Origin of the sequence: Azonexus hydrophilus (assembly GCF_001956855.1) — a bacterium.
GTDB lineage: Bacteria > Pseudomonadota > Gammaproteobacteria > Burkholderiales > Rhodocyclaceae > Azonexus > Azonexus hydrophilus_A.
On the sequence record NZ_MTHD01000001.1, the window covers coordinates 505,615 to 561,275 of the forward strand.

General features: G+C 63.9%; 55 protein-coding genes (2 of these 55 only partly in view). 27 read left to right on the plus strand and 28 right to left on the minus strand.

Annotation, left to right across the window (positions count from 1 at the left end):
* Both BJN45_RS02480 and BJN45_RS02485 read right to left on the minus strand, forming a co-directional pair.
* On the minus strand, positions 1 to 153 hold the start of the coding sequence (locus BJN45_RS02480) for a DsbA family protein (protein WP_076091708.1). Its footprint begins 558 nt before the window's first position; the window shows 153 of its 711 coding nt (coding positions 1-153); its start codon is at positions 151 to 153; its stop codon lies off the left edge, out of view.
* 22 nt (positions 154 to 175) lie between these two features.
* Positions 176 to 1,066 (minus strand): MBL fold metallo-hydrolase, encoded by an 891-nt coding sequence (locus tag BJN45_RS02485; RefSeq protein WP_076091710.1) that lies wholly within the window; start codon positions 1,064 to 1,066, stop codon positions 176 to 178.
* 117 nt (positions 1,067 to 1,183) lie between these two features.
* Here BJN45_RS02485 and BJN45_RS02490 point away from each other — a divergent pair, with 117 nt between their 5' ends.
* Positions 1,184 to 2,095 (plus strand): LysR family transcriptional regulator, encoded by a 912-nt coding sequence (locus BJN45_RS02490; protein WP_076091712.1) that lies wholly within the window; start codon positions 1,184 to 1,186, stop codon positions 2,093 to 2,095.
* A gap of 33 nt (positions 2,096 to 2,128) precedes the next feature.
* Here the strand turns inward: BJN45_RS02490 and BJN45_RS02495 are convergent, their stop codons facing one another.
* The 4 genes from BJN45_RS02495 to BJN45_RS02510 are packed head-to-tail and all read right to left on the minus strand — an operon-like array spanning position 2,129 to position 5,422.
* Entirely contained in the window at positions 2,129 to 3,127 is a 999-nt protein-coding gene (locus BJN45_RS02495) for a COX15/CtaA family protein (RefSeq protein WP_076091714.1), read from the minus strand.
* A gap of 3 nt (positions 3,128 to 3,130) precedes the next feature.
* The gene (cyoE, locus tag BJN45_RS02500; protein ID WP_076091716.1) at positions 3,131 to 4,027 is read right to left on the minus strand and encodes a heme o synthase; all 897 of its coding nucleotides are present in this window, start codon (positions 4,025 to 4,027) and stop codon (positions 3,131 to 3,133) included.
* 10 nt (positions 4,028 to 4,037) lie between these two features.
* Positions 4,038 to 4,607, minus strand: a complete 570-nt coding sequence (locus tag BJN45_RS02505) for a hypothetical protein (protein ID WP_139326274.1) — start codon at positions 4,605 to 4,607, stop codon at positions 4,038 to 4,040.
* A gap of 11 nt (positions 4,608 to 4,618) precedes the next feature.
* Positions 4,619 to 5,422, minus strand: coding sequence for an SURF1 family protein (locus BJN45_RS02510; RefSeq protein WP_240494475.1), 804 nt, complete (start codon positions 5,420 to 5,422; stop codon positions 4,619 to 4,621).
* Here BJN45_RS02510 and BJN45_RS02515 point away from each other — a divergent pair.
* Positions 5,385 to 5,585 (plus strand): twin transmembrane helix small protein, encoded by a 201-nt coding sequence (locus BJN45_RS02515; RefSeq protein WP_076091722.1) that lies wholly within the window; start codon positions 5,385 to 5,387, stop codon positions 5,583 to 5,585. The genes BJN45_RS02510 and BJN45_RS02515 overlap by 38 nt on opposite strands.
* Here BJN45_RS02515 and BJN45_RS02520 read toward each other — a convergent pair.
* From BJN45_RS02520 to coxB, 5 genes are read right to left on the minus strand one after another with little or no spacing between them, the layout of a single operon-like run.
* A complete protein-coding gene (locus BJN45_RS02520) occupies positions 5,573 to 6,445 on the minus strand; it encodes a cytochrome c oxidase subunit 3 (RefSeq protein WP_076091724.1) in 873 nt (290 codons plus the stop codon). The two genes, BJN45_RS02515 and BJN45_RS02520, sit on opposite strands and share 13 nt — an antisense overlap.
* On the minus strand, positions 6,442 to 7,041 hold the full coding sequence (locus BJN45_RS02525; RefSeq protein ID WP_076091726.1) for a cytochrome c oxidase assembly protein: 600 nt from the start codon (positions 7,039 to 7,041) through the stop codon (positions 6,442 to 6,444). The genes BJN45_RS02520 and BJN45_RS02525 overlap by 4 nt, the downstream gene beginning before the upstream one ends.
* 4 nt (positions 7,042 to 7,045) lie before the next feature.
* On the minus strand, positions 7,046 to 7,177 hold the full coding sequence (locus BJN45_RS18115; RefSeq protein ID WP_276205196.1) for a hypothetical protein: 132 nt from the start codon (positions 7,175 to 7,177) through the stop codon (positions 7,046 to 7,048).
* Positions 7,174 to 8,775: a cytochrome c oxidase subunit I gene (gene ctaD, locus BJN45_RS02530; protein WP_076091728.1), complete on the minus strand. Its 1,602-nt coding sequence runs from the start codon at positions 8,773 to 8,775 to the stop codon at positions 7,174 to 7,176. Before ctaD ends, BJN45_RS18115 begins: the two co-directional genes overlap by 4 nt.
* A complete protein-coding gene (gene coxB, locus BJN45_RS02535) occupies positions 8,772 to 9,905 on the minus strand; it encodes a cytochrome c oxidase subunit II (protein WP_076091730.1) in 1,134 nt (377 codons plus the stop codon). The genes ctaD and coxB overlap by 4 nt, the downstream gene beginning before the upstream one ends.
* 173 nt (positions 9,906 to 10,078) lie before the next feature.
* Here coxB and BJN45_RS02540 point away from each other — a divergent pair, with 173 nt between their 5' ends.
* Positions 10,079 to 10,660: an SCO family protein gene (locus BJN45_RS02540; protein WP_076091732.1), complete on the plus strand. Its 582-nt coding sequence runs from the start codon at positions 10,079 to 10,081 to the stop codon at positions 10,658 to 10,660.
* A 45-nt stretch (positions 10,661 to 10,705) separates the two neighbouring features.
* On the opposite strand, the gene BJN45_RS02545 is transcribed toward BJN45_RS02540, so the two are convergent.
* Positions 10,706 to 13,042, minus strand: coding sequence for a penicillin-binding protein 1A (locus tag BJN45_RS02545; protein ID WP_076091734.1), 2,337 nt, complete (start codon positions 13,040 to 13,042; stop codon positions 10,706 to 10,708).
* A gap of 170 nt (positions 13,043 to 13,212) precedes the next feature.
* Between BJN45_RS02545 and BJN45_RS02550 the strand changes: the two genes are divergently transcribed.
* From BJN45_RS02550 to BJN45_RS02590, 9 genes are read left to right on the plus strand one after another with little or no spacing between them, the layout of a single operon-like run.
* Positions 13,213 to 13,479, plus strand: a complete 267-nt coding sequence (locus tag BJN45_RS02550; RefSeq protein WP_240494476.1) for an ArsR/SmtB family transcription factor — start codon at positions 13,213 to 13,215, stop codon at positions 13,477 to 13,479.
* Positions 13,479 to 15,620 (plus strand): bifunctional acyl-ACP--phospholipid O-acyltransferase/long-chain-fatty-acid--ACP ligase, encoded by a 2,142-nt coding sequence (gene aas / locus BJN45_RS02555; RefSeq protein ID WP_170873010.1) that lies wholly within the window; start codon positions 13,479 to 13,481, stop codon positions 15,618 to 15,620. Before BJN45_RS02550 ends, aas begins: the two co-directional genes overlap by 1 nt.
* Positions 15,617 to 16,852, plus strand: a complete 1,236-nt coding sequence (locus BJN45_RS02560; protein WP_205750529.1) for an amidohydrolase family protein — start codon at positions 15,617 to 15,619, stop codon at positions 16,850 to 16,852. Before aas ends, BJN45_RS02560 begins: the two co-directional genes overlap by 4 nt.
* Entirely contained in the window at positions 16,849 to 18,729 is a 1,881-nt protein-coding gene (locus BJN45_RS02565; protein WP_076091738.1) for an MFS transporter, read from the plus strand. Before BJN45_RS02560 ends, BJN45_RS02565 begins: the two co-directional genes overlap by 4 nt.
* A 43-nt stretch (positions 18,730 to 18,772) precedes the next feature.
* On the plus strand, positions 18,773 to 19,543 hold the full coding sequence (locus BJN45_RS02570; RefSeq protein WP_076091740.1) for a hypothetical protein: 771 nt from the start codon (positions 18,773 to 18,775) through the stop codon (positions 19,541 to 19,543).
* Positions 19,540 to 20,415 carry a 4-hydroxybenzoate octaprenyltransferase gene (gene ubiA, locus BJN45_RS02575; protein WP_076091742.1) on the plus strand — a complete coding sequence of 292 codons (876 nt, stop codon included), beginning with the start codon at positions 19,540 to 19,542 and terminating at the stop codon, positions 20,413 to 20,415. Before BJN45_RS02570 ends, ubiA begins: the two co-directional genes overlap by 4 nt.
* On the plus strand, positions 20,412 to 21,887 hold the full coding sequence (ubiD, locus tag BJN45_RS02580; protein WP_076091744.1) for a 4-hydroxy-3-polyprenylbenzoate decarboxylase: 1,476 nt from the start codon (positions 20,412 to 20,414) through the stop codon (positions 21,885 to 21,887). Before ubiA ends, ubiD begins: the two co-directional genes overlap by 4 nt.
* Entirely contained in the window at positions 21,884 to 22,381 is a 498-nt protein-coding gene (locus BJN45_RS02585) for a GNAT family N-acetyltransferase (RefSeq protein WP_076091746.1), read from the plus strand. The genes ubiD and BJN45_RS02585 overlap by 4 nt, the downstream gene beginning before the upstream one ends.
* Positions 22,378 to 22,782 carry a DUF4870 family protein gene (locus tag BJN45_RS02590; RefSeq protein ID WP_076091748.1) on the plus strand — a complete coding sequence of 135 codons (405 nt, stop codon included), beginning with the start codon at positions 22,378 to 22,380 and terminating at the stop codon, positions 22,780 to 22,782. The genes BJN45_RS02585 and BJN45_RS02590 overlap by 4 nt, the downstream gene beginning before the upstream one ends.
* Here BJN45_RS02590 and BJN45_RS02595 read toward each other — a convergent pair.
* The 6 genes from BJN45_RS02595 to BJN45_RS02620 all read right to left on the minus strand — a co-directional run bounded on the left by BJN45_RS02595 (position 22,762) and on the right by BJN45_RS02620 (position 31,963).
* Positions 22,762 to 25,917, minus strand: a complete 3,156-nt coding sequence (locus tag BJN45_RS02595; RefSeq protein ID WP_076091750.1) for a response regulator — start codon at positions 25,915 to 25,917, stop codon at positions 22,762 to 22,764. The two genes, BJN45_RS02590 and BJN45_RS02595, sit on opposite strands and share 21 nt — an antisense overlap.
* A gap of 2 nt (positions 25,918 to 25,919) precedes the next feature.
* The gene (locus tag BJN45_RS02600; RefSeq protein WP_076091752.1) at positions 25,920 to 26,852 is read right to left on the minus strand and encodes a substrate-binding domain-containing protein; all 933 of its coding nucleotides are present in this window, start codon (positions 26,850 to 26,852) and stop codon (positions 25,920 to 25,922) included.
* Between the two features lie 67 nt (positions 26,853 to 26,919).
* Positions 26,920 to 27,624, minus strand: a complete 705-nt coding sequence (locus BJN45_RS02605) for a hypothetical protein (RefSeq protein WP_076091754.1) — start codon at positions 27,622 to 27,624, stop codon at positions 26,920 to 26,922.
* Positions 27,621 to 29,033: a D-alanyl-D-alanine carboxypeptidase/D-alanyl-D-alanine endopeptidase gene (dacB, locus tag BJN45_RS02610; RefSeq protein ID WP_076091756.1), complete on the minus strand. Its 1,413-nt coding sequence runs from the start codon at positions 29,031 to 29,033 to the stop codon at positions 27,621 to 27,623. Before dacB ends, BJN45_RS02605 begins: the two co-directional genes overlap by 4 nt.
* Before the next feature lie 71 nt (positions 29,034 to 29,104).
* Positions 29,105 to 31,189, minus strand: a complete 2,085-nt coding sequence (locus tag BJN45_RS17930; RefSeq protein WP_076091758.1) for a methyl-accepting chemotaxis protein — start codon at positions 31,187 to 31,189, stop codon at positions 29,105 to 29,107.
* A 216-nt stretch (positions 31,190 to 31,405) separates the two neighbouring features.
* Positions 31,406 to 31,963: an OmpA family protein gene (locus tag BJN45_RS02620; protein WP_076091760.1), complete on the minus strand. Its 558-nt coding sequence runs from the start codon at positions 31,961 to 31,963 to the stop codon at positions 31,406 to 31,408.
* A gap of 152 nt (positions 31,964 to 32,115) precedes the next feature.
* On the opposite strand from BJN45_RS02620, the gene hemA reads away from it, so the two are divergent.
* Complete coding sequence (gene hemA, locus BJN45_RS02625; protein ID WP_076091762.1) at positions 32,116 to 33,366, plus strand: glutamyl-tRNA reductase; 1,251 nt, start codon at positions 32,116 to 32,118, stop codon at positions 33,364 to 33,366.
* Here the strand turns inward: hemA and BJN45_RS02630 are convergent.
* A complete protein-coding gene (locus BJN45_RS02630) occupies positions 33,363 to 34,970 on the minus strand; it encodes a diguanylate cyclase domain-containing protein (RefSeq protein ID WP_076092510.1) in 1,608 nt (535 codons plus the stop codon). The two genes, hemA and BJN45_RS02630, sit on opposite strands and share 4 nt — an antisense overlap.
* Before the next feature lie 128 nt (positions 34,971 to 35,098).
* Here BJN45_RS02630 and prfA point away from each other — a divergent pair, with 128 nt between their 5' ends.
* From prfA to grxD, 3 genes are read left to right on the plus strand one after another with little or no spacing between them, the layout of a single operon-like run.
* Entirely contained in the window at positions 35,099 to 36,181 is a 1,083-nt protein-coding gene (gene prfA / locus BJN45_RS02635) for a peptide chain release factor 1 (protein ID WP_076091764.1), read from the plus strand.
* Complete coding sequence (gene prmC / locus BJN45_RS02640; protein WP_076091766.1) at positions 36,178 to 37,002, plus strand: peptide chain release factor N(5)-glutamine methyltransferase; 825 nt, start codon at positions 36,178 to 36,180, stop codon at positions 37,000 to 37,002. Before prfA ends, prmC begins: the two co-directional genes overlap by 4 nt.
* A 14-nt stretch (positions 37,003 to 37,016) precedes the next feature.
* Complete coding sequence (grxD, locus tag BJN45_RS02645; RefSeq protein WP_076091768.1) at positions 37,017 to 37,340, plus strand: Grx4 family monothiol glutaredoxin; 324 nt, start codon at positions 37,017 to 37,019, stop codon at positions 37,338 to 37,340.
* A gap of 66 nt (positions 37,341 to 37,406) precedes the next feature.
* Here the strand turns inward: grxD and BJN45_RS02650 are convergent, their stop codons facing one another.
* Entirely contained in the window at positions 37,407 to 37,784 is a 378-nt protein-coding gene (locus BJN45_RS02650; protein WP_076091770.1) for an OsmC family protein, read from the minus strand.
* A gap of 102 nt (positions 37,785 to 37,886) precedes the next feature.
* Complete coding sequence (gene argH, locus BJN45_RS02655) at positions 37,887 to 39,275, minus strand: argininosuccinate lyase (protein WP_076091772.1); 1,389 nt, start codon at positions 39,273 to 39,275, stop codon at positions 37,887 to 37,889.
* Between the two features lie 57 nt (positions 39,276 to 39,332).
* Here argH and BJN45_RS02660 point away from each other — a divergent pair, with 57 nt between their 5' ends.
* Positions 39,333 to 40,346, plus strand: coding sequence for a sensor histidine kinase (locus BJN45_RS02660; RefSeq protein ID WP_076091774.1), 1,014 nt, complete (start codon positions 39,333 to 39,335; stop codon positions 40,344 to 40,346).
* On the plus strand, positions 40,325 to 41,098 hold the full coding sequence (locus BJN45_RS02665; RefSeq protein ID WP_076091776.1) for a LytR/AlgR family response regulator transcription factor: 774 nt from the start codon (positions 40,325 to 40,327) through the stop codon (positions 41,096 to 41,098). The genes BJN45_RS02660 and BJN45_RS02665 overlap by 22 nt, the downstream gene beginning before the upstream one ends.
* Here BJN45_RS02665 and BJN45_RS02670 read toward each other — a convergent pair.
* The 4 genes from BJN45_RS02670 to BJN45_RS02685 form a co-directional block, all read right to left on the minus strand.
* Positions 41,095 to 41,661, minus strand: a complete 567-nt coding sequence (locus BJN45_RS02670) for a response regulator (RefSeq protein WP_076092512.1) — start codon at positions 41,659 to 41,661, stop codon at positions 41,095 to 41,097. The genes BJN45_RS02665 and BJN45_RS02670 overlap by 4 nt on opposite strands.
* 136 nt (positions 41,662 to 41,797) lie before the next feature.
* The gene (gene pepN / locus BJN45_RS02675; RefSeq protein WP_076091778.1) at positions 41,798 to 44,416 is read right to left on the minus strand and encodes an aminopeptidase N; all 2,619 of its coding nucleotides are present in this window, start codon (positions 44,414 to 44,416) and stop codon (positions 41,798 to 41,800) included.
* A 127-nt stretch (positions 44,417 to 44,543) separates the two neighbouring features.
* Positions 44,544 to 44,927: a PRC-barrel domain-containing protein gene (locus BJN45_RS02680; protein WP_076091780.1), complete on the minus strand. Its 384-nt coding sequence runs from the start codon at positions 44,925 to 44,927 to the stop codon at positions 44,544 to 44,546.
* 79 nt (positions 44,928 to 45,006) lie between these two features.
* Positions 45,007 to 45,192 (minus strand): CsbD family protein, encoded by a 186-nt coding sequence (locus BJN45_RS02685; RefSeq protein ID WP_076092514.1) that lies wholly within the window; start codon positions 45,190 to 45,192, stop codon positions 45,007 to 45,009.
* Between the two features lie 251 nt (positions 45,193 to 45,443).
* Here BJN45_RS02685 and BJN45_RS02690 point away from each other — a divergent pair, with 251 nt between their 5' ends.
* Entirely contained in the window at positions 45,444 to 46,436 is a 993-nt protein-coding gene (locus BJN45_RS02690) for an extracellular catalytic domain type 1 short-chain-length polyhydroxyalkanoate depolymerase (RefSeq protein ID WP_240494477.1), read from the plus strand.
* On the opposite strand, the gene BJN45_RS02695 is transcribed toward BJN45_RS02690, so the two are convergent.
* The 3 genes from BJN45_RS02695 to BJN45_RS02705 all read right to left on the minus strand — a co-directional run bounded on the left by BJN45_RS02695 (position 46,437) and on the right by BJN45_RS02705 (position 48,063).
* Positions 46,437 to 46,829 carry a cupin domain-containing protein gene (locus BJN45_RS02695; RefSeq protein WP_076091784.1) on the minus strand — a complete coding sequence of 131 codons (393 nt, stop codon included), beginning with the start codon at positions 46,827 to 46,829 and terminating at the stop codon, positions 46,437 to 46,439.
* 248 nt (positions 46,830 to 47,077) lie between these two features.
* The gene (locus BJN45_RS02700) at positions 47,078 to 47,311 is read right to left on the minus strand and encodes a DUF2789 domain-containing protein (RefSeq protein ID WP_076091786.1); all 234 of its coding nucleotides are present in this window, start codon (positions 47,309 to 47,311) and stop codon (positions 47,078 to 47,080) included.
* A gap of 47 nt (positions 47,312 to 47,358) precedes the next feature.
* Positions 47,359 to 48,063 carry an alpha/beta fold hydrolase gene (locus tag BJN45_RS02705; protein ID WP_076091788.1) on the minus strand — a complete coding sequence of 235 codons (705 nt, stop codon included), beginning with the start codon at positions 48,061 to 48,063 and terminating at the stop codon, positions 47,359 to 47,361.
* 193 nt (positions 48,064 to 48,256) lie between these two features.
* Between BJN45_RS02705 and BJN45_RS02710 the strand changes: the two genes are divergently transcribed.
* The 8 genes from BJN45_RS02710 to BJN45_RS02745 form a co-directional block, all read left to right on the plus strand.
* Complete coding sequence (locus BJN45_RS02710) at positions 48,257 to 48,871, plus strand: alternative oxidase (protein WP_076091790.1); 615 nt, start codon at positions 48,257 to 48,259, stop codon at positions 48,869 to 48,871.
* A 112-nt stretch (positions 48,872 to 48,983) separates the two neighbouring features.
* On the plus strand, positions 48,984 to 49,517 hold the full coding sequence (locus tag BJN45_RS02715) for a hypothetical protein (RefSeq protein WP_076091792.1): 534 nt from the start codon (positions 48,984 to 48,986) through the stop codon (positions 49,515 to 49,517).
* Between the two features lie 168 nt (positions 49,518 to 49,685).
* A complete protein-coding gene (locus tag BJN45_RS02720; RefSeq protein WP_076091794.1) occupies positions 49,686 to 51,857 on the plus strand; it encodes a TonB-dependent receptor in 2,172 nt (723 codons plus the stop codon).
* A gap of 7 nt (positions 51,858 to 51,864) precedes the next feature.
* Positions 51,865 to 53,322, plus strand: coding sequence for a PepSY domain-containing protein (locus tag BJN45_RS02725; protein ID WP_076091796.1), 1,458 nt, complete (start codon positions 51,865 to 51,867; stop codon positions 53,320 to 53,322).
* A 110-nt stretch (positions 53,323 to 53,432) separates the two neighbouring features.
* On the plus strand, positions 53,433 to 54,092 hold the full coding sequence (locus BJN45_RS02730; protein ID WP_205750531.1) for an energy transducer TonB: 660 nt from the start codon (positions 53,433 to 53,435) through the stop codon (positions 54,090 to 54,092).
* 3 nt (positions 54,093 to 54,095) lie between these two features.
* Positions 54,096 to 54,824 carry a MotA/TolQ/ExbB proton channel family protein gene (locus BJN45_RS02735; protein ID WP_076091798.1) on the plus strand — a complete coding sequence of 243 codons (729 nt, stop codon included), beginning with the start codon at positions 54,096 to 54,098 and terminating at the stop codon, positions 54,822 to 54,824.
* On the plus strand, positions 54,824 to 55,255 hold the full coding sequence (locus tag BJN45_RS02740) for an ExbD/TolR family protein (RefSeq protein WP_076091800.1): 432 nt from the start codon (positions 54,824 to 54,826) through the stop codon (positions 55,253 to 55,255). Before BJN45_RS02735 ends, BJN45_RS02740 begins: the two co-directional genes overlap by 1 nt.
* Before the next feature lie 73 nt (positions 55,256 to 55,328).
* A protein-coding gene (locus tag BJN45_RS02745) for a response regulator (RefSeq protein WP_076091801.1) crosses the window boundary here: on the plus strand, positions 55,329 to 55,661 show its start. It continues 2,298 nt past the right edge of the window; only the first 333 of its 2,631 coding nucleotides appear in the window; it begins with the start codon at positions 55,329 to 55,331; the stop codon falls past the right edge of the window.

Sequence of the window (55,661 nt, forward strand, 5' to 3'; positions counted from 1 at the left end):
CGACGTTACCGGCTGTCGCTGCGCACCGGTCATCATGCCGCCGCCGTGGGCAACGACCGGCAGATGCCGGCGTGCTTCGCGGACCAGCGGCGCGGCGCCGTAGCACCAGCCGCACAGCGGATCGTAGATGTAGTGCAGGGTCGTCGTGCTCATGTTTGTCTCCTTCGGGCCGGACTTACCACTTCATCTCGCCCTTGTTGACCTTGGCGCCGATGTCCAGCGCGATGCCCAGGCCGGCTTCGGGGTAAGCCTGACGCATCGTGGCGATCAGCGCCGCGGCGTCCTTCGCCCTGGCCAGTTCGCCTTCGAAGCGCTGCAGGTAATTGCGGGTGTAGTTGATCGCGCTTGCGTCCAGCGGTGTGCCGGGGGCCATGTGGCCGGGGACGACGATGGCCGGGCGGCGCGCCTGCATCTCGTCAAGCTGGGCCAGCCAGGCCTGACGCTCGGCGGCTGACTGCGTATCTGCGGTCCACACGTGCAGATTGCCAAAAACCGCGATGTTGCCGGCAATCGCCTGCAGCGACGGAATCCACACATACGGCCGGTGTGCCAGCACGCCGGTGGTGCCGTGAATTTCGATCGTTTCGCCGTCTACCGTCAGCGTGTTGCCGGTGATGGCTTCCGGCACGATCGGCTGGCGCGGCGCGTTGGCGCCGAGCTTCGGTCCCCAGAAGGCGAGTTTGCCGGCCAGCTTGGCGGCAATCCGCTCGCGCACAGCCGGCGTCGTCAGTACCCGGGCTTGCGGGAAGATTTCCTTCAGCGTTTCGGCGCCGAAATAGAAATCGGGATCGGCGTTGCTGATGAAGATCGTCTTCAGCGTGCGGCCGCTGTCGAGCACGTTGGCAGCGACGCGCAGTGCGTCGGCGCGAGTGAAGCCGGTGTCGATGACCAGCGCTTCGGACTTGCCGCTGACGACGACGGCATTGATGTGGAAGCTGCTGGCGTCGGTGTTATGGACCTTGAGGCTGAGCGGCGGGGTTTCCTGGGCGCCGGCGTTGCCGGCGGCGATCAGGCCGAAGCTGAGTGCGGGCAGCGCCAGGCGCAGGAGCTTGAAGGATGCAGACATGGTTTTCTCCGTGAGTGTTGATCAGTGACGGAGTGAATTCTATTGACGTCGTATCAAGCAAAAAACAGCGTTTCAGTTTAATATTTATTGCGTAAATCGATGTAATTGGGAGCGAGTATGGACCGTCTGACCGCCGCCAGTGTCTTCGTCAGCGTTGCCGAACACGGCAGCCTGACTCAGGCAGCCGAACAACTCGACATGTCGGTGGCCATGGTCAGCCGCTATCTCGCCGCCATCGAGAAGTGGCTCGGCGCCCGTCTGCTGCACCGGACGACACGGCGCGTCAGCCTGACCGATGCCGGCCAGTCGGCGCTGCATTCGTGCCGGCAACTGCTCGGCCTCGCCGACGACATCGCACAGCAGGCCGGCGCCGCCAGCCAGGTGGCGCGCGGCACGTTGCGCATCACCAGCGCGCTGTCCTTCGCTGAAGCGCAACTGGCGCCGGCGCTGGTCGACTTCCAGGCACGGCATCCGGAAGTCGCCGTCAACCTCTCGGCCACCGATCGCAGTGTCGACCTTGCTGCCGAGCGCATCGACCTTGCCGTGCGCATCACCAACGCGCTCGAACCAACGCTGATCGCCCGTCCGCTGGCCGTCTGCCGCTCGGTGCTGTGCGCCGCGCCCGGCTATCTCGCCGCGCACCCGCCGATCCAGCACCCCGATGATCTGCAGCAACACCGTTGCCTCAGCCACGCCTTCGCCAGCGGCGCCCGCTTCAACTTTCAGCGCGCGGGCGAGCGCATCGAAGTGCCGGTCAGCGCCAGTTTCTCGACCAACGAAACCGCGATCATGCGCAGCGCTGTCCTCGCTGGTGGCGGCATTGGCGTGCTGCCGACCTACTATGTCGGTGAAGACCTGCGCCAGGGCCGCCTGCAGCGCCTGCTACCCGATTGTGAACTCGACACCCTCGGCATCCACGCGCTCTTCCTGTCTCGCCAGTACCAGCCGCTGGCGCTGCGTCTGCTGCTCGATTTCCTGGTCGAGCGTTTCGGCGGCGCGCTGCCGTTCTGGGATCGTTTGCCAGGTTGATGGGGTATTCCGCCTGAATTCAGGCGCGCCCGTTCAGGTCAGGACGGTTTCCGTTTGCCTGACACGCTGTCCCTGCCGGCTTTGGCAACGGAGGTTGACCGCCAGCACCGCGCTCAACAGTGCGGCCGCACCAAGGTTGTGAGCGACCGCCAGCAACAGTGGCAGCGACAGCAGCACGTTGGCGATGCCCAGCCCCAGTTGCACTCCGAGCAGCACCAGCAGCAGGCCACCCCAGCGGCGCTGGCCGTGGCCCAGCAGGCGCGCCGCCAGCGTGCCGACGACGAGCAGCACGAGCACGGCGCCAAGGCGGTGGGTCAGGTGGATTGCGGTCAGCGCTTCGCCGGAAATCAGTTCGCCGTGGGCTGTCTGGCCGAGTTCGCGGTGCAGGGTGAAGGCGTGGGCGAAATCGGCGGGCGGCAGCCATTGGCCCTGGCAGAACGGGAAGTCCGGGCAGGCCAGCGCCGCGTAATTGCTGCTGACCCAGCCGCCGAGGGCGATCTGGCCGACCACGGCGAACAGCGCCAGGGCGGCCGGCCAGCGGATGGCCGGGGCGAAGGTGCCGCTGGTCCTTGTCCGCAACAGCAGGGTCACCAGCAGAGCCAGCGTCGCCATGCCGCCAAGCAGGTGCAGCGTGACGATCAAGGGTTTGAGCAGTAAGGTCACCGTCCACATGCCGAGTGCTGCCTGCAGACCGATCAGGCCGAGCAGCAAGGTCGGCAGTGCTGGCGATTGTTCTTGGCGCATTTTTGGTCGCCAGGCCAGCAGGCAGATGGCGAGGACCAGCAGGCCGAGGCTGCCGGCGGCATACCGATGGATCATTTCCTTCCACGCCTTGCCGGCATCGAACGGCTGCTGCGGCCAGGCGGCGACCGCCGCGGAGCTGCCGTCCGGCACGCCGAGCAGGTGGCCGTAACAGCCGGGCCAGTCAGGGCAGCCGAGGCCGGCGTCGGACAGGCGCACATAGGCGCCGAGACCGATGACGACCACCGCCAGCAGCGTGGCGGCGAGCAGCAGGCGGGCGTAGAGGCGCATGGCTCAGAAAGCGATCAGACGGTCGGCGAACAACGCGGCGAAGAGCAATGTCAGGTACAGGATCGAATAGCGGAAAGTGCGCCGCGCCAGGTCGTCGCTGTAGTTGCGACAGAGGGCGATGGCGTAGCCGAGGAAGACCAGGTCGAGCAGGCTGATGGCGACCAGATAGAAGGTCCCGCTCATGCCCAGCGACACCGGGATCAGGCTGGCAGCGCCGAGCATCAGCGTGTACCAGAGGATGTGCTGGCAGGTGAAGGCGACACCGTGCGTCACCGGCAGCATCGGCAGGCCGGAGCGGGCGTAGTCGTCGCGCCGGTAGCAGGCCAGCGCCCAGAAATGCGGCGGCGTCCACAGGAAGATGATCAGGAACAGCACCAGCGGCTCGGCCGAGACCTGGCCGGTCATCGCCGTCCATCCGAGCAGCGGCGGCATGGCGCCGGAAGCACCGCCGATGACGATGTTCATCGGCGTCGCCGGCTTCAGGATCAGCGTGTAGATCACCGTGTAGCCGACGAAGGTAGCCAGCGTCAGCCACATCGTCAGGTCGTTGATGAAGGTATGCAGCAGCCACAGACCGGCGGCGCCGAGCAGCGTCGCCAGGGTCACGGTTTCCAGCGGCGAGATGTCGCCGCGTGCCGTCGCCCGCCAGCTGGTACGCGTCATCCTGGCGTCGATGGTGCGTTCGACCAGGCAGTTCAGCGCGGCGGCCGAGAAGGCGACCAGGGCGATGCCGAGGGCCGCGACAAGGAAGCGCAGCAGTGGTGGAAAGCCCGGTGTCGCCAGGAACATGCCGATCATCGCGGTGAAAACGATCAGGCTGTTGACGCGCGGCTTGCACAGGTGCGAGAAGGCGGCGAGGCGCTGGCCGAAGGATAGCGAGGGGGCGGCGATGGTTTGCATGGTGGGTCTCCTAACCAGTCCAGGCGAATTTGAGCAGGCGATCGAGATCGAAACGCAGCTCGTTGCCACCGACGGCGGCGGGGTAGTCGATGACCCGCTGGCCGAGCGGGTCGATGATGTGCAGGCGGTAGCCATCGGCGGCGGGCGTGCCCAACCAGTGCGGCGGGGCGGCGAACAGCAGCAGGTCGGGCTGGCGGCGGGCGGCGTCGGCCAGCGCCGGATCGCTGGTGCTAGGGGCGAGCACGACGCGGCGCAGGCGGCCCATCTCCTTGTTCAGCGATACCTGGATGCGGCGCAATTCGTCGAGTCGGGCAGCGCACCCGGTGGCGCAGGGGCCGTCGAGGTTCAGTACCAGCAGCCATTTGCCGTGTAGTTCTGCTGTCGCAACCGCCCGCCCGGAAACATCCGCCAGGCCGCTGCCCGGCAGCGCCGGCGGCGGTGTCAGCAACTGGCCGTGCTGCAGGGTGCGCGTTGGCTGCCAGCCGCCGAAGTAGAGGCCGGTGGCAATGACGAAGGGCAGCACGAGCACGCCGACGATCAGCAGCAACATCGGCAGTCCGCTGGCGCGGGGGGCAGGCATGGTCGCGCTGTTCATGGTTTGCGCACCAGGAAATAACCCCAGATGCCGAGGCTGGCGACGGCGAAGCCGAACCACTGCAGGGCGTAGCTGCGGTGACGGTCGGCGCGCTCGTCCGGGCGCGGCCATTCGCGGACGAAACCGCCGGGAGACTGGGCGTCGAGCTGGACGATCAGCGGCTGCAGCGGGTAGGCCACGGCCGAGCGGAAGCGTTCGAGGTCAAGGTTCTGCCACACCGGTTCCCAGCCACTGCTCGGCTGAGCCGCCAGATTGAAGAAGCGGCTGGTCGGGGCGGCGACGATGCCGGTCAGTTCCACTTCGCCGGCCGGTACCGGGGCATCCGGCTGCCGGGCGTGGTCGGCCGGGGCGCGCAGCCAGCCGCGATTGACCAGCACGTGCATGTCGCTGCCTTCCAGGCGCAACGGCGTGATCACGTGGTAGCCGGCTTGTTCGCGGTGCAGGCGGTTATCGATCAGCACCTGCCTGCTCGCATCGAAGTGGCCGCGCAGGATGACCCGCCGATGACGCAGCGCCTCGATGTCGGCTGGCGTCGTCGGCATGGCGATGGCGGCATCGTGGCTGCGCGTGTCGAGTGAGGCTTGCAGTGCCGTCTTGCTTTCGGCCTTGTTCCATTGCCACAGGCCAAGCGAGATGAAGGCCGGAATCAGCAGCAACTGCAGCAGGCCGCCGAGGATCGCCACGCGCATCCGGCTGGCCCTTGTCGGCCGGCTTGGCGGGCGAGCATACTGAGGTGCGGCGCAACTTTCCGGAGAATCAAGCATGCTCAGGGTGGTGGTGGTTTTGTTGTTGGTGGCCATAGTCGGCAGCTTGCTCTCGGGGCTCTTCTATCTTTATCGCGACCGGGGTGAAGGGGAACGCATGGCGCGCGTCCTGACCTGGCGCATCGGCCTGTCGATCACGCTGTTCGTGTTGCTGCTGCTCGGGTTCAGGTTCGGTCTCATTCCCGGTTACACCCAGTAAACGAAGACAAAAAGGATCAGCCAGACGACGTCGACGAAGTGCCAGTACCAGGCGACGCCCTCGAAGGCGAAGTGGCGTTTTGCCGTGAAGTGGCCGCTGATGCTGCGCAGCAGGATCACCGCCAGCATGATGGTGCCCAGCGTCACGTGGAAACCGTGGAAGCCGGTGAGCATGAAGAAAGTCGCGCCATAGGCGCCAGCGCCCATGGTCAGGCCGAGCTCGGTATAGGCATGGTGATATTCCCAGGCCTGGAAGCCGAGGAAAACCACGCCAAGCAATACCGTCGCCGCCAGACCGAGGATCAACTGACGCCGGTTGTCACGCAGCAGACCCCAGTGCGCCCAGGTGATCGTTGCGCCGGAGCTGAGCAGCAGCGCGGTGTTCAGCGCCGGGATGCCCCAGGCGCCCATTGGCGTGAATGGTGCCCCGCCGGGGCCGCTGGTCGGCCAGGTGCCGGCAAACTCCGGCCACAGGCTGAAGCCGTGCGCCGCTTCCATGCCGCCGAGGGTCGGCACCGACAGCACGCGGACGTAGAACAGGGCGCCGAAGAAGGCGGCGAAGAACATCACTTCGGTGCTGATGAACCAGATCATGCCGTGGCGGAAGGAGCGATCCTCCCAGTCGCGGTAGGCACCGCTCTGCGATTCGCCGATGACCTTGCCGAACCAGGCGAAGAGCACGGTGAGGATGACCGCAGTGCCGGCCAGCATGACCCAGCTGCCGGCGCCGAAATCGTTCAGCATCTGGATGAAGCCGAGGGCGAGCAGGAACATGCCGGCGGACAGGATGACCGGGTACAGGCTGGGTTCGGGAACGAAATAGTGCGCTGTCGAATGGGCGTGGTCGGTCGTGGTTTTCATCGTGCCTCCGCAGTGGCGCTCAGGGTCCGGCGTTGGCCTTCGATGCTGAAGAAGGCATAGGAGAGGGTGATGTGGCTGATGTTGCGGTCAACCTCCGGGCTGACGATAAAAGCCAGCGGCATCTCCTGCGCTTCGCCCGGGGCCAGTGTCTGCTGGTCGAAGCAGAAACACTCGATCTTCTCGAAATGCTGCGCCGCCTGTCCCGGTGTGACGCTGGGCACGGCCTGGCCGGTGATCGTCCGGTCGGCGGTATTGCGGACCAGGTAGCTGACCTGCTGCAGCTCGCCCGGATGCACGTCCATGCTCACTTTCAGCGGCCGCATTTCCCACGGCAGGCCGGGCATCACGGTGCCGGTGAATTCAATGCGGATCAAGCGCCCGGTATCGACCCGGCTGACCGGCTCCGGTGCCGCACCGGTCTTCAAGCCGCCGGCAACAAAACCGGCCGAGGTCTTGCCGTTGAAGCCGGTGACTTCGCACAGTACGTTGTACAAGGGCACCATCGCGAAGGCGAAGAGGAAGGCGCCGGCCACCAGCAGCAACAGTCGGGTGACCAGGCGGTTGTGATTGCGCGGGGTGGGCTGGACCTGTTCCATGGCATCAGCGCTTGATGAACAGCCCGATGACGTAGAGGGCGACGACCGCCAGGCCAAGCAGCCAGGCGAGGCGGCGGGCTGCGCTGCGCCGGCGGGCCAGCTCGGCGGGCGGGAGGTCGGCGGGCTGGTCGGTCATTTGATCACCGGCTGGGTTTCCCAGCTATGGTGCGGCGGTGGCGATGGCAGCTCCCATTCCAGGCCATCGGCACCTTCCCAGACCCGGGCTTCGGCCTTCTCGCCGCCGCGGATGCAGGACCAGATGTTCCAGGCGAAGAGCAACTGACTGACGCCGAGAATCATCGCGCCAACGCTGGAGATGGCGTTGAACTCGGCGAACTGCAGCGCGTAGTCGGGAATGCGCCGTGGCATGCCGGCCAGGCCGAGGAAGAACTGCGGCATGAAGGTCAGGTTGAAGGAAAACACCGTCAGCCAGAAATGCAGCTTGCCCAGTTTCTCGCTGTACATGTGGCCGGTCCATTTCGGCAGCCAGTAATAGACGCCAGTCATCACGCCCATGATGCCGCCGGTGAACAGTGCGTAATGGAAGTGGGCGACGACGAAATAGCTGTGGTGATACTGCGCGTCGGCGGCGACGTCGGCGAGGATCAGCCCGGTCAGCCCGGCAATGCCGAACAGCACGATGAAGCCGACAGCGAACAGCATCGGCGTCTCGAAAGTCATCGCCCCTTTCCACATCGTCGCGATCCAGCAGAAGAAGAGCACGGCCAGCGGAATCGAGATGGCCATGGTGCTGAACATGAAGTAGATCAGCGCCGGTACCGGCAGGCCGGCGGTGAAGAAGTGGTGGGCCCAGACGACCAGCGACAGCACGCCGATGGCGATGAAGCTGTAAACCTGGGCCTTGTAGCCGTAGGCCGGCTTGCGCGAGAAAGTTGCCAGCACGTGCGGCATCAATCCCCACACCGGCAGCAGCAGGATGTACACCTCGGGATGGCCGAAGAACCAGAACAGGTGCTGGAACAGGATCGGATCACCACCGCCGGCGGCATCGAAGAATTGCGTGCCGAAATGGCGGTCGGTGAGCAGCATGGTCACCGCGCCGGCCAGCACCGGCAGCGTCGCCAGCAGCAGGAAGGCGGTGATCAGCCAGCCCCAGGCGAACAGCGGCATCTTCATCAGTGTCATGCCGGGGGCGCGCATGTTGAAGATGGTGACGATGACGTTGATCGAGCCCATGATCGACGAGATGCCGAAGATGTGTACAGCGAGTATCGCGAAATCGACGCCCATGCCACCCTGCACCGAGAGCGGTGCGTAGAAGGTCCAGCCGGTGGCCAGCGCCCCGTCGCCAATGCCGAACAGGGCCAGGAAGAAGGGCAGGGTCAGCAGCAGGGCCGCCGGCGGCAACAGCCAGAAACCCCAGTTGTTCAGGCGTGGCAGGGCCATGTCGGGGGCACCGATCATCAGCGGCAGCATCCAGTTGGCAAAGCCGGTCGCCGCCGGCATCAGCGCCGCGAAGATCATCACCAGCGCATGCACGCCGACCAGCTGGTTGAAGAATTCCGGCTGCATCAGCTGCAGGCCGGGCGAGAACAGCTCGGCGCGCACGGCCAGGATCATCGACCCGCCGACGAAGAACATCAGCAGCGAGAAGGTCAGGTACATCGTGCCGATGTCCTTGTGATTGGTCGTCGTCAGCCAGCGCAGGACGCCGCCGTAGTGGCCGGCGCCGTGCGGGGCCGGGTGGCCGTTGGCGGTAGTGGCAGTGTTCATTTGGCCTCCTGGCGCAGGGCCTTGATCTGGGCAGGCTGGATCATGTCGCCCACCTTGTTGCCGAAACTGTTGCGTTCATAGGTGATCACCGCCGCCAGCTCGACGTCGGACAAGGTCTCGCGGAAAGCCTGCATGGCAGTGCCGGCCTTGCCGTTGACGACGCGGTCGACATGGCTGTCGGGGATGATCCTGCCGTTCATGTCGAGCAGCGGCCCAGCGACGATCTTGCTGCCGGCCAGCGCCGGGAAGACCGGGGGTACGCCCTGGCCCTGGTCCTGGTGGCAGGCAACGCAGACCTTGTCGTACACCGCCTTGCCCTCGGCAATCAACTCCTCGCTGCTCCAGGCACGGTCGGCGCTGCCGGCAGTGGCGACAGCTTCGGCCTTCTGTTGCTCGACCCAGGCGAGGTATTCAGGTTCCGGTACGGCATGGACGACCACCGGCATGAAGCCGTGGTCCTTGCCGCAGAGTTCGGCACACTGGCCGCGGTAGATACCGGGTTTCTCGATCAGCACCCAGGTTTCGCGCAGGAAGCCGGGAATGGCATCGCGCTTGACGCCGAACTGCGGCACCCACCAGGTGTGGATGACGTCGGTCGAGGTCAGCAGGATGCGCACCTTCTTGCCGACCGGCAGCACCACCGGCTTGTCGACTTCCAGAAGGTAGTGCTCGCCCTTGGCTTCGGCATTGGCGATCTGGGCGCGCGGCGTGGACATGGTGCTGATGAACTTGATCCCGGCTTCCGGATATTCGTACTGCCACTTCCACTGCATGCCGGTAACCTTGAGCACCATGTCGGCCCGGGTCTTGGTGTCTTCCATGCTGATGATCGCCTGCACTGCCGGAATGCCCATCAGCACGAAATCGATGAAGAGCAGGATGGCGAAAGGGATCAATGCCCAGAACCATTGCATGGCACTGCTTGGTCCGCTGAATTGCGATGGCGCGTGGCCGACACTCTTCCGGTGCTTGATCATCGAGTAGATCATGATGGCGAACACCACCACGAACAGGATGGTGATGATCAGCATGAACTCGTTGTGGATGTGCAGCGTTTCCCGGGCGATCGGTGTCACCGGTTCGGGAAAATTGAATTTGTATTCCGCTGCTGCGGCGCCCGGAAGCAACAAGCTGGCGGCAAGGGCGCGAGAGGAGGTTCGTCGGAGACATGCCGACACCCGGCTTGATCCGACAGCCCGGGAATGAAGCGCTGAGCTTTCCATTCCGTTCCCTCCCCCTTATGAGAACCGACTTGAAAATTCAGAAACAATTTTGCGTAATTAGTTCAATAATATTTAACGCCATGAAAAATCGACTCTGCCTCCTTCTCTGCATCGCCCTGCTGGCGGCCTGTTCACCGACGCCGCCAGCGAGCTTCGCCAATACCGATCTAACCGGCGCGACCTTCGCCCAGCGCCTGGCGCTGGACGATCATCACGGTCACAAACGCACGCTGGCCGATTTTCACGGCAAGGTGGTAGTCGTCTTTTTCGGCTATACCGCTTGTCCGGACATCTGCCCGGGAACCCTCGCCCGGTTGGCCGGGGTGATGCAGCAACTGGGGCCGGAGGCCGAGCGGGTCCAGGTGCTGTTCGTCAGCCTCGACCCCGAGCGCGACAGCGCCGAGCACCTGAAAACCTACGTGCCCTGGTTTCACCCAAGCTTCCTCGGCCTGCGCGGCGACGCGGCGCAGACCAAGGAAGCCAGTGAGGAATTCCGCATCTTCAGCGCGCGCAAGGAGGTTGAAGGTGAGCTTGGCTACGTGCTCGATCATTCGACGGGCGCCTACGTCTTCGATCCGGCCGGACGGATTCGTCTTTACGTCAAGGATTCGGCCAGCGTCGAAGATATCGTCGCGGATATCCGGTTGCTGTTGAAGGGTTGAGGTTTATCTGCTTTTGCTGGGCGGGGTTGTGAGGTGGTGGGTCCTTCAGTCGCCAAACACCTTCCGTATGGCATCGAAGACGGAATCGAGCGGCGATACTTCCACGTCCAGCGCCTTGACCCCGGCATCGCCGATGAACTCATCGTAGTACCAGTCACCATCGACGTAAGAGACGCCTCGCGGCGGCGTTCTTTCGCTGGGTGGCTTGCCGGACAGCGCCTGACGCATGTAGTCGGTCCACATCGGCAAGGCCAGCGTGGCGCCGAATTCGCGGGCGCCGAGCGATCTGGGCTGGTCGTGCCCCATCCACGAAACGGCAACGATGTTCCCGGAATAGCCGGCAAACCAGCCGTCGACCGCATCACTGGTGGTGCCGGTCTTGCCGGCCAGGTCGTGGCGGCCCAGGCGCTGGCTGGCTGCGGCGCCGGTGCCGCTGCTGGCCACCTCGCGCAGCATGCTGTCGATGATGAAGGCGTTGCGCGGGTCGATGGCACGTTGATTCTCCTGCCTGACCGGTGGCGGTGGCGCTTCCCACAGCACGTTGCCGCGGGCGTCGGTGATCTTCTCGATCAAGCGGGGGGTGACCGTGAAGCCGCCATTGGCGAACACCGCGTAGGCGCGGGCCATCTGCAGCGGGGTGACCGAGCCGCTGCCCAGCACCATGGTCAGATTGGCTGGATGTTTGGCGGCCTCGAATCCGAAACGTTGCAGATAGTCCTGCGCATATTGCGGCGAGATGGCTTGCAGCAGGCGCACCGCAACGACGTTCTTCGAGCGGGCCAGCGCGCGGCGCAGGCTGATCGGGCCATCGTAACCGTCGTCATTGCCCGGCTCCCAGGGTTGCCCGTTTTCGCCGCCGGGCAGCGACAGCGGCGCATCGTTCATCAGCGTGGCCGGCGAGAAGCCCTTTTCCAGTGCGGCCGAATAGACAAAGGGCTTGATGATCGATCCCGGTTGGCGCCAGGCGCTGGTGACGCGGTTGAACTGTTTGCGGTAAAAATCGAAGCCGCCGACCAGCGCCCGGTAGGAACCGTCCTCGGCATTGAGGGCGACGAATGCGGCGTCGACTTCCGGCATCTGGGCGATAGCCCAGCGACCCTTGCTGTCCTGGCTGACGCGGATGACCGACCCGATGCGAATCCTGATATCCGTCCTGGCATTCGGCTGCAGCGCACGGGCGGCGAAGCGCAGTCCGTTGCCGGTGATTTCCAGCGTGTCGCCGGTGGCGGGTTCGGCGCGTACGAGCTTGGCGGAAACTTCGGTAACGACGGCGGCGATCAGGTTGTCGCTGCCGGGATGCCTGGCCAGGGTCTGGTCGATGACATCCTCGCGTTCGTCCGCATCGGTCGGCAGGGTGACAAAACCTTCCGGCCCACGGTAACCATGGCGCTGGTCGTAGGCCAGCACATTGCGCCGGACCGAGTCGTAGGCAGCGTTCTGCTCGGCCTTGTCGAGCGTGGTATGGACAATGAAGCCCTGGGTATAAGTCTCTTCTTTGTATTGCGCATACAACTCCTGGCGCACCAGTTCGGCGACATGGTCGGCATGGGCTTCGAACTGCAGGCTGCGGCCGATTTCGAGCGGCTGGCCGATGGCCTCGTCAAATTGCGCCTGGGTGATTTTTTCCAGGTGCAGCATGCGTTTCAGGACAAGTTCCTGGCGGGCCTTGGCACGCACCGGATTGACCGCCGGGTTGTGTTTGACCGGGTTCTGCGGGATACCGGCCAGCATCGCGGCTTCCGCCAGCGTCAGCTCCGGGAGGCGTTTCTTGAAATAGGTGCGGGCGGCGCTGGAGAAACCATAGGTGCGCTGGCCGAGATAGATCTGGTTCATGTAGAGCTCGAGGATCTGGTCCTTGCTCAGCGCCGATTCGATGCGATAGGAGAGCAGCACCTCGGTCAATTTGCGCGTCAGGGTTTTTTCCTGCGTGAGGAAAAAATTGCGCGCCACCTGCATGGTGATCGTCGACGCGCCCTGGCGCATGCCGCCGGTCAGGCCGGCCGTGATCGCTCGCGCCACGCCCCGGTAATCGACACCGCCGTGCTCGTAGAAGCGCGCATCCTCGATCGCCAGCAGCGCGTCCTTCAACACCGGCGGAATCTCCTGGATCGGCGTGAAGTCCCGGCGTTCCTCGCCGAACTCACCGAGCAGCGCACCGTCGGCGGTATAGATCCGCAAGGGGATTTTCGGGCGGTAATCGGTGACGACATCGAGCGTTGTCAGCTTGGGCAGGATACTCAGCAGCGTGGCGCCGAGCAGCAAAAACATCGCCAGGGCACCCACGGCGCCCAGCGCCAGCAGGGTGCGCCGCAGGTCGTTGCGGTAATTGGCCGGGGTAAAGGGGAGGGCAAGAAATCGGACGGCTGTTGCGAAGAAGCTCACGTGCGGGTCCTGTTTGAGGCGCCGCCTTGGGCGCTGGAAGGCGCAGTTTAGCCGCAACGGTGGCAAGAAAAAATTCCGGAAATTATTCTTGACTTCGTCATGTCGATATAACTAAACTCATCGACATGAAATCTGACTACAGCCAAACCATTCCCCCGCAGTGGGCCGTCATGTCCAAGATGTTCGTTGCCCTGGGCGATGAACATCGTCAGCGCATCCTGCTGTTGTTCGAGCCGGGCGAACGACTGAATGTCGGGCAGATTGCCGAAGTATCGACGCTGGCGCGGTCGACCGTGTCGCACCACCTGAAAGTTCTCCACGAGTCCGGCGTGCTGGCCTCGGAGAAGATCGGCAAGGAGGTGTGGTTCTGGATCGACCGCCAGGCGCTGGAAACCACTTTCACCAATGTCCTCGATTACGTCCGGGAGTCCACCTGATGCGTGCCGTGTTGCGTCCAATCCTGCGGGTGATCGCCCGCCTGCTGTTCCGTGTCGATGTGCAGTTCCGTCAGTCCGATTTTTCGCAGCACAAGCTGCTGATCGTCGCCAATCACGAATCCTTTCTCGACGGCCTGCTGCTCGGCTTGTTCCTGCCGGTCGATCCGGTTTTCGTCGTGCATACCGGCGTCGCCAACAATTTCTGGTTCCGCCTGCTGCTGTCGCAGGTTGATTATCTGGCGGTCGATCCGACCAGCCCGATGGCGATGAAGAAGGTCATCCGCTTGATCGAATCCGGCCGGCCGGTGGTCATTTTCCCGGAAGGGCGGATCACGCTGACCGGTTCGCTGATGAAGGTCTACGACGGCCCGGCCTTCGTCGCCGCCAAGACCGGCGCGACGGTGATACCGGTGCGGGTCGATGGGGCTTCGCGTTCCTACTTCTCACGGCTGTCGGGCAAGTATCCGAAGGAAATCTTCCCGAAAATCCGCCTGACGGTATTGCCGGAAGCGCATTTTCCGATGCCGGTGGCGTCGACCGCAAAATTGCGCCGGCGCAAGGCGGGCGAGCAGATGCGCAAGCTGATGCAGGAAATGATCTTCGCCTCGCGCCCGACGCAGACGCTGTACGGCGCGCTGTGCGACGCGGCAACGCTGTTCGGGCGCGGCCGGCGGCTGCTCGAGGACGTCAAGCAGATCGAGTATTCGTACAATGACCTGCTCAAGATGGCGCTGATCCTGGCGCGGCAGATCGAACGCGTGTCGGTGCCGGGCGAGAAAATCGGCCTGCTGCTGCCCAACCTGGTGCCGACCATCGGCCTGTTTTTCGGGTTGACCGCAAGAAAGCGCGTGCCGGCCATGCTCAACTACACCGCCGGCACCGACGCCATGCAGGCGGCCTGCGACGCTGCCGAAGTGAAGACGGTAGTCACCTCGCGCGCCTTCGTCGAGCAGGCCAAGCTCGGCGACAAGCTGGCCGGGCTGCGCGGTGTCGAACTCATGTACCTGGAAGACATCCGCGACCGCATCGGCCTCGGCGACAAGCTGTGGCTGGTGCTGTGGGGGCTGCGTTTCCCCCGTGCCTTCGAACTCTACGCCTCGCCCGAGGATGCGGCGGTGGTGCTGTTCACCTCAGGTTCCGAAGGCAAGCCGAAGGGCGTCGTGCTGCCGCACCGGGCGATCCTCGCCAACATTGCGCAGATTCGCGCAGTCATCGATTTCTCGGTCGACGACAAGGTATTGAACGCGCTGCCCATCTTCCACAGCTTCGGCCTGACCGCTGGCGCGCTGCTGCCGGTGCTGACCGGCGCCAACCTCTTCCTCTACCCGTCACCGCTGCATTACCGGGTGATTCCGGAAGTTGCCTATGACCGTGGCTGCACCGTGCTCTTCGGTACCTCGACCTTCCTCGGCAACTACGCAAAATTCGCCCATCCCTACGATTTCTACCGGCTGCGCTACGTCGTCGCTGGCGCTGAAAAGCTCTCCGAAGCGGTGCGCAACCAGTGGTTCGAGAAATTCGGTGTGCGCATCTTCGAAGGCTACGGCGCCACTGAAACCGCGCCGGTTCTTGCGGTCAACACGCCGATGGCCTACAAAACCGGCACCGTCGGCAACCTGCTGCCGGGCATCGAGCACAAGCTGGTGCCCGTGCCGGGTATCGCCAGCGGCGGCATACTGCACGTGCGCGGCCCCAATGTCATGGCCGGCTACCTCAAGGCCGAGCAGCCGGGCGTGCTGCAGGCGCCGGTTTCAGCGGCCGGCGACGGCTGGTACGAAACCGGCGACGTGGTCGAGATCGACGACGAGGGTTTCGTGAAGATCGTCGGCCGGGTCAAGCGTTTTGCCAAGATTGCCGGCGAGATGGTCAGCCTGGAAGTGGTCGAGAAACTCGCCGTCGCCAGCGCGCCGGACAAGCCGCACGCGGCATCCAGCCAGCCGGACGAGAGCAAGGGCGAAGCCCTGGTGCTATTCACCACCGATCCGGCGCTGAGCCGCGACATGCTGGCGGCCAAAGCGCGCGAACTCGGCCTGCCGGAACTGGCGGTGCCGCGCAAGATCAAGCTGGTGGATGCGCTGCCGCTGCTCGGCACCGGCAAAATCGATTACGTGACCTTGAAGCAGATGGCGGAGGCGGCATGATGACGTTCAATGCGCAACGCCGACGGCTGCTCGGCTTCCTCGCCGGCGGCACCGCGCTGGCCGCCGCCGGCGCCAGCCTGGCCAGGCCGGTGGTGGTCAATCCCTGCCGCGCTGCGATTCCGGTCCGGCTGCTCGACAGCCCGTGGCTGAAGCAGGTCTGGGCCGGCATCGACCCGGCCGGGCTGTGGGACTGCCACGTCCATCTGGCCGGGCTGGGCGATGGTGGCAGCGGCATCGAGATCGGGCCGCAACTGTCGTCGCCGCTGCAACCGGTGCATTACGCGCAGCGCCTGTTCTACATGAACGCCGGCTGCGCTCACGATACGCCGGGTGCCGTCGATGCCGCCTACGTCGCGCGTCTGCTCAACCTGTGCGACGCGATGCCCGAAGGCTTCAAGGTCATGCTCTTCGCCTTCGAGCGTTTCCACGACACGGCCGGCCACGCGCATCCGGAGCATTCGGCGTTCTACGTGCCGAACGCCTGGGCGGCGAAACTGGCGGGCGAGTTCCCGGCGCGCTTCGAGTGGGTGGCGTCGCTGCATCCTTATCACGCTGCTGCGGTCGACGACCTGAAACAGGCAATTTCCGGCGGCGCGCGCGCGGTCAAGTGGCTGCCGGCGGCGCAGGGCATGGACCCGGCGTCGGCGAAGTGCGATGCCTTCTACCGCGTCCTCGCCGAATCCGGCACGCCGCTGATCGTCCATTGCGGCGAGGAAAAGGCGGTCAAGGGCAGCGACACGCAGGCCTTCGGCAACCCGCTGCGGCTGCGCCGGGCGCTCGATCTTGGCGTCAAGGTCGTGGTCGCTCATTGTGCGACGATGGGCAGCGATGTCGACGACGATGGCAGCGTGCGTTCCAGCTTCGATCTCTTCCTCAAGGCGATGGCCGAGCCGCGTGCGGTCAACCGGCTGTACGGCGACATTTCCGCAATCACCTTGCGCAACCGCCAGCCGGCGGTGATCCGCACGCTGCTCGAACGCGAGGACCTGCACGAGCGCCTGCTCCACGGTTCCGATTACCCGCTGCCGGGCGTGCTGCCGTTGATTTCGTCGGCGACGCTGGCGCGTGCCGGCCTGTTGCCGAAAGATGCGGTCGCCGATCTCGACGCGCTGCGCGAGCACAACCCGCTACTCTTCGATTTCGTTCTCAAGCGCCTGCTCTCGTGGCAGGGTCATTCCTTCTCGCCGGCGGTCTTCGATACCCGCCGCATTTTTACGGTCGACCAGTCATGAGCGGACAATTCGGACTTCTCAAGCAAAAGCGCTTCGCGCCGTTGTTCGGCACGCAGTTTCTCGGTGCCTTCAACGACAACCTGTTCAAGAATGCGCTGGTCGTGCTGCTGACTTTCCAGGCGGCACAATGGACGACGATCCCGGTCGAACTGCTCGGTAATCTGGCAGCCGGGCTGTTCATCCTGCCTTTCTTCCTGTCTTCGGCGACCGCCGGGCAATTGGCGGACAAGTACGACAAGGCCTGGCTGGCGCGACTGTCGAAGGTGCTGGAAATCATCATCATGGGCGTGGCCGCTGCCGGTTTCTGGCTGCACAGCTTGAGCTGGCTGCTCGCCGCGCTGTTTTTGCTCGGGCTGCAATCGACGCTGTTCGGTCCGGTCAAATACGCCATCCTGCCGCAGCACCTGCATGAGGATGAGCTGGTCGGCGGCAATGCGCTGATCGAGGCCGGCACCTTCGTTTCCATCCTGATCGGCACGCTGGCTGGCGGCCTGCTCGCCGGGGCGGTGAGTCAGCCGATGTGGATCGCTGTCGGCGGGCTGGCGGTGGCGGTGCTCGGCTATTGGTACAGTCGTGGCATTCCCGATGCGCCGCCGCCCGAGCCGGATCTTGCGGTCAACTGGAATCCGCTGACCGAAACCTGGCGCAGCATCCGCTTTGCCAGCGGCAACCGTACGGTGTTCCTGTCGATTCTCGGCATCTCCTGGTTCTGGCTCTACGGTGCGTTGTTCCTGGCGCAGTTCCCGGCCTATACGAAAAACGTGCTCGGCGGCGGCGAAACGATGGTGACGCTGTTGCTGGCCATCTTCACGGTCGGCATCGGGCTCGGCTCGCTGCTGTGCGAGCGGATGTCGGGCAAGCATGTCGAAATCGGCCTGGTGCCGTTTGGCTCGATCGGCCTGACGCTGTTCGGCCTGGACCTGTACTTTGCCTCGCCGGTCGGCCTGGTCGGCACGACGGCGCACGAACTGACGGCGCTGCTCAGCATTCCGGCGATCTGGCGGGTGCTGTTCGACCTGCTGATGATCGGTGTCTTCGGCGGCTTCTTCATCGTGCCGCTGTACGCCTTGGTGCAGACGCGCAGCGAGGCCAGCCACCGGGCCCGGATCATCGCCGCCAACAACATCCTCAATGCGCTGTTCATGGTCGTTGGTGCGCTCGGCGCGGCGGCCGCGCTCGGCGCCGGGCTGTCGATCCCGGCGCTGTTCGGGATCGCGGCGCTGCTCAACGCGGCGGTGGCGGTGTACATCTACGGGCTGGTGCCGGAATTCCTGCTGCGTTTCGTCGCCTGGCTGCTGGTCAAGGCGGTGTATCGGCTGCGCAGCGAGGGGGTCGAGCACATTCCGCTGGCCGGGCCGGCAGTGCTGGTGGCCAACCACGTCAGCTTCGCCGACGCGGTGATCCTGATGGGCGCGTCGCCCCGGCCGGTGCGTTTTGTCATGGACTACCGCATCTTCCGCACGCCGCTGCTCGGCTTCGTCTTCCGCCATTGTGGCGCGATCCCGATCGCTTCGGCCAAGGACAACCCGGCGCTGATGGAAAAAGCCTTCGCCGGGGTGTCGACCGCACTCGCCAACGGCGAACTGATCGGCATCTTTCCGGAGGGCGGGATTACGCTGGATGGCGAATTGCAGCCTTTCCGCCCGGGCATCGCCCGCATCCTCGCCGCCAATCCGGTGCCGGTGGTGCCGATGGCCTTGTCCGGATTGTGGGGCAGTTACTTCTCGCGCATTGACGGCAAGGCGATGAAGACGCCGTTCCGCCGCGGGATGTTCTCGCGCATCGGCCTGCGCGTTGGCGCGCCGCTGGCACCCGAGGCGGCGACGCTGCCGGTGCTGCACGAGCGCGTGTTGACGCTGCGCGGCGCGGTCAAATAGTCGGGGCGGCGGTAAAATCACGGACTTTGCCCGAAAGGTCACGATGACCACCGCCGTCCAGATTCCTGTCGACCCGCTCGCCACCCTGGCGAATACCGAAACCCAGCGACTTGCCGCGCGCATGGCGCAGGATGCCTTTGCCGCCGCCTTCCGGATGGCGGTGTCGCCGGATGGCGAAGCCGGCGAGCTCGGCGAACTGGCCGGGCGCTGCTACAACTGGAGCCAGGCCGGCGCTGACGAAGAGGCGCGGGCACTGCGCCTGGCCCTGCTGGTCGCCGGCCTTGATGCCTGGGGGCTGGCCTACACGCAGGCGTTTCACCTCAACGCGATCCCGGCGCTGACGGCGCTGATCGGCGGCCTGCGCACGCGTCTCGATGCGACCGCCGATGCGCGCTTCCTGCAGCAGTTTTCGACGCTGGCCGACAACGAATTCGCCGCCGTCGATTTCAAGGTCGAACTGCGGCGCAGCATCCACCTCGCGCTATGGCACGCGATGGCCGCCTGTGAAACCGCAGAGCAGGCCGAAGGGCTGGTCCGGCCGCTGGGCAGCCTGCTGCTCGGGCTCAACGAGCAGATGCCGGAACTTGGCTGGCGGCTGATTGCCGACGCGCTGGCCAGCATCCAGATTTCGCTGCTCGCCGATCCGGCCGCGTCGGCGCGGGCGCAGGAAGGAACCCAGCAGTTGTTCGCCGCGCTCCGTCACGCGCTGCCGGGCGAGCGCTACCAGGCCATCCTCGCCCATTCCGGGCAGGCTGTCGTCGCCTGGCAGCAAGCGCGGCGGGCCCGCGATGCAGAGGGTAGAATCGACGCATGACACTGGCCGCAATCAAGGAAAGACTGGATCTTTACGAGAAGCTGATGCGATTGGACAAACCAATCGGCATCCTGCTGCTGCTGTGGCCGACGCTGTGGGCGCTGTGGCTGTCGGCCGACGGTCGGCCGGATTGGGCGGTGGCGCTGGTCTTCATTCTCGGCACCGTGGTCATGCGCTCGGCCGGCTGTGTCATCAACGATTATGCCGACCGCGATTTCGACAAGCACGTCGAACGGACGAAGGAACGCCCGCTGACCGCCGGCCGGGTGACCACCCGGGAAGCGCTGGCGCTGTTCGCCTTCCTCTGCCTGCTTGCCTTTGCGCTGGTGCTGGTACTCGGCAAGCCGCTGGTCATCTGGCTGTCGATTCCGGCGGTCTTCCTCGCCGCCAGTTATCCCTTCACCAAGCGCTTCTTCGCCATTCCGCAAGCCTACCTCGGCATCGCCTTCGGCTTCGGCATCCCGATGGCCTACGCCGCGCACCAGGGCAGTGTGCCGGCAGAAGCCTGGTGGCTGCTGCTGGCCAATGTCTTCTGGGCGGTTGCCTACGATACCGAATACGCGATGGTCGACCGTAACGATGATCTGAAGATCGGCATCAAGACCTCGGCGATCACCTTCGGCCGCTTCGATGTTGCAGCCGTGATGTTCTGCTACGTGGTGACGCTGGCGCTGATTGCTTGGGTCGGCAACGCCTACGCGATGGGATGGCCGTTCTACGCCGCCCTGGCCATCGCTGCCGTGATCATGGGCGTGCATTACACCTGGATCCGCGGCCGCGAACGCATGCCTTGCTTCAAGGCCTTCCTGCACAACAACTGGGTCGGCGGTGTCATCTTCGCCGGCATTGCCCTGGACTTCCTGCTCCGATGAAATACCACGACCTGCGCGACTTCATGTCGCAACTGGAAAAAACCGGCGAACTCAAGCGTGTTGCGGTCGACGTCGATACCCACCTGGAAATGACCGAGATCGGCGACCGTGTGCTGCGCGCCGGCGGCCCGGCGTTGCTGTTCGAAAAACCGGTGACCGGCGCCCGTCGCCACGACATGCCGGTACTGGCCAACCTGTTTGGCACACCCAAGCGCGTCGCGCTCGGCATGGGCGAGGAATCGGTGCAGGCGCTGCGCGAGGTCGGCAAGCTGCTCGCCTACCTGAAGGAGCCGGAACCGCCGAAAGGCTTGAAGGATGCCTGGGACAAGCTGCCGATCCTGAAACAGGTGCTCAACATGGCGCCGAAGAAGGTGAGTAACGCGCCCTGTCAGGAAATCGTCTGGGAGGGCAAGGACGTCGACCTGTCGCGGCTGCCGATCCAGCATTGCTGGCCGGGTGATGTCGCACCGCTGATCACCTGGGGACTGGTGGTGACCAAGGGGCCGCACAAGAACCGGCAGAATCTCGGCATCTACCGCCAGCAAGTGCTCGGACCGAACAAGCTGATCATGCGCTGGTTGGCGCATCGCGGTGGCGCGCTCGATTTTCGCGAACACCAGATCGCCCATCCCGGCCAGCCTTTCCCGGTGGCGGTGGTGCTCGGTTGCGATCCGGCGACCATCCTCGGCGCCGTGACGCCGGTGCCGGATTCGCTGTCCGAATACCAGTTTGCCGGCCTGCTGCGCGGCGGCAAGACTGAGCTGACGCAGTGCATTGGTTCAGGTTTGCAAGTGCCCGCTTCCGCCGAGATCGTTCTCGAAGGCCATATCCAGCCGGGCGAGCTGGCGCTCGAAGGCCCCTATGGCGACCATACCGGCTACTACAACGAGCAGGCGGATTTCCCCGTTTTTACGGTCGACCGCATCACCATGCGGAAAAACCCGATCTACCACAGCACCTATACCGGCAAGCCGCCGGATGAGCCGGCGATCCTCGGCGTCGCGCTGAACGAGGTGTTCGTGCCGCTGCTGCAGAAGCAGTACCCGGAGATCGTCGATTTCTACCTGCCGCCGGAAGGTTGTTCGTATCGGATGGCCATCGTCTCGATCAAGAAGGCCTACCCCGGTCATGCCAAGCGCGTGATGTTCGGCATCTGGAGCTTCCTGCGCCAGTTCATGTACACCAAGACGATCATCGTCGTGGACGACGACATCGACATCCGCGACTGGAAGGAAGTGATCTGGGCGATGACCACGCGCTTCGACGCGGTGCGCGACACGACGCTGGTCGACAACACGCCGATCGACTATCTCGACTTTGCGTCGCCAGTAGCGGGCCTCGGCTCGAAGATGGGCATCGACGCGACCAACAAGTGGCCGGGTGAAACCAGTCGCGAATGGGGGCGGCCGATCGTCATGGATGCGGGCGTCAAGCAGAAGGTCGATGCGATGTGGGACAGCCTCGGGCTATGAGTCTGCGCATTGTTGCGGTCGACCTCGAAAATCCGGCAATTTCCGCGGCCTGGCTGGATCTGCTCGACCACTACGCGCACGACCCGATGGGCGGCGGTGACGGGCTGACGGATTACGCGAAAAACCATCTGGCCGAACGCCTGCGCGCCTTGCCGACCTTCCATGGTGCACTGGCCTGGGACGGCGAAAATGCCGTCGGCCTGATCAACTGCTTCGAAGGTTTCTCGACCTTCGCCGCGCAGCCCTTGCTCAACATCCACGACATCGTCGTCCGTCGCGAGCGGCGCGGCGCCGGCATCGGCCAGGCGCTGCTCGACTGGGCGGTGACGCGGGCGCGCGAACTCGGTTGCTGCAAGCTGACGCTGGAAGTCCTGTCGAACAATGAGCGAGCGCTCGCTTCCTATGCACAGGCCGGTTTTGCGCCTTACGTGCTCGACCCGGCGGCCGGGCATGCGTTGCTGATGCAGAAACTCCTGAACGAGGAAAAGCCATGAACGAACCCATTCCGGGCGGCACGCAGGGCGTGCGCCCGTCGCTGGTCAACGTCACGCATCTGATTTACGGGCTGCATGCGATCGCCGTCGTTGTCGGCGTCACTTCGTCGGCAACCATTGCCGGCGGTTTTGTCTTCGGCTTGCCTTCGTTGCTCGCCGTTTTCCTCAATTACTGGATGCGCAGCGAAGTCCGTGGCACCTGGCTGGAAAGTCATTTCCGCTGGCAGATCCGGACCTTCTGGTTCACCGTGCTGTGGCTGTGCGTCTACGGTCTGTTCCTGATCACCATCATCGGCATCCCGATCGCCATCGGCGTCATCCTGGTGCTGGGTTTCTGGGTTGCCTACCGCGTCGTCCGCGGCTGGCTGGCGCTCGGCAGCTCAAGCCCGATCAGCGCTTGAGGCGGCGTCCTTGCGCAGCCACTTGAGGACGGTGGCGAACAGGATTTCCGGATCGACCGGCTTGGCAATGAAGTCGTCCATGCCGGCATCCAGGCAGCGCAGGCGGTCCTCGGCGAAGGCGTTGGCGGTCATCGCCAGAATCGGCACATGCTGGCGTGCCGGCAGTGCGCGGATGCGCCGGGTGGCTTCCAGACCATCGAGCCGGGGCATCTGCATGTCCATCAGGATCAGGTCGTAGTCGTTCCGGCTGGCCTGTTCCAGCGCGCTCTGGCCGTCTTCGGCAACGTCGAGCACGATGTTGACGTCGGCAAACAGCGATAGTGCGACTTCCCGGTTGATCGGTTCGTCCTCGGCCAGCAACAGGCGGCATTGGGCAAACTCGCGGGCCAGGATGCTTTCCGCCGATTCGCCGCTTGCCGGGAGTTTCGGTGGTGGCGTGACGACTGGCCGGCCGTGCTGCAGGCGGGCGGTAAACCAGAAGGTGCTGCCCTGTCCGGGTTCGCTGCTGACGCCGGTGTCGCCGCCCATGGCCTGTGCCAGCTTGCGCGTGATGATCAGGCCCAGGCCGGTGCCGCCGAAGCGTCGGGTAATGGTGTTGTCGGCTTGTTCGAAGGCGCTGAACAGCCGGGTTTGCGCCGCCTTCTCGATGCCGATGCCGGTGTCTTCGACCTCGAAGCGCACCAGCATTTCCTCCGGTGCTTCCTGTTCGGCGCGAACGCGCAAGATGACGCTGCCGGCTTCGGTGAACTTCACGGCATTGCTGGCAAAGTTGAGCAGGGCCTGCTGCAGGCGGATGGCATCGCCGCGAAGCACGATGCCGGGCAGCCCGTTTTCGATGCGCAGATCGAGCCCTTTTTCCTGGGCCTTGTCGAGCAGCATCGACGAGATGTTGGCGAGGATGATGCCGGGTTGCAGGTCGCCCTCATCGAGCTCGAACTTGCCGGCCTCGATTTTCGACAGGTCGAGAATCGCATTGATGATGTTGAGCAGGTGCTGGCCGGCCATGTCGATCTTGTGCAGGCGATCCTGTTGTTCCGCCGGAATGCCGGCGCGCCGGATCAGATGGACCATGCCGGTGATGGCGTTGAGCGGGGTGCGGATTTCGTGGCTCATGTTGGCCAGGAACGCGCTCTTCGCCACGCTGGCTGCTTCGGCAGCGTTCTTGGCCTGCTCCAGCGCGGCCTCGGTTTCCTTCTGGCGCCGGATGTCGGTGATGAAGACAATCAGTCGGGCAGGTTGTCCTGCCGCAGCCGGCCGATAGTTGAGGCTGATGCTGACCGGTATGCGCCGGCCGTGGCGGGTGATCAGGCTGCTTTCGAATTTCAGGTTGCCGGCTGCGCGGGCTTGTTCAACGACCGCGTCAAAGGCTGCGTCGTTGTAGTTTTCGTCGATGTCAGGCACGCGCAGCGCCAGCATTTCCTCCTGGCTGTAGCCGAGCAGTTCGGCTGCATGGCGATTGACATAGGTCAGGCGGGCGGTCTCCGGGTCTACCCAGTTGATGCCGATGCCGACGCTGTCCATCGCGAACTGGGTTTCGGCCAGCTGGCGATGGGTGTTTTCCAGTTGTGCCGTCCGTTCCCGGACCTTCTCCTCAAGCTGGTCGCGATGACCGGCAACCTCGTCCAGCGCGCTGCGCAGCCGGGTGATGTCATGGGCAATTCCGAGGATGCCGATCAGGCTGCCATCTTCCAGGCGCATCGGTACCTTGGTGGTCAGGAAGAGTCCGCGGTAGCCGGTGCTGGCGAACGTGATCCATTCCTCGTTGCTGCTTGCCTCGCCGGCATGCATTGCCGCCAGGTCGTGGGCGCGGAAAAAATCGGCGAGTTCCTTGCCGACGAAGTCGTGGTCGGTCTTGCCGATGATTTCCGCTTCACTGGCACCGAAGAATTGTTCGAAGCGCGGGTTGCAGGCAAGGTAAACGCCGTTCGGGTCCTTCAGCCAGACCAGGTCGGGAATGGTGGCGACCAGGGTGTGCAGGTGGGCGCGCTCGCGGGTCAGCGCCATCATTGTTTCGTTCAGCACCTTGGCCAACTGCCCGAGTTCGTTGTCCGGCAGTTGTCCGGAAAGCGGCTGGAAATGACCTGCCCGGGCCGAGTCGACCGCCAGCATCAGCTGTTTGAGCGGACTGGTGACCTGGCGCCGCATGAAAATCAGGCCAATCATGAAAACCAGCAGCGAGACGCCGGCCAGGCTGGCAAAACCGGCGCTGATCAAGGTGGCGGTCGGGGTGTCGCCAGGATGGGTTGAGCGGACGAAACGGAATGTCGCCGTTTTCCCGTCCGGCAGATCAACCTGGGTCGTTGCGTGGGCGTACTCGCCGGTTTTCCCGAGCTGCGTGCGTCTGAACCAGCGCAGCTTTTTTTCCAGCGGCGTGCCGGCGTCGCTTGCGGCATGGAGGTCCGGCATTTGCGCCGAACGCTGGAGCGTATCGGCTTCGATGGCGAAAGCGAGCCCGGTTTCGCCCGCCGTGCGTTCGATGAAGCTCATGTCCAGGCATCGCCCCAGCGACAGGCGGCCGATTTCCGTCGCGCCGGCATTGTGTACCGGCATGTCGAGAACCAGCGCAATGCCCGGGCGGCTGCGGCAGCGGTCAAAATAAACGACATCGCTGTGTCCGGTCGGCCCGATCAGGTCATCCCGCGGTGCCACCGGCTCGAATGGGGAAAGACCGGCCTGGCTGGCGAACAGTTGCTGCGCTTCGTCGGCACGTTGCGACCAGTAGAGGTTCTGCTGATCGGCATAGCCGGCGATCGGGCCGTGGCTGCCGGAAACGATCAGCCAGTCGCTGCCGCTGGCACGACCGCGCTCGCCGAGCAGGACGGCCAGGTCGCGGGCGGGAGCGTCGAAGACATCCGGGTTGCCGTGTTCGCTGTCGAAATAGCCATGAAACAGGTTGAGCGTGGCTTGCAGGGCCGGTGACTCGGCGAGCGAGCGGCCCATGCCGGCGAGCTCGTCGGCGCGGTATTCGGTTTCGGTATCGAGGTGCTGCAGGGCGGCGTCGAGGGCCCGGTTGCTTTCGGCCCATTGCTGTTGTCCGCGCAGGAGCGAAAACAGCGCGCCGGCGACCACCAGCACGGCGATGGTTGCGGCAAACCAGAGAAGGAGCAGCCGGTGGGCCAGCGAAAGCTTGGGCACGATCAGAAGATGGGTTCGACCCGCTCCACGTTGTCGCGCGTCACCGTGATCGACGGCACGATCCGTTCCCTGGTTGCGATCTTGCCGCCGTCGATCAGTTTCAGCGCGGCTTCGGCGCCTTCGCGACCGAAGGTCGGGTAGGTGAAGCTGGCAGCCAGATCGCCGGCCCGAATGGCGGCACGCGCCTCACTGATGAAATCGATGCCGGTTATCGGCAGGTCCTTCACATTGCGTCCGGCCTTTTTCAGCGCCATGATCGCGCCCAGCGCCATGCTGTCCGACTGAGCATAGATGGCGTCAAAGGGCAGTTTTTCAGCCAGCGCTTCCTCGATTTTCTGGATCGCCAGCGCGCGTTGCGAGTCGGCGCGCTTGATCGCGGCGATTTCCAGCCCGGGGTGCTTCTTCAGTTCGTCAAGAAACCCTTCGGTTCGCAACTGTCCCGGCGTCGAGGTCGGAATGTGCTGCAGCACCAGGATGCGGCCCCTGCCGTTCAGGCGTCTGGCCAGATATTGCGCGGCCTGGCGGGCGATGGCGCGATTGTCGGCGGTGACGAAATGGGTGAACTCCTCGCCACTGACCCGGCGCGACAGCAGGATGACCGGGATGCCCCGGCGGTGTACGCGGGCGATCGGTTCGCGCATCAGCTCGGCATCGCGCGGGCTGGTGATCAGGATGTCGACGCCGCGCGCGGCAAAATTCTCGATGTCCTGGACCTGGCGGGCGGTGTCACCGCCGGCGTCGCTGAAGACGAATTCGATGTCGGGGCGTTTTGCCAGTGCCTGCTGCAGATCACGTACCTGGGCGGCGCGCCAGTCGTTGGACATGGTGTCCTGGGCAAAGGCGACGACATGTTTGCGTTTTGCCGGCGGGGCGGCGAACAGCCTGGGGGCAGCGCTCAGGCCGAGGGCGAGCAGCGTGAATTGCCGGCGGTGCATGATGAAACTCCCTTGTCGTATTGGTGCGGACGCTTCTGCTGACGTCGTCGCGACCAATGGCTCAACTCTAACGCATTCGCCGCCAGTTTTCGAGCATCTGCAGCGAGCGCGAATAGCTGTGCCGGATCTGCGCGTCATCGTAGCGATGCGCCTGCCCGACCGGACAGGCCTGGCGGGCCAGGCAGGCCTGTGCGCAGGGTGATGCAGGGCGCAGACGTTCGTCGCTGCAGGCATCGAGCCGGAAGGGCTCGCCGCAGGCGCCGGCCGGGCAGGCGGTGATGCAGGGGCGACTGGCGCAGTCGAGGCATGGGCTGGTGTTTTCCGGAATCTTGCGGTCGACGGCTACTGTCGGGCAAAAATCGGTGTCGGCGATGACGACGCAGCGGTAGGCAAACCAGCTGCCCCAGTGGCGATCGACGCCGACCATGAAGGGCGACGGATGGTGCCAGCCGGCGAGCGCGCCGAGCGCCTGCAGGCCAACCCGCCAGGTGCCGGGGTAGACGATGCGGTAGCGCCGGTCCGGCAAAAATCCGGCAAACCAGCGGTCGACCGCAGCAATGGTGTAGTCGTCGATCGGGTGTTCGCCACGCTGACCGGCGGCCTGGACGCAGTCCCACAGCCGCCGGCCGGCGTGGCCGATCAGGATCAGCTGGCGTTCGCCCGGTGTCACGGCGAGTGGTGCCAGGACTTCTGCCGGCAGCCCGGCGAGGTTGAAGACATGTTGCCGGTTGAGGCCGGCGTCGTCGAGAAAGTGGCCGGGAAAGTCGGTCATTGCTTTTCGGCGAGCCAGTTCAGCAGCGCATCCATCGCCGCCGCGCCGCCTTGGGCGCGCGGGTCGTTGATGAAGAAACTGAGGGCGTAGCGCCGGCCGCGGGCGTCGAGGGCGTAGCCGGCGGCGGTGCGGACGCCATTCAGCGTGCCCGTCTTGATATGGGCGCGACCGGTGGCCGGCGCGCCGTTCAGGCGTTTCTTCATGGTCCCGTCGACGCCGGCCAGCGGCATGCTGGCGATGAATTCGGGCATGACCGGGCTCTTCCAGGCATCGAGCAGCAAACGGTTCATGCTGCCGGCGCTGATGCGTTCGCTGCGCGACAGGCCGGAGCCGTTGTCGACGACCAGTTCGGGGAAATCGAGGCCGCGACTGGCCAGCCATTCGCCGATGCGCCGGGTGGCGCGTTCGGCGCTGGCCGGGGCGCCGCTGTTGCCGAGCGTCAGGAAGACCTGGCGGGCCATGACGTTGTTGCTGTACTTGTTGATGTCACGCACGGCATCGGCCAGCGGAGGCGATTCGTGGCGGGCCAGTGGCAAGGCCGCCGACGGGGTGGCGCCGGCACGTACCCGGCCGCCAAGCCGGCCACCGAGTTCCTGCCACAGGCTGAGGATCAGCCCTGCAGCGTGCGCATCGGCGGAGAGCGGGGCCAGGTTGAGCGTGCGTTCACCGCACTGGCTGGCGTAACTGCCTTGAATTTCCAGGCGCTGCCGGTGGCCATCCGGGATCACGGCGAGCGTGATGCGATCCTTCCAGTCGCTGCCGCAGGCGCCTGTAGTGCTGCGCAGCCGGTTGTCGACGAACAGTCCGGCACTGGGCGATTCGAGCAGCACGCGCGGCTGCCCGTCCTGTGGCTGGAGCGTGAAGCGCAGCGACTGGAAATCGAGCAGCAGGCCGTTGGGGCCGACGTTGTACGGACGTTGTGGCTTGTTGTCGAAGGCCGCCGGGTCGAAGTCGACCGGTGCAAAGATGCTGCGGTCGAGAACAATGTCGCCGTTGATGCGCTCGATGCCGCGCACGCGCAACTGGCGCAACAGCAGCCACAGATGCTCGATGGCGAAACGCGGGTCGCCGCTGCCGCGCAGGTAGAGATTTCCTTCAAGAACGCCGTTGACCGCAACATTGTCGGCGAGCGCCACGGTCTGCCAGGTGTAGGCCGGACCGAGCAGGTCGAGTGCAGCGTAGGTGGTGAGCAGCTTCATTACCGACGCCGGGTTCATTGCCGCGGCTGCGTTGTGGGCAATCAGCGATGTCCCCGAATCGACTGCCTGGACGATCACCGCGACGCTGCCGACGGGGATCTGGGCGGCCTGCAGGGCCTGGGTCACGGCGGGTGGTAGCTGGGCGCGGACCGGCGTGGCGCCGATCAGGGCGATTAGGCAGAAAAGCAGGAAAAGCGGTCGATGGATCATGTGGCTGGTGTTGGTGAACGGGAATGGGAGCCCGAAGGCTCCCATTCTACGTTGCCGCTGTCAGCGCGCGTTCAGCGCTTGTAAAGATCGAAGCCGGCAATCAGGTCGGCCAGGGTTTTCGAGGTTTGCAGCAATTCGTTGGCCGCCTGGCGGGCCGAGCGTGCCGAGTTGGTGTTCTGCTCGATCAGGTCGGTGATCTGCTGCATGCTGCTGGCGACCTCTTCGCTGGCGATGCCTTGCTGGCGTGCGGCATCGGAAATCTGCCCGGCCATCAGCGAAACCTGGCTTGACGACTGGGTGATGCCCTCCAGGCCGGCGACGCTTTCGCGCAGCTTGCCGATGCCCGTTTCCACTTCCTGCGACGCGAGATCCATGCTGGCAACCGCCTGCGCCGTCACCGACTGGATTTCGTTGACCGTCTTGTTGATATCGGCGGTCGAGGTGGTGGTGCGCTCGGCCAGCTTGCGTACCTCGTCGGCGACGACGGCAAAACCGCGGCCCTGTTCGCCGGCCCGCGCTGCCTCGATGGCGGCATTGAGCGCCAGCAGGTTGGTCTGGCTGGCGATGTCTGCAATCACGCCAGTGATGTCGCCGATCTTGGCGATCGAGCGGTTGAGCTGGTCGATGGTGCTGTTCGAGGCGCTGACGGCATCGACGACGCGGGTGGTGGCAGCCATGCTCTGGCTGATGTTGGCATTGCTTTCGTTCACCTGTGTCTGCGACTCGCGGGCTGCACTTGCCGTGTCCTGGGCGTTGGCGGCCACTTCCTGCACCGACTGGCTGAACTCCTCGGTGGCTGCCGCTACCCCTTCGACGCTGGCCTGCTGCTGTTCCGACTGGGCGGTGACCTGGCTCATCTGCGATTCGAGCAGCTTGCTGCGGGAGTCGATGGCTTTCGAGGCGGTATTGATTTCGTCGAGCATTGCTTTCAGCGTGCCTTGCATCAGGCCGAGGTTGCACAGCAACAGCCCGGTTTCGTCGCGGCCTTCAATGTCGATTTCGTCGGTCAGCTTGCCTTCGGCGATGCGGTCAAACTGGGTGATGGCCTTGCGGATCGGACCGACGATCGCGGCAACGAGGAAGGCGCCACCGACAATGCCGAGCAGGATAGCCAGTGCCAGCAGGCCGATGCTCAGGTTGCGGATTGTGTGATATTCAGCCTCGGCTGTTGTATAGCGGGTATTGGCGCTGTCGGCCAGTTCCTGGACCAGGGCCAGGCCATCGCGCTGCATTTCGGCATAGAGCGGATTGATGTTGCGCAACAGGGTGATGTTGGCATCCATGTAATTACCCTGCTTCAGCATGTCGCGGGCGACATTGACGCCTTCGCGGGAAAAGCGCTCGCGCGTTTCGCCGAATTTCTCGAGCAGTGCCTTCTGCTTGTCGCTCATTGGCGCCGCCTTGAGCTTCTCCAGCAGTTCGTTGATTTCCTTGCGGTTGTTCAGCGTGGCGTCAATGTGTGCATCGATCGGGTGATCGTGCAGCTTGGCAAACGAGTTTTCCGGGTTGTGCTGCAGGCCGAGCATGATCTGTGAACGGTTGTCCGACAGCAGGAACATCATCCGGTTGATGGTGTTCGATGGCAGCAGGTCTTCGCGGTACATCGCGTTCAGTTCTTCGTCGGTGCTCTTCAGGCCGTTGATGCTGACGACGCCAACGATGGCCATCAAGGTGACGAGCACGCCCATCGTTGCCCAGATGCGGGTGCGCAGGGACAGCGACTTGCGGCCGGTCGTCGGCAGCTTGCCCTTTTGTCCGGCCGCCGCATAGGCCGCTTCGGCGGCTGCGCGCTTGGTGCTGTTCGCTGGCGTGCGCACCGACATGTAGCCGGTGATCTGGCCATTGTTCTTGACCGGGACGACAAAGGCCTCGACCCAGTAGAAATCGCCGTTCTTGCAGCGGTTCTTGACCAGGCCGCGCCAGGGCAGGCCGGATTTGACCGTCGTCCACAAGTCGTTGAAGGCGGCCTCCGGCATGTCCGGATGGCGCACCATGTTGTGATTCTTGCCAATCAGTTCGCTGCGGGTAAAACCGCTGATCTCGACGAATGCGTCGTTGGCATAGGTGATGATGCCCTTGAGATCGGTACGGGAAACCAGATAGGTATTCGGGGGGAAGTGCACTTCATGCTGGGTTACGGGCTGATTATTTTTCATTATTGGTCCGGAAACGTTGCGGAGAATGCTTTTGAAAACCGGTTGGCGTTATTCAAAACATTGTTTTCAAGGCCGCTCAATGCCTTAGAGAATTGAATATATAACTTTAGTGGTGCGTTGTGTGGAATGTAACTGTCCTGTGACACTGTTCATGCAGGTAATAAAAAAGCCCGGTGGATTTGCCGGGCTTTTTTCTGTTGCGGGGAATGTTCCTGTTTATTGTTCGCGCTCGTAAATCACGTCGGCACGGCGGTTTTCCGCCCAGGCTTCCTCGTCCCGGCCAAGCAGTTTCGGCTTCCGCTTGCCCCAGGTCTTGACGGCAACCTGGGTGGCTTCCGCGCCATGGCCAAGCAGGGTGGCACGAACGCTCTGCGCGCGTTTCAGGCCGAGGCGGTTGTTGTAGGCGGCGCTGCCGCGTTCATCGGCGTGACCTTCGATGCGGACGCGGGCAGTCGGGTTGCGCGCCAGGTAGCGGGCATGGGCCATCAGGATTGGATCGTAGTCGGCCTTGATGTCGGCCTTGTCGAGGTCGAAATAGACGCTACGCTGGGTGCGCAAACCTTCTTCGTCCATCCGGATCGGTGCCTGTTCGGTTTCCCGGGCGGCCATGGCCTGCTGCGGTTGAAGTTCGGCGGGAACGGGCTGGCCGAGCAGTCCGGGGTGAACCTTGAGTGTGCCGCTCTGGGCAACCTGTCGGGTGGCCGATGGGTCGCTGGTGGCAGCGCAGGCGCTGAGCAGGGAGGCAAGCAGGAGAACGAGGGGCAGGTTGCGCATGATTTTCAGGCGTCGACGAAAGCGGGGAATGATATCCGCTCTACTGTTTCAGAGCCAGTTCTGACTTGCGGTCAACTTTGCGCCGGCGCAAAAAATGTGCCGTTTGGCCAGTGATATAATCGCCCACCAAATTCTGCACCTGGCGCATCCCAGTGATCTTCACCCTCGGCATCAACCATCATTCAGCCCCGCTTGCCATCCGCGAGCGCGTCGCCTTCGGTGCCGACAAACTGCACCATGCCCTGGCCGAACTGGCTAATGCCAAGGTGGTACGCGAGGTCGCCATCCTGTCGACCTGCAACCGGACTGAAATCTATTGCGCTGCCGAGTCAGCGCAGCGCGTCGTCGACTGGTTGTGTGCCTACCATCAGGTGACCTACGACGATCTGTCGCCCTTCCTCTATGTTCATGATCAGCCAGCGGCTGTCCGGCATGCGTTTCGTGTTGCCTGTGGTCTTGATTCCATGGTCATTGGCGAACCGCAGATACTGGGGCAGGTCAAGGATGCGGTGCGCGCCGCGGAAGAGGTCGGCACGCTGGGTACGCAATTGCACAAGCTGTTCCAGCGGGCCTTCTCGGTCGCCAAGGAAGTGCGCAGCACGACAGCCATTGGCGCCAACATCGTTTCCATGGCCGCCGCCGGCGTGCATCTGGCCGAGCGTATTTTCGAGTCGGTGGCCGGTCAGCGCATCCTGTTCATCGGTGCCGGCGAGATGATCGAGCTGTGCGCGGCACATTTCTGCGCCGAGAAGCCGAAGCAGGTCACGGTTGCCAACCGGACCGTCGAACGCGGTCGGGAGCTGGCAGACCGCTACGGCGGCTCGGCCATTCGCCTGGATGAACTGGCCGATGCGCTGCCGCAGCACGACATCGTCGTTTCCTGTACCGCCAGTCCGTTGCCGATCATCGGCCTGGGCATGGCCGAACGGGCGATCAAGGCCCGCCGGCATCGGCCGATCTTCATCGTCGACCTGGCCGTGCCGCGCGATGTCGAGGAAGAAGTCGGTGAACTCGACGACGTCTTCCTCTATACCGTGGATGATCTGGCGCAGATCGTCGAAAGCGGCATGGAGTCGCGCCAGGCTGCCGTGGTCGAGGCCGAAGGGATCATCGGTCAGCGCGTGCAGGATTTCATCGGCTGGTTGCAGGCCCGCGATACGGTACCGGTGATCCGGGCCTTGCGCGATTCCGCCGAGCGCATCCGGCGCAATGAAATGGAGCACGCACTTAAACTGCTGGCGCGTGGCGAGGCGCCGGAAAAGGTCGTCGAACAGCTATCGCAGCGCTTGAGCAACAAGTTCCTGCATGCGCCGACGAGCACGCTGAATGCGGCTGACGGCGCGGATCGCCGGGATCTGCAGGTGGCGGTGGAGCGCCTGTTCCACCTGCACAGTGGCGATTAGGCGCTGATGATGCGGTTGCGCCCGGCTCGCTTGGCTTCGAGCAAGGCGTCGTCGGCGGCACCGATCAGCGCGGAGGCGCTGCGGTAAGTGGGTAGTGCGGCGACACCGCAACTGAAGGTCGTGCGCAGCGTACCTTGGGCATGGGCGTGTGGTAACTGGGAAAAATCCTCGCGAATCTGCTCAAGCAGCCGGATCGCATGCGCCGGTTCGATGTCGGCCAGGGCAACGATGAATTCCTCGCCACCGTAACGGCCGATCAGATCTGTATTGCGCAGCCGGCCACGCAGCAGCCAGGCCATGCTGCGGATGACCTGGTCCCCGACCGGGTGGCCGTAAGTATCGTTCACCATCTTGAAGCGGTCGATGTCGATCATCGCGACAACCAGTTCACCATCCGGTAAGGCAGCCTGCAGCAGGCGTTCGACCTGACTCTTCGAGGTCGAGTGATTGAGCAGCCCGGTCAGGCTGTCGTGCTGACCTGAGTAGAGCATCTCGCGGTAGCGTTCGATCTTGGTTTTGACAACTGACGCCAGGATGATCGGATTGACCGGCTTGGTCAGGAACTGGTCGCCGCCGAGGCGCAGTGCTTCGACCTGCTGCACGATGTCGGTTTCGCTCGACAGATAGATCACCGGCAGCGCCTGGAATTCCGGAATCTGGCGCAGTGCGCTGGTGACCTCGACGCCGGTGCAGAAGGGCATGTACATGTCCATCAGGATGGCGTCGGGGCGGTATTCGTTGGCAACCTCCAGCAGCTGGCGGGGGTCGTTGATAGCACGGCTGTCGATGCCGTGTTGCGACAGCGAGCGGCGGATGTGGGCGACGGCGGTGGCCGAGTCCTCGACGATCAGCACGCGGTGCATTTCCTGTTCGTGCATTTCGACCAGATCGAGGATGCGCGACAGGACATCGCTGACCTTGTTGCCGACCGGCACGCAGGCGTCGGCGCCGGCGCGTTGCAGCAGCACGATGCTCTGCAGGTTGGAGGGCACCGACAGACAGTAGAAGTAGCTGGTCGGGAAGCGGGTGCGCAGGGCGACGATGGCGGCGATTGCCGCTGGTGGGTAGGCCCGGCCTTCGGTATCGGGAATGAAGGTGATGGCCAGAGGTGGTTCTTCGCTGGCCGGTTGCGCATCCCAGGAAATCGCCTCCGGGGTGAACCCGAAAAATCCCAGTTGTTCGGCGAGCGAGGCTGACCAGGGGTGCCCGTCGCGGGCGACGATGACTACGCGTCGTGGTTGTTTCCAGCCTTCGCCGGTATTGCCTTCGGCCGTGTCGAGGACGCGCCGGGCAAGGATGGCCGGGGTTTCGTGGCGCCGCAGTTCGCCGAGGATGATGCTCAGCTTGCGCTCGATGGCAATCGCCTGATCGAGCGGGATTGGATGCATCTCGCGATCGGCGAAGAAGGTCAGCGCCGTGTTTTCGAGTTCCTGGCAGGCCCGGACGAGACCCGGCAGGTGCTGGCGATGGAGTTGTTCGGTCAGCCCGTTCAGCGACAGCGTGAATTCGACGAAGAGGTCGAATTCACCTTGTGCTCGATAGCTTTCCCAACCGCGCTCGAGCATGGCGGCAAGGGCAACAATGGAATTGGGAAAGTTGGACATCGCGTCGGTTTCGGAATCGGGCAATTATGCGGATGGAACGTCGCCATGGCAATCTCGGCTGATTACCGGGGGCAAGTGAACTCGGTTACCATTACGCCCCTTCAACCCCGGCCGGCTGGCTACACGCAATGAAACCGAGCATTCGCCAAAAACTGGACCTGCTGGTCGATCGTCTCGACGAAATCGACCGCATGTTGTCGGCCCCGAGCACGGCTGGCGACATGGACCAGTTTCGCAAGCTGTCGCGCGAACGCGCCGAAATTGACCCGGTGATCGCGCAGTTCAACGCCTTCCGCCAGGCCGAGAACGACCTGGCCGAGGCCGAAGCGATGCGTGCCGACCTGGAAATGCGCGATTTCGCCGAAGAGGAAATCGCCGCCGCCAAGGCGCGCCTGCCCGAACTCGAAATCGAGCTGCAGAAGTTGCTGCTGCCGAAGGACCCCAACGACGAGCGCAGCGTGCTGCTGGAAATCCGCGCCGGTACCGGCGGTGACGAGTCGGCGTTGTTTGCCGGCGACCTGTTCCGCATGTATTCGCGCTACGCCGAGCGTCAGCGCTGGCAGGTCGAGGTGCTGTCGGCGAGCGAATCGGAACTCGGCGGTTACCGCGAAATCATCTGCCGGATCGGCGGCAACGGCGCCTATTCGCGGCTCAAGTTCGAATCCGGCGGGCATCGCGTGCAGCGCGTGCCGGAAACCGAAACCCAGGGCCGCATCCATACCTCGGCGTGTACCGTCGCGATCATGCCGGAAGTCGATGAAGTCGAGGACGTGAACCTCAATCCGGCCGACCTGCGCATCGACACCTTCCGCGCCTCGGGCGCCGGCGGCCAGCACATCAACAAGACCGATTCGGCGGTGCGCATCACGCACATCCCGACCGGCATCGTTGCCGAATGTCAGGACGGCCGCTCGCAGCACGCCAACAAGGCTTCGGCGATGAAGGTGCTGGCGGCGCGGATCAAGGATGTGCAGGTGCGCGCGCAGCAGGCGCATATCTCGAGTACCCGGAAGAGCCTGATCGGCTCCGGCGACCGTTCCGAGCGCATCCGCACCTACAACTTTCCGCAGGGCCGGATCACCGATCACCGGATCAACCTGACGCTGTACAAGATCGCCGCGATCATGGACGGTGACATGGACGAACTGCTCGGCGCACTGGCTGCCGAACACCAGGCCGACCTGCTGGCCGAACTCGCCGAGCAGCAATGACCACGCTCGGCGAAGCGCTGGCTGCCGCGCGGCAGCGGATCGACCGGCTCGATGCCCGGTTGCTGCTGCAATACGCCACCGGCTGCACGCACGCCGACCTGCTGGCGCGGCCGGAAACGCCGGTGATCGCGCCGGCGTATGCCCAATTCGCCGAGTGGGTCGAGCGCCGCGCCGCCGGCGAGCCGCTGGCCTATCTGGTCGGCGAAGCCGAATTCCGCGGCCAGGTGTTTCAGGTGTCGCCCGAGGTGCTGATCCCGCGTCCGGAAACCGAAGTCTTGATCGATCTTGCGGTCGACCGTCTGAAAACGCAGAAAACCGCCCGCGTCGTCGATCTCGGCACCGGTTCCGGCATCGTCGCCATCTCGCTGGCGCTCGAATGTCCGCAGGTCGGGATTGTTGCGGTCGACCTGTCGCCCGGGGCAATTTCCGTCGCCCGCAACAACGCCGGCCGGCTCGGTGCCGCTGTCGATTTTCGCCAGGGTGACTGGTTCGCGCCGCTGACCGGCGAACGCTTCGACCTGATCGTCTCCAATCCGCCCTACGTCGCCGACGGTGACCCGCACCTGAGCCGGGACGGTCTCCCGTTCGAGCCGCAGATGGCGCTCAGTGATCTGGAAAAGGGCGGCGACGGCCTGGCCTGCATCCGCCGCATCGTCGCCGCCGCACCTGCCTTCCTCAACCCCGGCGGCTGGCTGCTGTTCGAGCACGGTTACGACCAGGGCGCAGCCAGCCGGAACTTATTGACCGCCGCCGGGTTCAAAGCGGCGTTCACCCATCCCGACCTCGCCGGTACCGATCGCGTATCCGGCGGCCAATTGTAATTTCTGGAGACAGCATGTCCGACGTTCAGCAACGCATCCACGCCACCGTGACCGGCAACCCGGTCGTCCTCTACATGAAGGGCGATGCCCGTTTCCCGCAATGCGGCTTTTCCGCGACTGTCGTGCAGGTTCTCAAGGTCTGTGGCGTCACCGATTTCGTCACGGTCAACGTGCTGGCCGACGAGGAAATCCGTAACGGCGTCAAGGAATACGCCAACTGGCCGACGATTCCGCAGCTCTACATCAAGGGCGAATTCGTCGGTGGCTGCGATATCGTCAAGGAAATGTACCAGACCGGCGAACTGCAGCAGATGCTCGAAGGCATTGCCCAGGTCTGAGTTTTCGCTGGCCACAATGACAAAGCCCGCCGATCGGCGGGCTTTTTGTTTTTGGTCAGCCGGGAATCAGACCTCGGCAACCTGGAAGTCGATGCTCAGACCGTCCTTGACCACTTCCTTGACTGCGCAGTGACCAATGCTGTCCAGCACGGCGGCTTTCTGTTCGGCCGTGAAGTGTTCCGGGAAACGCACGTCGGTCTTGAATTTGGCCAGTGTCAGCGGTCCTTTCGGGCCGGCGAAGGGCTTGCAGTCGATGGCGATGCCTTCGGCGGAAATGCCGAGTTCCTTGCACGCCTTCTTGGCGTAAACCGCGGCGCAGGCGGCGAGGGTGGCGTAGAAGCCTTCGAGCGGATTCATCTGCGAACCGTTCACGGCGTAGATGGCTTCGTGCTTGCCAGTGCTGACCTTGATCAGCGGGGTGTTGTCGACGGTGGTGCTGTACATGCTGTTCTGCCTTCCTTTTTATTGATATCCGCTTATATATTAAACGTCTAATATGCTGCGGCGCAACAAGCCACGCCGCCGGCCGCAGCCGGCGGCAGGCGATCAACCGAGGCGGGCGCGGGCGCGAACGATCGCCGCCCTGACCTGCTCCGGCGCCGTTCCGCCAATGTGGTTGCGGGAAGCCAGCGAGCCTTCCACGGTCAACACGGCAAAAACGTCGTTTTCGATCAGCGGTGAAAACTGCTGCAGTTCTTCCAGCGTCAGTTGCGGCAGGTCGACACCCTTGAACTCGGCGGCCTTGACGGCATGGCCGACGGCTTCGTGTGCGTCGCGGAAGGGCAGGCCTTTCTTGGTCAGGTAGTCGGCGAGGTCGGTGGCCGTGGCAAAACCCTGGGTCAGCGCGGCCTTCATGTTGTCGGCGCGCACCGTGATGCCACCGGCCATGTCGGCGAAGATGCGCAGCGTGTCGGTGACGGTGTCGACGGCGTCGAACAAGGGTTCCTTGTCTTCCTGGTTGTCCTTGTTGTAGGCCAGCGGCTGCGACTTCATCAGCGTCAGCAGGCTCATCAGCTGGCCGTAGACGCGGCCGGTCTTGCCGCGCGCCAGTTCCGGCACGTCCGGGTTCTTTTTCTGCGGCATGATCGACGAGCCGGTGCAGAAGCGGTCGGCGATCTGGATGAAGCCGACGCGCGGGCTCATCCACATCACCAGTTCTTCCGACAGGCGGCTGATGTGCATCATCAGCAGCGCGCAGGCCGAGGTGAATTCGATGGCGAAGTCGCGGTCCGAGACGGCATCGAGCGAGTTCTCGCAGACGCCTTCGAAGCCGAGCTGTTCGGCGACGAATTCACGGTCGATCGGGTAGGTGGTGCCGGCCAGCGCGGCCGAACCCAGCGGCAGGCGGGCGACGCGCTTGCGGCAGTCGGCGAAGCGCTCGCTGTCGCGGCCGAACATTTCGAAATAGGCCAGCATGTGGTGGCCGAAAGTCACCGGCTGGGCGACCTGCAGGTGGGTGAAGCCGGGCATCGGCGTCGCCGCTTCCTTTTCGGCGAGGTCGACCAGCGCGCTGCGGAAGGCCTTCAGCAGCATCTGGATGTCGTCGATGGCGTCGCGCAGGTAGAGACGGATGTCGGTGGCGACCTGGTCATTGCGCGAGCGGCCGGTGTGCAGGCGCTTGCCGGCGTCGCCGACGAGGGCGGTGAGGCGCTTTTCAATATTGAGGTGCACGTCTTCGAGGTCGAGCGACCATTCGAATTTGCCCGATTCGATTTCCTCGGTGACGATCGCCATGCCACGCTCGATATCGGCCAGGTCGGCGGCGGCGATGATGCCCTGTTTGGCCAGCATGCGCGCATGCGCCAGCGAGCCGCGGATGTCCTGGCGCCACATGCGCTGGTCGAAATCGACCGAGGCCGTGTAGCGTTTGACGAGATCGGAGACCGGCTCGGAGAAGCGGCCGGCCCAGGTGTATTGATTGGCGTTGGAAGTCATGACTCTGGTCTAGAATGGGGCTGTTAAGCGACGAATTTCGAAGAAACCCGCACAAAGATGGCAAGTATACGGCACTTTCCGGCGACTCACCCGCTGCCCGACTGGCGCAATTTTGGCGTCATGTTGCGCGTGTTGCTCGGCGTCAACGTGCTGGCCGCGCTGGCGGCACTTGTTCAGGCGCCGGATCTGGCCGGCTGGGGCGAACGCTTCGTCGATCTGGCGTCAGTGGTCGAGCCCCTGTTGCTGATCTGTCTCGGCCTGCTTTCGCTGCTGCGCGACGTGCTGTGGCGCCTGCGCCTGCGTGCCGGGCAGGCCTGCGTGATGGCGCTGGCGGCTGTACTGGCGGCCCTGATGTTCAGCTACGCGAGTTCGCTTCATCTCATTGACGCCTCGGCTATCGGCCGTGGCCTGTTGCTGACGCTGGCGAGCACCGCCTTGCTGCTGCTCTATTTTGAACTGCGTTCGCGGGCCTTCTCGCCGGCGCAGGCCGAGGCCCGGCTGGCGGCGCTGAATGCGCGCATCCGGCCGCATTTCCTGTTCAATTCGCTCAACGCCGTGCTGTCGCTGATCCGCGCCCGGCCGCAACAGGCCGAAGCGGCGCTGGAGTCGTTGTCCGATCTGTTCCGGGCGGCGATGCGCGATCCGGCTGAACTGGTCAGCCTCGCCGACGAAGTGGCGCTCGGCCGGCAGTATCTCGAACTGGAGCAGTTGCGCCTGGGCGAGCGTCTTGCGGTCGACTGGCAAATTGGCGAGGTTTCCCTGGACCTGCCGATTCCGCCGCTGATGTTGCAGCCCTTGCTGGAAAACGCGGTCTATCATGGCATCGAGCCGGCCCCAGCGGGCGGTACGGTCAGCATCGCCATTGTCCGACGCGGCGATGAACTGCATATCCGCATCGCCAACCCGGTCGTCGGTCAGGCGGCGCATGCCGCTGGCAACCACATGGCGCTGGCCAACATCCGCGAACGGCTCGCGCTGTATTACGATCTCGAAGCGCGCCTCGAAACCGAGCTTGCCGACAACCGTTACGAAGTCCACATCGTGCTGCCATGCCAACGCAAACGCCATTGAACATCCTGCTGGTCGACGACGAACCGCTCGCCCGCGAACGGCTGCGGGCGCTGCTCGGCGACATTGCCGGTCAATGTCCGGCGACTGTTGTTGGCGAAGCCGGCAACGGGATGCAGGCGCTCGACATCCTGCGTGAAACAGCTGTCGATGTCGTGCTCAGCGATATCCGCATGCCGGGCATGGACGGCATCGAACTGGCATCGCACCTCGGCCGCATGGCAAAGCCGCCGGCGGTGATCTTCACGACGGCTTACGACAATTACGCGGTGCAGGCCTTTGACCTCAACGCCATCGATTACCTGATGAAACCGGTGCGTGCGCAGCGCCTGCTGGCGGCCTTGCAGAAGCTGCCGGCACAGCGCCCGGTAGCCAGTCTGCTCAACGATATCGGGCAGACGGTGCGGGGCGGCGGGCGGACACATCTGTCCTGTCACGAACGCGGCCGCCTGTTGCTGGTGCCGGTCAACGAGGTCCTGTATTTCAAGGCCGATCTCAAATATGTGACGGCCCGTACGGTCGAACGCGAATACCTGCTCGACGAATCGCTGACCCATCTGGAAAACGAATTTGCCGCCCGTTTTCTGCGCCTGCATCGGGCCGTGCTGGTCGCGCGGCCGGCGCTCGCCGGTTTTGAAAAGGCCGCCGACGATGATGCCGAGGCTTACGGCTGGGCCTTGCTGCGCGGGGTTCCCGAAAAACTGCCGGTCAGTCGCCGCCAGTGGGCGGCGGCGAAAGCTGAGTTGATGGCTTAGGCTCTGGCCGGTTCAGTACTTGGTTGCAAATGGCTTTCAGCGGTACGCGGCGTCGCCCGGCGTGGGATGAAATCGTCGTCGAGCAGGTGCTCGATTCGGAAAAACACCTCGTAGCGGGAGAAGGGTTTTTTCATGAAATCGTCAGCGCCGATGCGCGTCCCGAAAAACTGCTCCATGGCCTGCTCGTTGCCGCTCATCATGATCACCGGCGTATCGCGTGTCGCCGGGTCGCGGCGAATGGCGCGCAAGGCAGCGAAGCCATTCATGCCGGGCAGCATGATGTCGAGAAAGACCAGCTCCGGCCGCCGTTCCTTCAGCGCAACCAGGCCGCTTTCCGCATCGAGACACTCGATGGTTTCGTAACCTGCGGAGCGCAGGAATTTGCGCAGGACGGCGCAAACGGTCTTCGAGTCGTCAATGATCAGGACGCGGGTGCCTTCACGGGCATTGATCCGCAAGCGCTGCCGGCGTTCTACCGGCTGTTGCTGCGCGGTCTGGGGCTGTTGTTGCGGTAGCTGCGGGCCGCGCCTGAATACGGCCATGATCTGCTCAAGTATTCCCACGTGCATTCCTCCACCTGATCACTGATGTTTGTATCTGTCCTCGGGCTACGCTCCCTGACGCCCGAGGAAGATATTTTAGGATGCTATTTGCATTTGATCACGGGGTGTGTGCAATTTCCTTAAAAATAATATGGATTTATGCTGCGCCCAACGCACGCGTTACCACCTCCAGCACGTCGCGCGACAGGCCGGCGTGGTCGCGGACGCGTTCGAGTGCGCGGCGGGCGTGTGCTTGGCGACCGGCGTCGAACTTCGTCCAGCGGTCGAAACAGCGGGCCAGGCGCGAAGCAACCTGCGGGTTGCGGTCGTGCAGGACGATGATCTGGTCGGCGATGAAGGCGTAGCCGCTGCCATCGGCGGCGTTGAAGCGGACGAGATTGGCGCCGAAAGCGCGGATCAGCGCGTAGATCTTGTTCGGGTTGCCAATGTCGAAAGCCGGGTGGGCGGTCAGCGCTTTCACCGTGGCCAGCGTGTCCGGGCGGCGGCTGGTCGATTGCGCCTGCAGCCACTTGTCGACGACCAGCGCTTCGTTCTTCCACTTGGCGTAGAAGTCGGCCAGCGCCTGTTCGCGTTGCGGGCAGTCGGCGGCATTGACGTTGGCCAGTGCAGCGAGCGCGGCGAACTGGTCGGTCATGTTGTCGGCCGTTTTGAACTGCTGCAGCGCCAGCTGGCGCACGGACAGGGTGTCGAGTTCAAGCAGGTAAGCGAGACAGAGGTTGCGCAGTGCGCGGCGGCCGGCCTGTTCGCTGCTTGGTGCGTAGGGCTCGTTGACGGTCAGCCCGGCGTAGAGGCCGGAAAACTCGCCTTCGAGCTGTTCGGCAAGGTGCCGGCGCAGGCCGTTGCGGGCGGCGTGCAGGGCATCCGGATCGACCACGCTCATCAATTCGGCGAGCGTCGTTTCGCCGGGCAGGGTCAGCGCTTCGGCGACGAAGGCGGCGCCGCCGAAGTTGCCAACCCCAGCTTGCGTTTGCAGCAGCTTGCGTGCGGCGTCGACGAAGCTGGCCGGCCAGACCGGTTCCTGACCGGCGGCGATGGCCGCAGCGGCGTCGAGGATCAATTGTGTTGCCAGCCTTTGTCCGGCTTCCCAGGCGTTGAACGGGTCGGATTCGTGGGCCAGCAATACGGTCAGTTGTTCCGGCGTGTAGTCGAAATCGAGATAGACCGGCGCCGAGAAGTCGCGCAGCAGCGACGGTACCGGTTCGACCGCGATGTTCTCGAAGACGAAGGATTGCGTCGTGGCCGTCAGTTGCAGCAGGCGCTCACTGCCCGGCAGCAAGTTGCCGTCGGCGGCGAACAGTGCGACGCGCAGCGGGATCAGATAAGGTGATTCGTCGCTGGCGCGCGGGTTGGCTTGCGTGCAGGTCAGCGTGAAGGTTTTCGTTTCTTCGTCAAAATGGCCGTCGACCGCAACACGCGGCGTGCCCGGCTGGTTGTACCAGCGCATGAACTGCGTGAAGTCGAAACCGCTGGCGGCGGCCATGGCAGCGACGAAATCCTCGCAGGTCACGGCCTGGCCGTCGTGCCGGCGGAAATATTCGTCCATGCCGGCGCGGAAGGCATCGCGGCCGATCAGTGTCTGGATCATGCGGATGACTTCGGCGCCTTTTTCGTACACGGTCGCCGTGTAGAAATTGTTGATCTCGACGAAGCTCGCAGGCCGGATCGGGTGCGCCATCGGCCCGGCATCTTCCGGGAACTGTGCTGCGCGCAGGCCGCGCACCTCGCGGATGCGGGCGGTCTGGCGGTTGTGCAGGTCGGCGCCGAATTCCTGGTCGCGGAACACGGTCAGGCCTTCCTTCAAGGAGAGCTGGAACCAGTCGCGACAGGTGACGCGGTTGCCGGTCCAGTTGTGGAAGTATTCATGCGCGACGACCCGGTCGATGTTCTCGAAATCGACGTCGGTGGCGACGTCGGCGCGAGCGAGCACATACTTCGTATTGAAGATGTTGAGGCCCTTGTTCTCCATCGCGCCCATGTTGAAGTCACCGACGGCGACGATCATGTAGTGGTCGAGGTCGCATTCGAGACCGAAGCGTTCCTCGTCCCACAGCATCGATTTCTGCAGCGCCGCCATCGCGTGCGGGCATTGGTCGAGCTTGCCCGGCTCGACGTAGATGGCGAGCTGGACGGTGCGACCGGAGGCCGTGGTGAAGGTGTCGAACAGGCCGTCAAGCTTGCCGGCGACGAGCGCGAACAGGTAGGCCGGCTTCCTGAACGGATCGGCCCATTTCGCCCAGTGGCGGCCGTTGGCTTCTTCACCGTTGGCCACCGGGTTGCCATTCGCCAGCAGGATCGGGTAGGTCGCCTTGTCGGCGTGCAGCGTCACGGTGTAGGTGGACATCACGTCCGGACGGTCGAGGAACCAGGTGATGCGGCGGAAACCCTGCGCTTCGCATTGCGTGAAATAGCCGTCTTTCGAACGGTACATGCCCGAGAGGCGGGTGTTGCCGTCCGGCTTGATGCGGACGACGGTGCGCAGTGTGAAGGCGTCGGGCAGGTGGTCCACGGTCAGGCTGCTGGCGCTGGCCAAAAAGGGCACTTTTGCGCCGTCGACCGTAACATCGAGTGTTTCCAGCTCCTCGCCATCGAGCACCAGCGGTCGCGCACTGACGAGCGGGTTACGGCGCATCGCCAATGTGCTGGTGACGACGGTGCCGCCGCTTTCGATCGAAAAATCGAGGTCGACCGTATCAACCAGGTAAGCGGGCGGGGTGTAGTCCTTCAGGTAGATCGTCTGCGGGGTATCGGTTTTCATTGTGCTTGTGGCAAAGGGAGACAAGCACGGAATCATACGGGAAAAGCAGCGTCGCCTTGTCCAGGCGCTGCGGCTGATGCAGCCCGGGGCGGGCGCATCAGGTTCAAGCAAGTTGAATCAAACCGCCTCAGATCGATGTGCGGTAATAGGCGTGGACGCTCTGTTCCCAGGTTGCGTCGGCCATGTTGGGCCAGTTGTCGGTGTCGAAGCCCGGTGCGTTCTGCAGGCGTTCTTCGCTGGTGTCCATGACCAGGCGCTTGTTTTCAGTATCGACCGTCAGCGCGCTCCATGGCACGGCAAACAGCTTTTCGCCCAGGCTGAGGAAGCCGCCGAATGACAGGACGGCGTAGCAGATCTTGCCGTTATCGATGTCCAGCATCAGTTCCTTGATGCTGCCCAGTTTTTCGCCTTTCGGATTGTAGACATCGTCGCTGGCGAGCGAACTGGCGCTGAGGACGCGTGAGCCAAGACGGCCGGTATTGATGACTGCGGTGTTAATCGTGTCGTTCATTTGATGCTCCTTGAATTGCTTGTGGATTGGCGGCTGGGAACGGAGTGCTGGCCAGGGTTTCGGCCAGCGCTTCGTGGCTTTACTTGCCCTTGGCGGCATCCTTGAAGTCTTCCTTCAGATCGCCGTAGGCGGCCTGGACCTTGCCACCGGATTTTTGAATCTTTCCTTTCAGTTCCAGTTCGTCGTTGCCGACGAGCTTGCCGGTGACCTCCTTGACTTTGCCCTTGGCTTCTTCGACACGACCCTTGGCTTGATCCTTGTTCATGGTGAACTCCTGGTAATTGAATGAATGGATCGGGTACCCATGTACTGATCCGGCACCCGTGATGAAGAGCATAGACAAGGCGCGGCCGGCAATCGGTGCGCTGGCACCCATAACGCGATCAGGTCCGGTCAATGTGCGCGAACAGACAAAAGCGGCGCCAAGTCCTGGCTGATAATCGGGGCCATCGACGGGAACGCTTCAAGGGGCAGCTAATGGCAAGGCGAACACGAAAAACTGCGTGGAGCCGATCATTGCAGCGCGTTTTGAAGACGATGACGCGGACGGCAATGAACGTCGGCAGCAAGGCGATCAAGGCCGGTTTGCGGGCCGCACCGCCAGCGGGAAAGCGCGTCGTGAGCAAAAAGGCGCTGGTCCCGTCGGCCAACTGGACGGCGGGGATTGCCATTGGCGCGGCGGGGCCGCGCCGCTATCGGCTCTACAAGCCGTCCGGCATTCAACGCGACGAACGCTTGCCGTTGCTGGTCATGCTGCATGGCTGCGGACAGGATGCCGAGGCCCTGGCCGCCAGCAGCCGGATGAATGCAGTTGCCGCCCGTGAACGTTTTTTCGTGCTTTATCCGGAGCAGGATCGCCTGGCGAATGTACAGGGATGCTGGAACTGGTACGACACGCGGACGGGTCGGGCGCAAGCCGAAGCCAGTTCGATCGGTGCCGCCATCGAACGGATTTGCCTGACCCAGGCCGTCGACCGCAATCGGATTGCGCTGGCGGGGATTTCAGCCGGCGCCGGCATGGCGGTCTTGCTGGCGACGCTGCATCCGGAGCGCTTTCGGGCAATCGCCATGCATTCGGGGATCGCGCCGGGCGTCGCCCATTCGTCGGCGACCGCCATCAAGGCCATGTTCGGACAAACCGTGACCACTTCGCCGCTGCCGGTCATTGCGCCCGATGTGCGACTGCCGGCCTTATTGGTCATTCACGGTGCGGCAGACCACGTGGTGGCGCCGGGGAATGGCCGGGAAGCCGCCCTGCGCTGGGCGGAGCGGGTCAGTGCCAAGGCCGGCAAAGCGCGCCGGGTGCAGCGCGGCGCGCGTTATGCGGCGACCGTCACCGATTTTCGGAAAAGCAGGCAGTTGACCGCAACACTCTGTGAAATCGAGCGGCTCGGCCACGCCTGGAGCGGCGGGGCCGCGGGCCAGCCCTACAGCGATCCGCAAGGGCCGGATGCGTCGCGGATGATCTGGTCATTCATCGCCCGGCAGTTTGCCAGGACGGCCGGCTAGCTATTCAGTCGTCTTGCCGCTGAAATGCTCGGCGTCGCCTTCGGCGTCGGCGCGGGTCTTGTGGATGACGCCGTCGCGATGATGCGGGGGCGCATAGAGCGTATAGAGCTTCAGCGGCACGCTGCCGGTGTTGATGATGTTGTGAGTGACGCCAGCCGGGACGAGTACCGCAAAACCGGCTTGAATCGGGGTCCGGAAGCCATTCAGTACGGCTTCGCCGGAACCCTCTTCAACACGGAAGAACTGGTCGACCTGATGAATCTCGGCCCCGATGTCTTCCTGTGGTTTCAGCGACATCAGGACCAGTTGGGCGTTTTTGGCCGTGTAAAGCACCTGGCGAAACTTGGTGTTCTTGACCGCGAGACTTTCGATATCCTGGACAAAACCCTTCATCACGACTCCTTCGGTGCGCCAGTCGGCGCTTTATCTCAGGCCAAAAAATGACATCACGGCAATCACGATGACGACCAGTCCGACGATGTAGATGATGTTGTTCATTAGTCTTTCCTTTTCTCTGGGGGGCGGTTCGTGCTGTCCATCCGGCTTCACATTACCCGCTACTGCCAGGCCCATCTGTACGCCGGCGCGCACAGATGGCCGGCCTGTTTTTTACCCGGGATGAGTCACCCCGCGTTGGGGCCTTACCCGGACAAACGGGCGTTCAACTGATCGATGACGCCTGTCCAGTCGGCGTCCAGAATGATTCCTTCCTTGAGAAAGCGCCGCTGCATTTCTGTCCAGAATGGCGCGTCGCAGATCGTGATGCCCTGGCACAGGTGACGCCGTTCGGCGATGAAGTTGTCGATGTCTGCGGGTGTTGCCGGCAGGCCGAGTTGGGCAAACAGGCTGGCCATGGAGTGTGTCTGAGCTTCCATTGTTGTTCCAGTCGTGGCGGGTTTGATTGAGTTGATTCAGCAGTTCGTCAGAACTTGTTGTGCTTGATCCATGCCAGCAACAGTTCGCAGACCGCTTCCGGCTGATCAAGCGTCGCCAGATGGCCGCACTGTGGGATGATCTCCAGCTTGGCATGCCTAATCCCGCTGGCAATCTCTTTTGCCAGTGGCGGCGGGGTGATCTGGTCGTCCTGGCCGCAGATCACCAGCGTCGGGCAAGTGATGCTTTTCAATGTCGGCCGGCTATCCGGGCGGCCGATGATCGCCCGTTGCTGGCGTGCGAAAACCTCCTTCCCCAGCCCGTTCGCCATCGACTGGATATTGCCCCGTACTGCCGGGAGGTTCATCAGGTCGGGATGCGAGAGCAGTGGCAGCAATTGTTCGATCACCGCATCGAGATCGGTTGCGGCGAGTGCGATCAGCGCTTCACGTTTGGCACTGGCTTCCGGCGTATCCGGCAGTGCCGTCGTGTCCATCAGCACCAGTCCAGCCACCCGCTCGGGGGCCTGGCGCATGATTTCGAAAGCGACGTAGCCGCCAAGTGACAGGCCGAGCAGCACAAAACGTTTGGCCGAAGCCTCCTTGAGCACGCTGGCAGCCAGATCGGCGATCGACCCGGCAAGGGTCAGGTCGCCAACTTCAGCGGTGGCCACCGTCGCCAGGGCGGCAACCTGGTCGGTAAAAACGCTCGCATCATTGAGCAGGCCTGGTAACAACAGAATGTTCGGTTTCATGGTTTGCTCCTGAGTTCGTCCTGGCCTCATCTTGCGCGCAATGAACGTGCTCGCTCGGTGTGCGAGCACACAGAAAAGTGCAATTTGTTGCGTTACCTTCAATTGTCCAGGCCCCCGGCGGCCTGCAGGAGATGAGGATGCGGAATGAAATGCAGGGCGAATGCCGGCACGCGTGCAATGACGGTGCTGCGGCATGTCTGATCAGGTGAGCCAGGTGCAGCATCACATTCCCGCGAACCTGCGCGACCGGCTTGCCTATCTGTTCGTCAAGTTCCTGCGCTTCTTTGCGGATAGTTTCTTCTCCCGACGCTATGGCCATCGAGCCGTCGTTCTGGAAACCATCGCTGCGGTGCCGGGCATGGTCGGTGGCTCGTTGCAGCATCTGAAATCGTTGCGCCGCATGGAATCCGATCATGGCGTGATCCGCACGCTGCTGGACGAAGCAGAAAACGAGCGCATGCATTTGCTGACCTTCATTCTCGTGGCCCGGCCATCGCGACTTGAACGCCTGCTGATCCTGCTTGTTCAAGGGGCGTTCTACAACGTTTACTTCCTGCTCTATCTGCTTTCTCCGGCAACGGCACATCGCGTCGTGGGTTACCTCGAGGAAGAAGCGGTTCATAGCTACACAACCTATCTGGCCGGCGTGGACGATGGCACTTACGCCAACGTGCCGGCGCCGGCAATCGCCATCGATTACTGGCAACTGGCTGCCGATGCCCGCTTGCGCGAGGTCATCATCGCCGTCCGTGCCGACGAGGCCGGACATCGCGATGTCAATCATCAACTTGCCGGCCAGCTGGTTTGAAGTGGCTTGCGGCATGGGCGGGTCGGTACCCTGACGCACAGACGCCACCTGCCGCGGCAAATATCGTCCAGATTCATCCGTTTTTTTGCGGATTTATCCCAAGGAGAAAACCATGGACGAATACCGTCACCACATTTCCGGATTTTTTGCCCATCGCGAGGAAGCTGAAGGTGCTGTCAACCGGCTGGCAGCGCGCGGCATACCGCGCGATCAGCTGCAACTTTTCGATGCCGATTCAGGGCCGGTGGTCGCCCAGCCGAAGGGCGAAAGCAACGAGGTGCTGAACAAGGTGCTGGTGGATGGTGCCATCGGCACGGCGGTCGGTGCCGGCATCGGCGCCCTGGCGCAGCTGGCGCTGGTGGCCGGCAGTGTCACGTTGTTTGTTGCCAGTCCATTGGTTGCGCCGCTGGTCATGCTGGGCTGGGGCGCCAGTCTCGGTGCCTTTGTCGGCGCTGCCGCCGGTGCCAACACGGGCGTCGAGCACAAGGAGGGCTGGCTGGCGGATCTGATTCATGATGCCGTCGCCAATGGTCAGGTGGTTCTGGTTGCCCAGACCCGGAGCGAGGACCAGACGGCCATCGCCCGTGAAATTGTCGGCAATGCGGTGGGTGAGTTCCAGGATGTCGCCAGCAAGGTTCCTGCGTAACCGGGGTTTGCCAGTTCCCTGAATTGTCGCGAAAGGCGTTGCAAATCAGTCGGTGCGACGATATGTCACATTCTCCCCGGCCCCCCGGCTCGCTACCATCCGCCTCCTTCTGACAGCGATCGGTACGGTGCCGGTCGCCTGGTCGGCGATGTTTTTCCGGGGGAACGGATGCTGCTTCACGAATCGACCGGGCGAAATGCCCTGAAACCCTTGTCGCTGGCGCTATGGCTGGCTTTTTCGACAGGTCTGGCGGCAGCCGACAGCGTGCTCGACGAGATGACCGTGACCGACAGTGTCCTCGGCGAACCGCTCGACCTGACGCGCAAGCACCAGACCGGCAGCCGGCTGGGTCTGACGGTGCGTGAGACACCGGCCTCGGTCACCGTGGTCGATCGCGAAACCCTCGAGCGGCGTGGTGTCGAGTCGACGCAGGAAGCGCTGAAAAATGTGCCCGGGATGACTTCCTCCTCCGCGCCGGGGTCGCCGGGTTCGGTGTTCTATCGTGGCTTTTCCGGGGCCAGCGTGACCCAGTTGTTCAACGGCATCACCGTGCAATACGACGCAATTGCCGGACGTGCGGTCGATAGCTGGATCTATGACCGGGTCGAAGCCATTGGCGGTGCTTCCGGTTTCCTTCATGGCGCGGGGGCGGTCGGTGGTACGGTCAATTACGTCACCAAGCTGGCCAGCCGCGATGGCGATCTGACTGAAATGAAGGCGGCTTACGGGCGCTTTGATGCGAGCCAGCTGGCGCTTGGCGCCAACCGCCGGATTGGCGACAGCAACGTGCTGCGGCTCGACCTCAACCGCAGTTCCGTCAACGGCTGGAGCGATGGCACCAAGCGCAATGCCCACGAAGTGGCGGCGTCCTGGCTGGCCGAATTGACACCCACGCTGAGTCATACGCTGGCACTGGAGTACCAGAACGAAAAAGTGGATCGTCCTTACTGGGGCACCCCGATCCTCAAGCCGGTCGGCAGTCGTGTGGCGATCGACGAGGGCACGCGCTTCAAGAATTACAACTCGGCCGATGGCGTCTATGAACAGACCGTGCGCTGGGGGCGTTCGATTCTCGAATACAAGGCCGGCGACCGGCTGAATCTGCGCAACACGTTCTACCACTACGATGCATTGCGCGATTATCGCAACGTCGAAACCTATGCCTTCAACGCCACCAATACCGGCGTCATCCGCTCGAATGCACTATTGCAGCGCCACGATCAGTCGCTGAACGGCAATCGTCTCGAATTCACCTGGCAGGACAGCCTGGGCGGACGCCCCAGTACCTGGGCCGGTGGTTTTGACTACAGCGTCAACAAGCAGACGCGATTCCCGCTGTCGGTTGCCGGGCCGTTCGGTACGGTCAATCCCTATGATTTCAGCACCGAAGATTTCTTCAGCCTGCCGGGCGTGACGCCGGGCTACAATCCGGATCGGAGCAACCGGGTCAAGACGCTGGCTGTCTTCCTCGAGAACCGGACCTTCCTGACGCCGGCGCTGTCGTTGCTGACGGGGTTGCGGCATGATCGCATCGATCTTGAGGTGACCAACCACCGGGCAGTGACGGCAACCAATCCGGGTTATTTCGAGCGCCGCTATACGCCGACCACCGGACGCATCGCGCTGGCCTGGGAGCTGACGCCGCATGCCAATGTCTATGTCCAGTACAGCACGGCTGCCGATCCGCCATCCGGCATCCTGACCACCGCCACCTTCACCCAGGTCCGCGATTTCGATCTGACCACCGGCAAGCAGTGGGAAATCGGCAGCAAATTCTCCTTTGCCGACGGTCGAGGCAGCGGCACGCTGGCCTACTACGACATCACCCGGCGCAATATTGCCGTCAGCGATCCGAACAACCCGGGCACGACGATCCCGGTCGGCCAGCAATCGTCGCGCGGGATCGAACTGGCACTTGGTTACCGGATCTCTTCCGGGCTGCAGCTTGCCGGCAACCTGTCGCTGGTCGATGCGCAGTACGACGATTTCAACGAAACGGTCGGCGGTGTTGCCGTATCGCGGGCCGGTAACCGGCCAACGAATATTCCCAAGCGGGTCGCCAACCTGTGGCTGACTTACAGTCCGCTGGCGAACGTCGAACTGGGGAGCGACCTGCGCCAGGTTTCATCGCGCTACGCCAATTCGGCGAACACGCTGAGCGACGAGGGCTACACCTTGCTGGGCGCCTACGCCAGCTACCAAGTGGATCGACGGACGCGCATCGTGCTGCGCGGCAAGAATCTGACCGACGAGATCTACGCCGAAAGCTTCTCCGGCACGAACATGATCTACCTGGGGCGCCCGCGGACGGTGGACCTGTCGATCCAGACCAGTTTCTGAATCCGCCATGAAGCGTTATCTCTACCTGGCACATCGCTGGCTGGGCATCCTGTTGTGCGTGGTCATGGCGCTCTGGTTCCTTTCCGGTGTCGTCATGATGTACGTCGGTTATCCGAAACTGACAGCGCAGGAACATCTGCAGAACCTGCCGGTACTTGATGACGCCGCGTGCTGCCTGCCTGTTGCCGACGCGCTGGCGGCATTGCCGCCAGCCAGCGTGGTGCGGGGGCTGCGTCTGACCTCGATTGCCGGTGCGCCGGTCTATGTGGCGACGCTGGACAAAAACCGTTTCGCTGCCATCGACGGGCGCAGCGGCGCGCGGCTTGATGCGGTCGACGCGGCGCTGGCGGTGAAATCGGCACAGGCTTTCCTGCCTGTGGCAGCAAGCCATGCCGGCCAGGTCGACGAGGATGCCTGGACACACTCGCGGGCGCTGGATGGGCATCGCCCCTTGCACAAGGTCGACATGCACGACGATGCGCGGACCCGGCTGTATGTTTCAGGTGTCACCGGTGAAGTGGTGCGCGATGCGACGCAGACGGAGCGTATCTGGAACTGGATCGGCGCCTGGCTGCACTGGCTGTATCCGCTGCGCGGCGGCTGGGTCGATGCCTGGTGGAGCGGCATCGTCATTTACGGTTCGCTGGCGGCGACCCTGCTCGGGCTGACCGGCATCTGGGCCGGTTGCCTGCGCTGGCGCTGGCGCCCCTACGCCAACGGCAGCCACAGTCCTTACCGGGCACCGTGGGCGCGTTGGCATCACTGGCTCGGGTTGGTATTCGGCGGGCTGATCGTCACCTGGATCGCCAGCGGCCTGTTTTCGATGAACCCGTGGAGGATCTTCGATGCCGGTGCAGCGCGTCCGCAGCGTCCGGCGTTCCTGGTGCCTGCTGACGGGATGACGCCGGGTGCGCTGCTCGCTTGTCTTCGCCAGGCGGGGTTTGCCGCCAGCGAACTGGAGTGGACGCGCCTGGCCGACGCGCCCTTCATTCTTGCCCGCGATGCCGGGGGCGGCAGCCGCCTGCTGCCGCCCGCCGAATGTGCGCCGTTCGCCGCTCTTGACCTGGCCGGCCTGCAGGCGGCCGGTGCGGCCATGCTGCCGACGGCGCGGGTGAGCGACGCCTTCGTCCAGCAGGCCTACGACTGGCATTACTACGCCCGGGCGGCGCATACGATGGGCGGCAACCAGAACCGGCCGTTGCCGGTGCTGCGTCTGCAATTCGACGATGCCGCACAGACCTGGCTCTACCTCGATCCGCGCAGTGGTGCCGTGGTCCTTCGCCTGGACAGCCATACCCGGGTCAAGCGCTGCTTGTTCGCCCTGCTGCACAGCTGGGACTGGCTGCCCTTGCTGGAACGTCGACCGCTATGGGATGTGCTGCTGGTCCTTGGCAGTCTCGGTGGTTTTGCCGTCAGTGTCAGTGGTGTGGTGCTTGGCTGGCGCCGCCTGCGCCGCCAACGGTGACAGCGCTGTACCTGCGACGATTTGCCGCAGCCCGGTGGGCGCCGGGCGGGTGCCAGCAGGGCGCTTCTTGCGTATCATCCGGTGGCTTCGAACATCGTTCCCTGTCCATCGTGTCGCCTCGGTCATTTTCCTCCGTTCCGCCCCAGGCATCAGCCACCCGCTGGCTGGGCATTGCCTTCGTGCTGGCGGTGCACGGGCTGGCCGTCTGGGCGCTGATGGCGCATCGCCTGTTGCCGACGCCGAACGAGGCGGTGACGCTGATGGTCAATTTCATCGCCCCGCCGGCACCGCAGCAGGCGGCTCCCAAGCCCGTCCCGAAACCGCCGGAACCGAAGCCGCTGCCGAAGCAGCCGCCCCGGCAACTGGTTGCCGAGGCGCCGGTGCTCAGTCCGGCCGAACCGGTGGCGCCGCCAGCTCCGCCGGTACCGCCGGTCGAAGTTGCGCCGCCGGCACCGGCGATGCCGCTGCCGGTCGGCCCGGTGGCGCTCGGTGGCGAGTTGTCGGTCGTCTGCCCGGCCCGGCAGCCGCCGGCCTATCCGGCGCTGTCGCGGCGTCTCGGCGAAACCGGCAAGGTTGTCCTGCGGGTGACGCTGGATGAATCCGGAAAAGTCGCCAAAGCGACGGTCGACCGCAGCAGCGGCTTTGCCCGGCTCGACGAGGCGGCCCTGACGGCGGTGCGCAACTGGCGGTGTACGCCATCTTCGCGCAATGGCCGGCCGGTCGAGGCGACCGCGGTGCAACCCTTTAATTTCGTTCTGGAAGGAAACTGATTCATGGAGCAGTCGGTCGTTGTCGAAGGTCTGGGTTTTGCCCACTTTCTTGCGCATTCGGACATTGTTGGGCGCATCGTGCTCGGCATGTTGTTGGCGCTGTCGCTGGCCAGCTGGTACCTGATCGTGACCAAGTGGCTGGCGAACTACCTGGCGCAGCGTCAGGCCGAGGGTTTTCTCAAACGTTTCTGGCAGGGCGGGTCGCGCAGCGGTCTGGGGCAACGTATCCGGGCCGAGAAGATCGACAACGCTTTCGCCCGGCTGGCGCTGAGCGCCGTCGATGCGGCCGAGGAAGCGGCGCAGGGCGATGACAACCTGGCAACGGCCGGCGGCCTTGCCGAATACCTGACGCGGACGTTGAACAATTCGATCGACCAGGAGGCGGCGGCCTCCGAACACGGGCTGACGGTGCTCGCGTCGGCCGGGTCGGCGGCGCCGTACATCGGCCTGTTCGGCACGGTCTGGGGCATCTACCACGCGCTGGTGCAGATCGGTCTGTCCGGCCAGGGTACGCTCGACAAGGTTGCCGGGCCGGTCGGCGAGGCCTTGATCATGACTGCGCTTGGCCTGGCCGTGGCGATTCCGGCGGTGCTCGCCTACAACGCCTTCAGCCGGCGCAACCGGCTGTGGCTGGCCCGCCTGGAAGGCTTTGCCCACGATCTCTACGTGCTGCTGACGGTGAAAAACGAGTCCGCCGGCACGTCGACCGCAAACAGCCAGCGGGGCGCGTGATGGCTGGCGGGGGCGATTTCCGCCGCTACCGCGGCAAGGCCGGCGATGGCCCGAAAGCCGAGATGAACGTGGTGCCGCTGGTTGACGTGATGCTGGTGCTGCTGGTCATTTTCATCGTCACCGCGCCGCTGCTGACGCACGCGGTCAAGATCGACCTGCCGAAGGCGTCGAGCGCGGTCAACCTGACCAAGCCCGAACACATCGAGTTCGGCCTGCGCGAGAACGGCGAGATGTTCTGGAACGGCGAGCCGGTGACGCTCGATGAGCTGTCGCTACGCTGCGCCGCGGCTGCCCGTCAGGAAATGCCGCCGGAGCTGCACATCCGTGCCGACCGTCTGGTGCCTTACGAAAAGGTGGCACAGGTGATGGCGATTGCGGCCCGCAACGGCTTGGCCAAGATCGGGTTCATCAGCGATCCGGCAGGGCCCTAGGGGATTCCCGCCATTGCGTCGCCGGCCGGTCGGTGCATAATCCCTTCAGCCGGATATAACGGGAGGGCTGGGGATGAAGGGAGAGCGGCGACATATTGTTGCCCTGGTGCTGTTGCCGACGCTGTTGTCGCTGGCGCTGCTGCTCTTCTTCCTGCGCGGTTCGCTGCATGAATGGGCCGTCCAGCGCTGGGCCGAGGACAACAAGGCCTTTGTCGATTCGCTGGCGGCACGCCTCGACGCGGAAATCGAACAGCCGTTGCAGTTGTTGCGGCTGGCGGCGAAAAGCCGGGCTTTTCAGTCCTTGCCCGAACGTTCGTCGATCGACCTGGCGCTGAATGGCATCCCCGGTGAACTCGATCCGGAAAAGCACGAAATTCTCGAAGCTCTGCGCCAGGCTGGCGGTTTT

Coding starts and splice junctions, on each gene's coding strand:
- BJN45_RS02505 (WP_139326274.1), bottom strand. CDS start 4,607: ATGCCTGCCCCCCGCGCCAGCGGACTGCCGATGTTGCTGCTGATCGTC.
- BJN45_RS02600 (WP_076091752.1), bottom strand. CDS start 26,852: ATGCACCGCCGGCAATTCACGCTGCTCGCCCTCGGCCTGAGCGCTGCC.
- pepN (WP_076091778.1), bottom strand. CDS start 44,416: ATGAAAACCGATACCCCGCAGACGATCTACCTGAAGGACTACACCCCG.
- BJN45_RS02515 (WP_076091722.1), top strand. CDS start 5,385: ATGCTCAGGGTGGTGGTGGTTTTGTTGTTGGTGGCCATAGTCGGCAGC.
- BJN45_RS02560 (WP_205750529.1), top strand. CDS start 15,617: ATGATGACGTTCAATGCGCAACGCCGACGGCTGCTCGGCTTCCTCGCC.
- BJN45_RS02510 (WP_240494475.1), bottom strand. CDS start 5,422: ATGGCCACCAACAACAAAACCACCACCACCCTGAGCATGCTTGATTCT.
- ctaD (WP_076091728.1), bottom strand. CDS start 8,775: ATGAACACTGCCACTACCGCCAACGGCCACCCGGCCCCGCACGGCGCC.
- BJN45_RS02490 (WP_076091712.1), top strand. CDS start 1,184: ATGGACCGTCTGACCGCCGCCAGTGTCTTCGTCAGCGTTGCCGAACAC.
- BJN45_RS02540 (WP_076091732.1), top strand. CDS start 10,079: ATGAAAAATCGACTCTGCCTCCTTCTCTGCATCGCCCTGCTGGCGGCC.
- cyoE (WP_076091716.1), bottom strand. CDS start 4,027: ATGCAAACCATCGCCGCCCCCTCGCTATCCTTCGGCCAGCGCCTCGCC.
- grxD (WP_076091768.1), top strand. CDS start 37,017: ATGTCCGACGTTCAGCAACGCATCCACGCCACCGTGACCGGCAACCCG.
- BJN45_RS02570 (WP_076091740.1), top strand. CDS start 18,773: ATGACCACCGCCGTCCAGATTCCTGTCGACCCGCTCGCCACCCTGGCG.
- BJN45_RS02725 (WP_076091796.1), top strand. CDS start 51,865: ATGAAGCGTTATCTCTACCTGGCACATCGCTGGCTGGGCATCCTGTTG.
- BJN45_RS02565 (WP_076091738.1), top strand. CDS start 16,849: ATGAGCGGACAATTCGGACTTCTCAAGCAAAAGCGCTTCGCGCCGTTG.
- ubiA (WP_076091742.1), top strand. CDS start 19,540: ATGACACTGGCCGCAATCAAGGAAAGACTGGATCTTTACGAGAAGCTG.
- BJN45_RS02520 (WP_076091724.1), bottom strand. CDS start 6,445: ATGAAAACCACGACCGACCACGCCCATTCGACAGCGCACTATTTCGTT.
- BJN45_RS02605 (WP_076091754.1), bottom strand. CDS start 27,624: ATGACCGACTTTCCCGGCCACTTTCTCGACGACGCCGGCCTCAACCGG.
- prfA (WP_076091764.1), top strand. CDS start 35,099: ATGAAACCGAGCATTCGCCAAAAACTGGACCTGCTGGTCGATCGTCTC.
- BJN45_RS18115 (WP_276205196.1), bottom strand. CDS start 7,177: ATGACCGACCAGCCCGCCGACCTCCCGCCCGCCGAGCTGGCCCGCCGG.
- BJN45_RS02715 (WP_076091792.1), top strand. CDS start 48,984: ATGGACGAATACCGTCACCACATTTCCGGATTTTTTGCCCATCGCGAG.
- argH (WP_076091772.1), bottom strand. CDS start 39,275: ATGACTTCCAACGCCAATCAATACACCTGGGCCGGCCGCTTCTCCGAG.
- BJN45_RS02590 (WP_076091748.1), top strand. CDS start 22,378: ATGAACGAACCCATTCCGGGCGGCACGCAGGGCGTGCGCCCGTCGCTG.
- BJN45_RS02700 (WP_076091786.1), bottom strand. CDS start 47,311: ATGGAAGCTCAGACACACTCCATGGCCAGCCTGTTTGCCCAACTCGGC.
- BJN45_RS02685 (WP_076092514.1), bottom strand. CDS start 45,192: ATGAACAAGGATCAAGCCAAGGGTCGTGTCGAAGAAGCCAAGGGCAAA.
- BJN45_RS17930 (WP_076091758.1), bottom strand. CDS start 31,189: ATGAAAAATAATCAGCCCGTAACCCAGCATGAAGTGCACTTCCCCCCG.
- BJN45_RS02735 (WP_076091798.1), top strand. CDS start 54,096: ATGGAGCAGTCGGTCGTTGTCGAAGGTCTGGGTTTTGCCCACTTTCTT.
- BJN45_RS02550 (WP_240494476.1), top strand. CDS start 13,213: ATGTCCAAGATGTTCGTTGCCCTGGGCGATGAACATCGTCAGCGCATC.
- BJN45_RS02495 (WP_076091714.1), bottom strand. CDS start 3,127: ATGCGCCTCTACGCCCGCCTGCTGCTCGCCGCCACGCTGCTGGCGGTG.
- BJN45_RS02585 (WP_076091746.1), top strand. CDS start 21,884: ATGAGTCTGCGCATTGTTGCGGTCGACCTCGAAAATCCGGCAATTTCC.
- BJN45_RS02620 (WP_076091760.1), bottom strand. CDS start 31,963: ATGCGCAACCTGCCCCTCGTTCTCCTGCTTGCCTCCCTGCTCAGCGCC.
- BJN45_RS02650 (WP_076091770.1), bottom strand. CDS start 37,784: ATGTACAGCACCACCGTCGACAACACCCCGCTGATCAAGGTCAGCACT.
- BJN45_RS02525 (WP_076091726.1), bottom strand. CDS start 7,041: ATGGAACAGGTCCAGCCCACCCCGCGCAATCACAACCGCCTGGTCACC.
- BJN45_RS02720 (WP_076091794.1), top strand. CDS start 49,686: ATGCTGCTTCACGAATCGACCGGGCGAAATGCCCTGAAACCCTTGTCG.
- BJN45_RS02695 (WP_076091784.1), bottom strand. CDS start 46,829: ATGAAGGGTTTTGTCCAGGATATCGAAAGTCTCGCGGTCAAGAACACC.
- BJN45_RS02680 (WP_076091780.1), bottom strand. CDS start 44,927: ATGAACGACACGATTAACACCGCAGTCATCAATACCGGCCGTCTTGGC.
- BJN45_RS02630 (WP_076092510.1), bottom strand. CDS start 34,970: ATGTCCAACTTTCCCAATTCCATTGTTGCCCTTGCCGCCATGCTCGAG.
- BJN45_RS02705 (WP_076091788.1), bottom strand. CDS start 48,063: ATGAAACCGAACATTCTGTTGTTACCAGGCCTGCTCAATGATGCGAGC.
- dacB (WP_076091756.1), bottom strand. CDS start 29,033: ATGATCCATCGACCGCTTTTCCTGCTTTTCTGCCTAATCGCCCTGATC.
- BJN45_RS02710 (WP_076091790.1), top strand. CDS start 48,257: ATGTCTGATCAGGTGAGCCAGGTGCAGCATCACATTCCCGCGAACCTG.
- BJN45_RS02740 (WP_076091800.1), top strand. CDS start 54,824: ATGGCTGGCGGGGGCGATTTCCGCCGCTACCGCGGCAAGGCCGGCGAT.
- ubiD (WP_076091744.1), top strand. CDS start 20,412: ATGAAATACCACGACCTGCGCGACTTCATGTCGCAACTGGAAAAAACC.
- BJN45_RS02660 (WP_076091774.1), top strand. CDS start 39,333: ATGGCAAGTATACGGCACTTTCCGGCGACTCACCCGCTGCCCGACTGG.
- prmC (WP_076091766.1), top strand. CDS start 36,178: ATGACCACGCTCGGCGAAGCGCTGGCTGCCGCGCGGCAGCGGATCGAC.
- BJN45_RS02485 (WP_076091710.1), bottom strand. CDS start 1,066: ATGTCTGCATCCTTCAAGCTCCTGCGCCTGGCGCTGCCCGCACTCAGC.
- aas (WP_170873010.1), top strand. CDS start 13,479: ATGCGTGCCGTGTTGCGTCCAATCCTGCGGGTGATCGCCCGCCTGCTG.
- BJN45_RS02665 (WP_076091776.1), top strand. CDS start 40,325: ATGCCAACGCAAACGCCATTGAACATCCTGCTGGTCGACGACGAACCG.